This window comes from [Lactobacillus] rogosae (genome assembly GCA_900112995.1).
In the GTDB taxonomy this organism is placed as follows: Bacteria; Bacillota; Clostridia; order Lachnospirales; family Lachnospiraceae; genus Lachnospira; species Lachnospira rogosae.
The window spans coordinates 1-45253 of sequence record FONU01000024.1 but is presented as its reverse complement, the minus strand read 5'-3'; the positions used below and the strand labels follow the sequence as shown (position 1 = coordinate 45253).

The 45253-nt window shown below is 35.3% G+C and carries 50 protein-coding genes and 5 pseudogenes; 12 read left to right on the top strand and 43 right to left on the bottom strand.

Annotated features, from left to right (window positions below; all coding sequences use genetic code 11):
- On the top strand, window positions 1-303 hold a 303-nt coding region (locus tag BM157_RS10855; RefSeq protein ID WP_318255940.1), incomplete at its 5' end, for an IS3 family transposase.
- A gap of 115 nt (window positions 304-418) precedes the next feature.
- On the opposite strand, the gene BM157_RS10850 is transcribed toward BM157_RS10855, so the two are convergent.
- From BM157_RS10850 to BM157_RS10820, 8 genes are all read right to left on the bottom strand, one after another.
- Window positions 419-1075: a hypothetical protein gene (locus BM157_RS10850; RefSeq protein WP_318255939.1), complete on the bottom strand. Its 657-nt coding sequence runs from the start codon at window positions 1073-1075 to the stop codon at window positions 419-421.
- Window positions 1076-1088: 13 nt separating this feature from the next.
- Window positions 1089-1469 (bottom strand): hypothetical protein, encoded by a 381-nt coding sequence (locus BM157_RS10845; RefSeq protein WP_090141127.1) that lies wholly within the window; start codon window positions 1467-1469, stop codon window positions 1089-1091.
- A gap of 6 nt (window positions 1470-1475) precedes the next feature.
- Window positions 1476-2132, bottom strand: a complete 657-nt coding sequence (locus BM157_RS10840) for a hypothetical protein (protein ID WP_090141123.1) — start codon at window positions 2130-2132, stop codon at window positions 1476-1478.
- Between the two features lie 141 nt (window positions 2133-2273).
- Complete coding sequence (locus tag BM157_RS10835) at window positions 2274-3521, bottom strand: sensor histidine kinase (protein WP_090141121.1); 1248 nt, start codon at window positions 3519-3521, stop codon at window positions 2274-2276.
- A gap of 49 nt (window positions 3522-3570) precedes the next feature.
- Entirely contained in the window at window positions 3571-4284 is a 714-nt protein-coding gene (locus BM157_RS10830) for a LytR/AlgR family response regulator transcription factor (protein ID WP_090141120.1), read from the bottom strand.
- Window positions 4259-4687, bottom strand: coding sequence for an accessory gene regulator B family protein (locus BM157_RS10825; RefSeq protein ID WP_090141118.1), 429 nt, complete (start codon window positions 4685-4687; stop codon window positions 4259-4261). The genes BM157_RS10830 and BM157_RS10825 overlap by 26 nt, the downstream gene beginning before the upstream one ends.
- A gap of 20 nt (window positions 4688-4707) precedes the next feature.
- On the bottom strand, window positions 4708-4839 hold the full coding sequence (locus BM157_RS13075; RefSeq protein WP_318255938.1) for a hypothetical protein: 132 nt from the start codon (window positions 4837-4839) through the stop codon (window positions 4708-4710).
- Between the two features lie 78 nt (window positions 4840-4917).
- Window positions 4918-5619: a hypothetical protein gene (locus BM157_RS10820; protein WP_090141117.1), complete on the bottom strand. Its 702-nt coding sequence runs from the start codon at window positions 5617-5619 to the stop codon at window positions 4918-4920.
- A 236-nt stretch (window positions 5620-5855) separates the two neighbouring features.
- On the opposite strand from BM157_RS10820, the gene BM157_RS10815 reads away from it, so the two are divergent.
- On the top strand, window positions 5856-6605 hold the full coding sequence (locus tag BM157_RS10815; RefSeq protein ID WP_090141115.1) for a YesL family protein: 750 nt from the start codon (window positions 5856-5858) through the stop codon (window positions 6603-6605).
- Here BM157_RS10815 and BM157_RS10810 read toward each other — a convergent pair.
- The gene (locus tag BM157_RS10810; RefSeq protein ID WP_090141113.1) at window positions 6602-7411 is read right to left on the bottom strand and encodes a GNAT family N-acetyltransferase; all 810 of its coding nucleotides are present in this window, start codon (window positions 7409-7411) and stop codon (window positions 6602-6604) included. The genes BM157_RS10815 and BM157_RS10810 overlap by 4 nt on opposite strands.
- 307 nt (window positions 7412-7718) lie before the next feature.
- On the opposite strand from BM157_RS10810, the gene BM157_RS10805 reads away from it, so the two are divergent.
- Entirely contained in the window at window positions 7719-8243 is a 525-nt protein-coding gene (locus BM157_RS10805) for a peptidylprolyl isomerase (RefSeq protein ID WP_055173910.1), read from the top strand.
- A 152-nt stretch (window positions 8244-8395) separates the two neighbouring features.
- Here the strand turns inward: BM157_RS10805 and BM157_RS10800 are convergent, their stop codons facing one another.
- From BM157_RS10800 to BM157_RS10790, 3 genes are all read right to left on the bottom strand, one after another.
- On the bottom strand, window positions 8396-9193 hold the full coding sequence (locus BM157_RS10800; protein WP_090141111.1) for a TPM domain-containing protein: 798 nt from the start codon (window positions 9191-9193) through the stop codon (window positions 8396-8398).
- A complete protein-coding gene (locus tag BM157_RS10795; protein WP_022501221.1) occupies window positions 9190-10275 on the bottom strand; it encodes a zinc ribbon domain-containing protein in 1086 nt (361 codons plus the stop codon). Before BM157_RS10795 ends, BM157_RS10800 begins: the two co-directional genes overlap by 4 nt.
- A 394-nt stretch (window positions 10276-10669) precedes the next feature.
- Entirely contained in the window at window positions 10670-10972 is a 303-nt protein-coding gene (locus BM157_RS10790) for a hypothetical protein (RefSeq protein ID WP_022501220.1), read from the bottom strand.
- Between the two features lie 213 nt (window positions 10973-11185).
- On the opposite strand from BM157_RS10790, the gene fba reads away from it, so the two are divergent.
- From fba to BM157_RS10775, 3 genes are all read left to right on the top strand, one after another.
- Window positions 11186-12049 carry a class II fructose-1,6-bisphosphate aldolase gene (fba, locus tag BM157_RS10785; RefSeq protein WP_090141109.1) on the top strand — a complete coding sequence of 288 codons (864 nt, stop codon included), beginning with the start codon at window positions 11186-11188 and terminating at the stop codon, window positions 12047-12049.
- Window positions 12050-12085: 36 nt separating this feature from the next.
- Entirely contained in the window at window positions 12086-13093 is a 1008-nt protein-coding gene (gene srtB / locus BM157_RS10780) for a class B sortase (protein WP_318255937.1), read from the top strand.
- A gap of 240 nt (window positions 13094-13333) precedes the next feature.
- Entirely contained in the window at window positions 13334-15445 is a 2112-nt protein-coding gene (locus BM157_RS10775) for a glutamine synthetase III family protein (protein WP_022501217.1), read from the top strand.
- A 271-nt stretch (window positions 15446-15716) separates the two neighbouring features.
- On the opposite strand, the gene BM157_RS10770 is transcribed toward BM157_RS10775, so the two are convergent.
- The 9 genes and pseudogenes from BM157_RS10770 to BM157_RS10735 form a co-directional block, all read right to left on the bottom strand.
- Window positions 15717-16310: a hypothetical protein gene (locus BM157_RS10770; protein ID WP_055173906.1), complete on the bottom strand. Its 594-nt coding sequence runs from the start codon at window positions 16308-16310 to the stop codon at window positions 15717-15719.
- A 116-nt stretch (window positions 16311-16426) separates the two neighbouring features.
- Window positions 16427-17293 (bottom strand): SDR family oxidoreductase, encoded by an 867-nt coding sequence (locus tag BM157_RS10765; protein WP_022501215.1) that lies wholly within the window; start codon window positions 17291-17293, stop codon window positions 16427-16429.
- Between the two features lie 111 nt (window positions 17294-17404).
- A complete protein-coding gene (locus tag BM157_RS10760) occupies window positions 17405-17953 on the bottom strand; it encodes a M48 family metallopeptidase (protein WP_070101522.1) in 549 nt (182 codons plus the stop codon).
- 63 nt (window positions 17954-18016) lie between these two features.
- Window positions 18017-18496 carry an S-ribosylhomocysteine lyase gene (locus BM157_RS10755; protein WP_022501213.1) on the bottom strand — a complete coding sequence of 160 codons (480 nt, stop codon included), beginning with the start codon at window positions 18494-18496 and terminating at the stop codon, window positions 18017-18019.
- Window positions 18497-18531: 35 nt separating this feature from the next.
- On the bottom strand, window positions 18532-19473 hold the full coding sequence (locus BM157_RS10750; RefSeq protein ID WP_022501212.1) for an NYN domain-containing protein: 942 nt from the start codon (window positions 19471-19473) through the stop codon (window positions 18532-18534).
- Window positions 19474-19552: 79 nt separating this feature from the next.
- Complete coding sequence (locus BM157_RS10745; RefSeq protein WP_022501211.1) at window positions 19553-19738, bottom strand: DUF6472 family protein; 186 nt, start codon at window positions 19736-19738, stop codon at window positions 19553-19555.
- Window positions 19719-20534: pseudogene (gene larE, locus BM157_RS13280) on the bottom strand (ATP-dependent sacrificial sulfur transferase LarE); the annotation flags it as partial. The gene BM157_RS10745 and the pseudogene larE, both read right to left, overlap by 20 nt.
- A 225-nt stretch (window positions 20535-20759) precedes the next feature.
- Window positions 20760-21932, bottom strand: a pseudogene (locus BM157_RS13275) (ATP-binding protein); the annotation flags it as partial.
- A gap of 286 nt (window positions 21933-22218) precedes the next feature.
- Window positions 22219-22905 carry a helix-turn-helix transcriptional regulator gene (locus BM157_RS10735; RefSeq protein WP_055173904.1) on the bottom strand — a complete coding sequence of 229 codons (687 nt, stop codon included), beginning with the start codon at window positions 22903-22905 and terminating at the stop codon, window positions 22219-22221.
- A 311-nt stretch (window positions 22906-23216) separates the two neighbouring features.
- Between BM157_RS10735 and BM157_RS10730 the strand changes: the two genes are divergently transcribed.
- Entirely contained in the window at window positions 23217-24002 is a 786-nt protein-coding gene (locus tag BM157_RS10730; protein ID WP_055173902.1) for a PocR ligand-binding domain-containing protein, read from the top strand.
- Window positions 24003-24131: 129 nt separating this feature from the next.
- On the opposite strand, the gene bioB is transcribed toward BM157_RS10730, so the two are convergent.
- The 7 genes from bioB to BM157_RS10700 form a co-directional block, all read right to left on the bottom strand.
- The gene (gene bioB / locus BM157_RS10725; RefSeq protein ID WP_090141137.1) at window positions 24132-25139 is read right to left on the bottom strand and encodes a biotin synthase BioB; all 1008 of its coding nucleotides are present in this window, start codon (window positions 25137-25139) and stop codon (window positions 24132-24134) included.
- 321 nt (window positions 25140-25460) lie between these two features.
- Complete coding sequence (locus tag BM157_RS10720; RefSeq protein WP_055173901.1) at window positions 25461-25901, bottom strand: CBS domain-containing protein; 441 nt, start codon at window positions 25899-25901, stop codon at window positions 25461-25463.
- 58 nt (window positions 25902-25959) lie between these two features.
- Window positions 25960-26091 (bottom strand): hypothetical protein, encoded by a 132-nt coding sequence (locus tag BM157_RS13270; protein WP_349153459.1) that lies wholly within the window; start codon window positions 26089-26091, stop codon window positions 25960-25962.
- A gap of 294 nt (window positions 26092-26385) precedes the next feature.
- Window positions 26386-27687, bottom strand: a complete 1302-nt coding sequence (locus BM157_RS10715) for a TRAP transporter large permease (protein WP_090141105.1) — start codon at window positions 27685-27687, stop codon at window positions 26386-26388.
- A 9-nt stretch (window positions 27688-27696) separates the two neighbouring features.
- Window positions 27697-28185 carry a TRAP transporter small permease gene (locus BM157_RS10710; protein ID WP_022501203.1) on the bottom strand — a complete coding sequence of 163 codons (489 nt, stop codon included), beginning with the start codon at window positions 28183-28185 and terminating at the stop codon, window positions 27697-27699.
- A 2-nt stretch (window positions 28186-28187) separates the two neighbouring features.
- Entirely contained in the window at window positions 28188-29219 is a 1032-nt protein-coding gene (locus BM157_RS10705) for a TRAP transporter substrate-binding protein (RefSeq protein ID WP_090141135.1), read from the bottom strand.
- Between the two features lie 136 nt (window positions 29220-29355).
- Window positions 29356-31869, bottom strand: coding sequence for a glycoside hydrolase family 31 protein (locus BM157_RS10700; RefSeq protein WP_090141103.1), 2514 nt, complete (start codon window positions 31867-31869; stop codon window positions 29356-29358).
- Between the two features lie 263 nt (window positions 31870-32132).
- Between BM157_RS10700 and BM157_RS10695 the strand changes: the two genes are divergently transcribed.
- Window positions 32133-32948: a helix-turn-helix transcriptional regulator gene (locus BM157_RS10695; RefSeq protein ID WP_318255935.1), complete on the top strand. Its 816-nt coding sequence runs from the start codon at window positions 32133-32135 to the stop codon at window positions 32946-32948.
- Here the strand turns inward: BM157_RS10695 and BM157_RS10690 are convergent, their stop codons facing one another.
- Together BM157_RS10690 and BM157_RS10685 are read right to left on the bottom strand one after the other, a co-directional pair.
- On the bottom strand, window positions 32949-33335 hold the full coding sequence (locus BM157_RS10690; RefSeq protein ID WP_022501199.1) for a hypothetical protein: 387 nt from the start codon (window positions 33333-33335) through the stop codon (window positions 32949-32951).
- 143 nt (window positions 33336-33478) lie between these two features.
- Complete coding sequence (locus tag BM157_RS10685; protein ID WP_318255934.1) at window positions 33479-33877, bottom strand: hypothetical protein; 399 nt, start codon at window positions 33875-33877, stop codon at window positions 33479-33481.
- Window positions 33878-34243: 366 nt separating this feature from the next.
- Between BM157_RS10685 and BM157_RS13265 the strand changes: the two are divergent.
- Window positions 34244-34399 (top strand): annotated as a pseudogene (locus BM157_RS13265) (tetratricopeptide repeat protein); the annotation flags it as partial.
- A gap of 425 nt (window positions 34400-34824) precedes the next feature.
- Here the strand turns inward: BM157_RS13265 and BM157_RS10675 are convergent.
- From BM157_RS10675 to BM157_RS13065, 7 genes are all read right to left on the bottom strand, one after another.
- Window positions 34825-35439, bottom strand: a complete 615-nt coding sequence (locus tag BM157_RS10675; protein WP_318255932.1) for a winged helix-turn-helix domain-containing protein — start codon at window positions 35437-35439, stop codon at window positions 34825-34827.
- 8 nt (window positions 35440-35447) lie between these two features.
- Window positions 35448-36134, bottom strand: a complete 687-nt coding sequence (locus tag BM157_RS10670) for a M15 family metallopeptidase (protein WP_090141097.1) — start codon at window positions 36132-36134, stop codon at window positions 35448-35450.
- Window positions 36135-36142: 8 nt separating this feature from the next.
- Window positions 36143-37354, bottom strand: coding sequence for an ABC transporter permease subunit (locus tag BM157_RS10665; protein ID WP_090141095.1), 1212 nt, complete (start codon window positions 37352-37354; stop codon window positions 36143-36145).
- A gap of 1 nt (window position 37355) precedes the next feature.
- Window positions 37356-38231, bottom strand: a complete 876-nt coding sequence (locus tag BM157_RS10660; RefSeq protein WP_090141093.1) for an ABC transporter ATP-binding protein — start codon at window positions 38229-38231, stop codon at window positions 37356-37358.
- Complete coding sequence (locus BM157_RS10655; protein WP_090141091.1) at window positions 38215-38976, bottom strand: hypothetical protein; 762 nt, start codon at window positions 38974-38976, stop codon at window positions 38215-38217. Before BM157_RS10655 ends, BM157_RS10660 begins: the two co-directional genes overlap by 17 nt.
- On the bottom strand, window positions 38966-39484 hold the full coding sequence (locus BM157_RS10650; protein ID WP_090141089.1) for an RNA polymerase sigma factor: 519 nt from the start codon (window positions 39482-39484) through the stop codon (window positions 38966-38968). Before BM157_RS10650 ends, BM157_RS10655 begins: the two co-directional genes overlap by 11 nt.
- Window positions 39485-39632: 148 nt before the next feature.
- The gene (locus BM157_RS13065) at window positions 39633-39761 is read right to left on the bottom strand and encodes a hypothetical protein (RefSeq protein ID WP_318255943.1); all 129 of its coding nucleotides are present in this window, start codon (window positions 39759-39761) and stop codon (window positions 39633-39635) included.
- Window positions 39762-40020: 259 nt separating this feature from the next.
- Here BM157_RS13065 and BM157_RS13260 point away from each other — a divergent pair.
- Window positions 40021-40268 (top strand): annotated as a pseudogene (locus tag BM157_RS13260) (plasmid mobilization protein); the annotation flags it as partial.
- Between the two features lie 7 nt (window positions 40269-40275).
- A pseudogene (locus BM157_RS13255) lies at window positions 40276-40395 on the top strand (relaxase/mobilization nuclease domain-containing protein); the annotation flags it as partial.
- A gap of 173 nt (window positions 40396-40568) precedes the next feature.
- On the opposite strand, the gene BM157_RS10635 reads toward BM157_RS13255, so the two are convergent.
- The 3 genes from BM157_RS10635 to BM157_RS10625 form a co-directional block, all read right to left on the bottom strand.
- Window positions 40569-40865, bottom strand: coding sequence for a hypothetical protein (locus BM157_RS10635; protein ID WP_090141086.1), 297 nt, complete (start codon window positions 40863-40865; stop codon window positions 40569-40571).
- A gap of 225 nt (window positions 40866-41090) precedes the next feature.
- Window positions 41091-42059, bottom strand: a complete 969-nt coding sequence (locus tag BM157_RS10630) for an IS3 family transposase (protein ID WP_318255941.1) — start codon at window positions 42057-42059, stop codon at window positions 41091-41093.
- A 5-nt stretch (window positions 42060-42064) separates the two neighbouring features.
- Window positions 42065-42466, bottom strand: coding sequence for an HTH domain-containing protein (locus BM157_RS10625; RefSeq protein ID WP_090141081.1), 402 nt, complete (start codon window positions 42464-42466; stop codon window positions 42065-42067).
- A gap of 474 nt (window positions 42467-42940) precedes the next feature.
- Here BM157_RS10625 and BM157_RS10620 point away from each other — a divergent pair, with 474 nt between their 5' ends.
- The gene (locus BM157_RS10620) at window positions 42941-43180 is read left to right on the top strand and encodes a DUF6061 family protein (RefSeq protein WP_055232114.1); all 240 of its coding nucleotides are present in this window, start codon (window positions 42941-42943) and stop codon (window positions 43178-43180) included.
- A gap of 121 nt (window positions 43181-43301) precedes the next feature.
- Here the strand turns inward: BM157_RS10620 and BM157_RS10615 are convergent, their stop codons facing one another.
- From BM157_RS10615 to BM157_RS10605, 3 genes are all read right to left on the bottom strand, one after another.
- On the bottom strand, window positions 43302-43565 hold the full coding sequence (locus BM157_RS10615) for an HTH domain-containing protein (protein WP_306723538.1): 264 nt from the start codon (window positions 43563-43565) through the stop codon (window positions 43302-43304).
- 31 nt (window positions 43566-43596) lie between these two features.
- Window positions 43597-44277, bottom strand: a complete 681-nt coding sequence (locus tag BM157_RS10610) for a DUF6033 family protein (RefSeq protein WP_090141078.1) — start codon at window positions 44275-44277, stop codon at window positions 43597-43599.
- 40 nt (window positions 44278-44317) lie between these two features.
- Window positions 44318-45253: hypothetical protein (locus BM157_RS10605; protein ID WP_456361694.1), on the bottom strand; the 936-nt coding region annotated here is incomplete at its 5' end.

The following is a 45253-nucleotide window of genomic DNA, read 5'->3' as shown; positions in this document are numbered from 1 at the left end:
CTTATAATACATTCTGATCAAGGCTGGCAGTATCAGAATGCTTATTATCGGAATGAACTGAAAAAACGCGGCATAATACAATCTATGTCACGAAAAGGAAACTGCTATGATAATTGTATAATGGAGACATTCTTTGGAAGATTAAAAAATGAGATGTATTATGGCTGCGAGAAAGAGTATTCTTCTTTTGAGGAATTCTCAATAGCTATTGAAGAATACATAGAATACTACAATAATAAAAGAATTCAAGCAAAAACAAAATGGATGCCGCCCGTTAAATATCGGATAGCATCCATGTGTTGAGCCTGAGCAATAGTCAATGTGTCCAGGATTCTGGGTACATATCATACCTCCAGCTCTTATTTATTATAGAAGTTTGAATTTACAAACTTTTTTCATAATCTCGAAAGTTCACTATTCACTTTCCTTCTTTATCATTCCCTACTATGCCTTCCGTTACTTTATCCATAAAATTGTCCAGCATTGTGTCCATCTTATCTTTAATATAGTCATAATTGATTGTATCTGATAATTTATGACTTTCAATATTTTTAATTTCTTTTGCTATCATATCACTACAGCTTCTTTTCTCGTATTGCCACGAAACCTGTAATCTATCACCGTCCAAGTCAAGATTTGCTGTCATATATGGCAGTTCTTTCCCTCCATGGGTACTTCTTCCATCATAATTCTCTATCATATGTTCTAATGTACCCTTTGCTTTTACATAATATGATGGGTCTTCTTGTATTTTCCTAATTACACTTACATCTATGGATATACTTTTTTCACCCTGATACCCATATTTGTTTCCAACTCTTGAATCAATATTATTAAAGAAAAAATTCTCCTCATCACTTTTATCTTCAAGCACATAATTGGCTTCTGGAAATTCTGAACACAACATTTCATATATTGTCATTATGTCATTGTTTCCTGCTGTTGAATTTATCTCTACACTATCTGTTTTCTGCTGGTAGATTTTATCAAATTTCAGTTCACTATTAGTTTTACTATTACTAATTCCACTGTAACTAGTCAATGTATTAAAACTGCCTATTCCACCTACTGACATAATACCACTCCTTTTACTTATAATTATTATAATTATAATAATCTTGTACATTATTTGTATAATGTGCATATATTGGCTGTATATATTCCTTGTTATATACAGTACTGCAACGACTGCACATAAAATAATATACATCCCCAGTGTACATATATGTGTGTGACTCACCTTCCGGAACTGTCTTTCCACAAAATCTGCAATACTTTCCTGCTGATATAACCTCTGTATAAGAGTATTCATGCGATTTATACCCATAACTTGCATTATATGTATGACAGTTATCACATGCTAATCTCTTTGCCTCATAAGGTGCTGCAAATGTCGAAACACTTGTTGCTACAATTACAACCATACACATAAATGCTGCTATTAAACTCTTTAATACTCTCTTTTTCATAATTATCTACCCCTCTTCTTTATCTTCTCCTACTATACCTTCCGTTACTTTATCCATAAAATCATCCAGCATAGTATCCATCTTATCTTTAATATAGTCATAATTGATTGCATCTGATAATTTAGGACTCTCCAGCTTTTTAACTTCTTTTGCCACAGCTTCCTGACAACACTTACTATCATACCTCCATCCAGCTTGTATTCTACCATTTTCATAATCAAGCTCACCAGTAGTATATGGCAAATCTGAACCACCGTGGGTTCGTGCCTCATCATAATGTTCAATTATTTGTTGCAAATCCAACTTGGCTTCTAAATAATAAGACGGGTCTTCTTGTATTTTCTTAATTACCCCCACATCTATAAATACATTCTTTTTACTTGGATTTCCAAAATCTTTTCCTATTCGTGTATCAACATTATTAAAAAACAGATTTCCTTCATCACTTCTATCTTCCAATATGTAATTAGCTTCTGGAAATTCTGAACATAACATTTCATATATTGTCATTATGTCATTGTTTCCTGCTGTTGAATTTATCTCTACACTATCTGTTTTCTGCTGGTAGATTTTATCAAATTCCAGCTCACTATTAGCTTTACTGCTATTAACTCCACTGTAACTAGTCAATGCACTAAAACTGCCTATTCCGCCTACTGCCATTGAACTTCCTCCTACATTTTTCTAAGTTTTTTAACTGACTTTGTCATTTTATCTTGTTCACAAGCTGGATTATAACACTTTATATGCCTTTATTTAGGGCAACGATGTTTTTGGTAGATAATTCGACATAATTTGCACATATTAGCTACATAAATGTATTAAAATGCTGCTTTTAAACTCATTATTAATGCAGTCTATTTTATAAGTTCCATTATATTTCTTTACAATTTTATCAATATTACTTATGCCATATCCGTGATTACTTCCCTTGGTGCTGATAATTTTATTATTTTTATAGGTTACTGAATTTTCTAAGCACGAATTACTAACATATATGTATAATATTCCCATCTTATATTCAATTCGTATATTTATGCTTGGTGCTTGCGTTAAAATCGTGCTTTGGACTGAATTATCCAGAAGATTTCCCAATATAATATTCAAATCATATGAACTTATATCCAGCTTATCCGGCACAGCAATCTTTGTTTCATATTGGATTTTATTTTCTTTAAATTTACATATATAATAATTAATTATTCCGTCCATTATCTGATTTCCAGAATTGATATATGATGTATTATCGTACACATCATTTTCCAAAGAATTAAGATATTTTTTCACCTCTGCATAATTATTATCCATCACAAGATATGTAAGCTCCCTTATGTGATGCTTCATATCGTGTTTAATCGCTCTTATATTTCGTTCATTCTGTATATTGTTCTGCATTCTCAGCTTATGCACATCCATTTGCTTCTTTAATGCTTCCATTTCCTGCTGTAATGAATACTGTTCTATCATAGAAAGATAAAAGAAATACAAAATGACATTTATCAATAAAATTATAAAACTAATCTCTATTACCGTTATATATGCTATCCCCTTATCAATTGATAAAATATATTCAGAAGCAATACTCATAGCTGAAATTATAAGCAGAAAATACCATTTTCCTGCGAATTCATCCTGTATTCTACCTTTATATATTTTCTTTATAATCAATATGACTACATAAAATATCAACAAAGACATAATCATACCTATAACTTCGTTATTTCTGTTTTCTACCGTAACTCCTAATATAAAAGAACATATTATGTCTATTGCACAGCATATTCCAAAGTTCATACACGATAATAAGAATTTCTTTTTTAGAGAACCGCTATATACATTGGCAATAGCAAATATTGTCACAAATGTTATTATCATATTTAATATTACGTTATTAAACGTAATATAAACCAGCACTGTTGCAACGAACATAAATCCACTAACCAGATATTTGCGCAGACTATTATTCTTATCAAAAAACACTTGAAAATACTGTACAATAAGTATTGTCCTTACTAACTCCACAAAAACTGATATTATATAATTGTATGTCATAATTTATCCCTCTAACTCACTAAAATATATTCACGCTTTATTCTATTAATCAGCTATTATATTCTAATATTTTCTCATTAAAATAATTGCGGTATGCCCTGCTTATCCCCAGCTCTTTTCCATCATCCATAACCACATAACTGACGTGACATTCCCTCATATGCTTTAAATTTATAATATAAGATTTGCCAATTTCCACAAAATTTAATGGCAGCTTTTTTATTTCATTTTTTAATTGTCCCACATATTGTATTGACTGATTATCCACAAGATTGATAATTATATGCCGTCCCCTGCTCTCAAAATACTTAATATCCATCATCATAACCATATTGGTCTTTCCATACACACAATACTTAAAATGCTTGTTATCCTGCTTATAATATCCACACATTTCATCTATTAAGTTCTCAATTTCATTCTTATCAAATGGCTTTACCACAAAATCATATGGATGTATCTTGAATAATTCCATAGCATATTCTGTCATTGACGATATGTATACAATATTCATTGACATATTTTTCATATAATTTCTTATATATTTACCAAGTTCAATGCCATTGCTGTCCAAAAGCTCTATATCAAGAAACAAAATATCAATCTTCACCCCATTAGATATATCTTTTTTCAACGCTTCACCTGAGTTCCACACATATATTTCAGCTTTATCATCTTTACATTCAAAAATTTCATTAATGTAATTCTCCAATTCTGAACACGTCAACTGTTCATCGTCACATATCCCTATCCTGTATATCATATTTTTCCCCTCTTTCCTGTATCCTATTGCTTATATTCCCTAATATAAGCAATCCCGCTACTATAGCAATACATAAAACTACAATTAATCCGTAGTCCATTTTTGATAATACAATAAAAATAGCATATAAAAATAACTCTATTATTAAAATAACTCTTATTTTCTTCTTTAAATAGTTCTTTTCTTCTTGGTTCATTTTATTATTAATATTATCGACAGGTGCCAACATTAAAATAATTACCAAAGCAAAAATTAGCATAACAATTTGCACACTAATGGTAACTTTCAAATTTTTTATTAACATTAACTGTAGAAAATATATTATTATTGATGCCACAATACATTTATTATGATTTTTCATATGATATCCGCCACAATATTGTCTTAATGGCAATAATAACATCAAAAATACCACTCCTTTTTTTACATTCCCATATACACTGCAATAACAACAGCAGCTACCACCCCTATAATTATATTAATCAGCATACCTCTGCCATATTTTATAACTTCCCTGTACTCTTCCTCTGTTAATTCTCCATCTTTATTATTCAAGCTTTATTCCCTCCATATATAAATAATGGAAGGCTCATATATCAAGCCTTCCATATATCATTTCATAATATTACATTTTTATTTTCTTTCCATATCAAATACATATCTGATAAAATCAGCTGCATTTTCCGGATTTCTTGCTGACTGAACAATTCCGTAGCAAGGCCTTTCCATTGTAAGGTCTGTATCCTGTATTCTTGGTGCATCAGATAAATCTACTGCTACTGCACGGGTTTCACCATCTCTTTGTGTATGGTATATTATATAATCTGATAATTGCTCCATTTCTTCATCTGTAAAAAGTTCTGTTAAATCATAGAAGAAGCAGCTCGTATCAAAGCAGAAGTGGTCTATATTTTCATATTCTGACATATACCCATCAAGGTTATTAGTCTGCGACAAAACATATATCTTCTCATTGCTTATCTGTGGATCCTGGTCAAAAAGCTTTTCTTCAAGCGTATAACTGTAATCTATGTGAACGCGCTGCTTCTTTCCATCTATACCAAGATATTTTGTAAAACCAGTTGTCAATACATCATCATCTGTATCGTATCCTGTAATCTTGCCGTCACATACCGCAATATCACATACTCCTTCATAATTATTTCTTCTGTAAGCATTTATAAATGACAATACCACAAGAACAACGGCTATAACCGCCGCAATTGGAATTCTGTAATATTCCCATATATATTGCAGCCTGCCTGTAAACGTAAGTGTTGAGAACTTCTTACGCTGTTCTTTTATTTCATCTTTAATAGAATTACCTTCTGCCATATAGCCTCCTAATACATTACATTTCATTAAACAGCCAGAAACACTGTGGCTTTGCTTTTTATTAATTACTCTTTAATTAATCAATATTTGTTAGTTTATCATAGCTTAACGCTTAAAAAAACAGCTTTTATAAACATTTAAGAAATATGCATTAAAAATTCTTTGCTTTTTGTTACATATATAAGTATAATCTGATTTAGTCACTTTCATTAATAAATGGAGAATGGAGATATATTATGCGTGGTTTTGGATTAGATGGTAAATTTTTCAAGGGACTCACGAAAGCTGGTGATTTCCTTATACTTGGATTAATAACAGTTATATTCTGTATCCCTGTTATCACAATAGGTGCTTCACTTACAGCCGCATTTTATGCTGGAATGAAGCTTGTTAAAGATGAAGAAAATTATGTGTTTAAAGATTTCTGGAAGTCTTTTAAGACTAATTTTGTCCAGGGATTATTGGTTGAACTTATTATGGGAGTTATCGGACTTCTTTTATTCTTTGATATAAGGGCCTGTGCCTACTGGGCATTCTCATCCGGTTCAATGGCTGGTACTATTTTTATGTATGCTATCGCAGGCTGTGCTCTTGTATGGGCTGGTGTTCTTTTATATTCATTTGCAGTACTTTCAAGATATGATGATAAAGCAATTACAATTGTTAAGAATTCACTTATATTATGCGTTCATCACCTGCCACAGACATTTATTATGATGATTGCAACATACGGACTTATCCTCTTTTCTTTAAAGTATTTTACTGCATTTATAGTAACTATACCGCTTATTATTTATGTTGACTCATTCATATTCACAAGAATATTTAAGTCATTAGAGAACACTAATGATGAGCGGGCCAGAGAAGCTGAAAAAGAAAAAGCTGAAAAAACAGAACCTGCTAAACAACATACAGCTATTGAAGACACTGTTGACAACACTGCTGTTACTTCAAATGATAATCAATCAGATGATAGTAACAATTAATTAAGCTCACATATATAAATATTCATACCGTCAATGTCCTGTGCATACGCTTTAAAGCCAAGCTTGTGTATAAGCGATATTGACGGTTTATTATTCTTATCTATGCAGGAATATAATTTATCTATGCCTAATTCTTCCTTGGCATATTCCATAATTGCACTGCATACTTCGTATGCTATCCCCATATTCTGATAAGGCTTTCCTGTAAGATAACCTATTTCCTGAACATTTTCCCCGTCAATGCTTCTATTCTCAATTCCCATACGTCCAACAAGCCTGCCTGTATATTTGGAATATACAAGCCACATTCCGTACTCAAAGAATCTATACATATTATTAATGTAATTTCTTACAAATTCTTTTTCCTTCTCTAATTCATACAAAGGTTCTATAAACTCACAATCTGCAAGTGTGTCATACAATTCGTACAATTCATCAAGGTCATCAAGACTTTCCTCCCTCACAATAAACCTCTCTGTTTCAAGAATAAATGCCGGAAGTCCATTTTTTCTTGCATACACTTTCTGACAGTAATAATAATCTATCTCCTCTGGTTCATATATCACATAAGGTGCAGTTCCCACATAATGACACCCAACTCCAATATCTTCCCTTATAATAACTTCCATACCAGCCACATCTCTATTCCCCACACAACGTGTACTTATAACTATATCCGTATCCCTGTCATACCCCTCAGAATTATCAAAAATAACCTCAGCCTTTCCTTCCATATTCTCTATAATAGTCCGTTTTTCCTCATCACCTATAATCCTGTCACAATCAAATATATACACTCTTTCCATAACTCACGTATAATCCTCCCAATTGACTTTTACAATAATCCCCATTACAATACATAATATTATCACAGATAATTACAAAACGACCACTATTGCTAACCAGCTGTGAAATAAAAATACATTACAAGCTGGGTACTTTTGAAACCGTCGGCACTTAGCGGCTATCCTTTAGCCGCTTAGTACCGCTACGGTTTCAAGTAGCGCAAGCGTGCCCAGCAGTAATATATTTTTATCTCACAACGTCCGTTAGTCATATTTGCTTTCGTCTTGTAATTATCCCACACATTACACATTATTTTGGAGGTTAATTATGTCTAATCAGAACCCTATTGTAACATTTACAATGGAAAATGGCGACGTTATGAAAGCAGAACTTTATCCAGACGTTGCACCTAATACAGTAAACAATTTTATAAGTCTTGTAAAAAAAGGCTTCTATGACGGACTTATTTTCCACAGAGTTATCGCCGGATTTATGATTCAGGGCGGCGACCCAGAAGGCTCAGGCATTGGCGGTCCTGGATACTCAATCAAGGGTGAATTCAACTACAATGGTGTTGAAAATAACCTTAAGCACTCAAGAGGTGTCCTTTCTATGGCACGTGCACAGCACCCGGATTCAGCTGGTTCCCAGTTCTTTATTATGCACGCTGATGCACCTCACCTTGACGGTCAGTATGCCGCTTTTGGTAAACTTGTTGAAGGTGAAGATGTATTAGACAGCATTGCTTCAATTGATACTGACTGGAGTGACAGACCTAGAACTCCTCAGGTTATGAAGACTGTTACTGTTGATACTTTTGGTGTAGATTACGCTGAACCAGAAACACTCTAATAGTATAATAAAAGCCCGGTATGCTTAATCACAATCATAAATATGATTGCTTTAATCATACCGGGCTTATTTTAAAATCCGACCTATATAAAAAATTTACATAACCTTATTTTATCCTATAGGTCTTATACACTTTTTAAATATATATCTTCTTAGAAGTGTCCGCCTGAACTTCCAGAGTTACCACCTCCAGAGCTTCCACCACTTGAACTGCTCTTTTCAATATGTCTTTTAGTAATTGTTGTATTGATAAATACATCTCTTCTGTCATTCATCTTATATCCGTGGTTCTTAGTATATTCTGTACTGTTCACTGTCATCTTTGACCTGGCACTGCTCATCATTGCCAATACTGCAATAACTGCTGCCACAAGTGAGATTAAAATCTTAACTGGCATATAATATGTAAGTCTTGATAACATATTTACATTAAGCTTTCTCTCAATTCCGTTTATGTATTTCTTACAGCCTGCATAATAATCGCCTTCAGCAAGCTTATCCTCCGCACTTTCCCTGATTGAATCCAGACTTGACTGTGAAATGCTGCTCCTTGCTCTTCCTGATGTTACAATTCTGTCTGCTCTTGAAGTCATATCTATTCCATATACAACAGCCTCGCAGTCAGTTCCTGTTTCCTCATAACCATACTGTTCTTCAAGTATTGAACGAAGATAATTATCCATAGGACTATAATCTAAATTCTTGTTCATAGTTATGATAACAATATCAAGCTGACAGTTCTTAGATGCCTTCCTGCACATATCTGTAAGCTTCTGTTCTTCCTCACTTGTCAGAATTCCAGCATCATCTATTACATAGGTCTTATTATCTGTACCCGCATACGCACTCTGTGTTCCTGTTAATACAAACATCATAACCATAACAGCTAATAATACCATTACAGCCACTTTTAACCAGTTAAAATGTCTTTTTAAATCTACACACATCATATAAACAACAGCCCTCCTATCATTGTAATAATAAGTGTAAGCACAAAAATTCCAATACCATATGTAACGGCTTTTCCTGCACTTATAGGTCTGTCTGCCACTATTTTACCAGTCTGTCCATTAAGATAAAAATGGAATTCCTTATTATTGTATCTGAAATTGAGCATCCACACTGGCAAAAGTGCATATTCGCTGCCCCTGCCATTCATACTTATGCTGTTATTCCTTACTATGACACTTGAATAACCAGTAATTGAATCCCTTGCAATCTGTGTAATGTATGAATCTGCTCTCTTCTTGGCACGACTCTGTATTTCATCAGCTGTATAATTATATTTTTCTGAAAGATATCCAGATAAGTATGGCATTGCAAAATCTGTAATCTCGCTGTAATTATAAGGCTCTAACATATCCATCTGTTCATCTGGCATTTTCTCTGAAGCATCGGCCGGAATTCTTTTGAATTCTGCTGATACATCTCTATACACATCAAAATGGTCTGTATATGTATATTCTGTATCGCCACGTCTTGTCGTTCTTACCTTATTAGCATTGGCACTCATCATAGTTCTTGCTGAATAATCATACAGCCAGAATGGGACATACACACCACTAATCTTCTCAATTGTACTTTTTCTTGATAATTCCTTTGGTGTAAGCATTCCTTTTTTCAGCCATTTCTTATATATATCTACTGCCTGATCTTTGTTAATCTTAAATGGAATTATTGACCTTGGCCTGAAGCTTCCTTTAAGTCTGTCCTCAACCAATGTCGGATTACCACAATATGAACAAAATGTAGCTGATGTATATTCATCTGCAACAAGTTCTGCTCCACAGCTCTGACAATGATATATCTTCATATTATTGTTATCTGCATCATTATCCTGTTCACTGTTATTAAATCCATAATCACTATTATCTGATGTACTTCCACTTACTTCTTCCATTAAAGAAGCATATTCATCTTCATATGTCTTAACATCTATACTTGTACCACAACTTTTACATTCAAGCTTCTGCAATTCACTTGAGAATTCCATTGCCGCTCCACAGTTAGGACACTTGTATATAATTGGCATATCTTACCTCCATTAATTTATGTAATATTATATGTGTTCATAATTTGTTCATATTGCATTCAATAAGTTTTAACATTATGAACATTCTTTCTTCACTTTTAATCAATATACTTTTAAATATAGAAAATATATCAGACAAGCTGATATATATTAATAAAGCTTATTGACTTTTATAGTTCTTCATAAATATGAGTTGTTAATCATAATGTACAACTCTCCTCCCTCTTTCGATGCCACCCTTAACGGGGTGGCATTTTACGTATTGTGATTATTGATATCATCACTAACTAATACGAAAGAGTTCATTCTCATAAATATCAAGGAATAAGAACCTTATCTTTATATACTTAATCTTCTAATTAATCTTTTGCATTAATCTCTTATTATTAGTCTTCTATATTACAAAGAATGAAACAATAAGAACAATTATTCCTGCAGCTATCATAATGATTCCAGTTTTCTTGTTCTTCTCATTAGTGGCTTTATCAACCTTAACGCTGTCCCTTAAATCATAGAACAGGTTAAAATTCTTCTTGGCTGTTATGTACTTTGAAAAACCCATAAACGCTACAACAGCACCTACTACAAACATCATAAAACCTATAAATGGAAGATATGAATCTCCCCTGTTACCCTCAATATTATAAAAATCCACATCTGCGGCTATAATATTGGCTAAATAAATAAATTTCCCCATAAATTTCTTTCTCCTTTCGGGTTCTGTATTCCTTTTTTAGATTATACTTCTTTTTAGTATCAATAACAACTTAAATATATTGATTTTATTTTTCAAATTCGCACTATTTGACACTATTTTCTTTGCATTTTATTAGCTTTAATGTATAATGGATAATAAGAGTGGGCATTAAGCAAAGCTATGTCCATATTACATAGTAGGAGGTTAATATTTATGTTAGTTTCAGCAAAAGAAATGTTAGAAAAAGCCAGAGATGGCAAATATGCTGTTGGGCAGTTCAATATCAATAATCTTGAGTGGACTAAAGCGATTCTTCTTACAGCTCAGGAGATGAACTCACCAGTTATCCTCGGTGTATCGTGTGGTGCTGGTAAATATATGACAGGATTTAAGACCGTAGCAAGTATGGTAAGTGCAATGATAGATGATCTTAAGATTACTGTTCCTGTTGCACTTCACCTTGACCATGGAACATATGAAGCTTGTTATGACTGCATTGATGCAGGATTTTCATCAATTATGTTTGATGGTTCCCACTATCCAATTGAAGAGAATATTGAAAAGACTAAAGAACTTGTTAAAATCTGCAAAGAGAAGGGTCTTTCACTTGAAGCAGAAGTTGGTTCAATCGGTGGTGAAGAAGACGGCGTTATCGGTATGGGGGAGTGTGCTGACCCTAATGAATGTAAATCAATTGCTGACCTCGGTGTAACAATGCTTGCTGCTGGTATCGGTAATATCCACGGCAAATATCCTGCTAACTGGCCAGGTCTTAGCTTTGAAACACTTGCCGCTGTTAAAGAAAAGGTTGGCAATATGCCATTAGTATTACATGGTGGTACAGGTATTCCTGAAGATATGATTAAGAAAGCTATCTCTTTAGGTGTTGCTAAGATTAATGTTAATACAGAATGCCAGCTTGCATTTGCTGCTGCAACAAGAAAATATATTGAAGAAGGCAAAGACCTTGAAGGAAAGGGATTTGACCCAAGAAAGCTCCTTGCTCCTGGTAGTGAAGCTATTAAAGAGACTGTTCGCGAAAAGATTAACTTATTCGGTTCAGCTGGAAAGGCATAATTAGCATTACACACAACACACAAGGACTATAATACTATGAATACAACTAACAATAATGATGATTTATTGAATGATGATCCAGAACAAGCATCTCGTAGAAATATAACTAAATCAGATGATATGCCCGATTATGAATTAGAAGATCCTGATGATATTCTGAATGATGATGTTGATGATTTTATAGATGAGGATATGGATTATTCAGACAGTAATTCTCCATATGATGAGAATGATGCTGATGCAGTATTTGACAGACAGGAGAAAGATAAAAAGCGTTCTAATATAATAAGACGTATTATTCTTTTAATATCAGTTGCTGTCTTTATATTTGCCGCATACAATCTTATCAACATATTCCTTGCATATCACAAGGCTGATGTAATATATAATGACATTGAACAGAATGTTCTTGATGAAGATTCCCACACTAATGTAATTATCGGTGATGAGGAAGAGGAAGTTGAAGTTCCATTTAAGTATAACCATCAGGCACTTCTTAATATTAATTCTGATGGACTTGGATATATATACATTCCATCTATTGGATGCAGGCTTCCAATGGTTCAGGGTAATGATAATGATTATTACCTTACACATACATTTGACAAGCAATCCAGTGCTAATGGCTGTCTGTTTGAAGATTCCCGCATTAATAGCGGACTTTCTTCAAACCATGTGATTATATACGGACACAATATGCGAAATGGTGCGATGTTTGGCAAGCTTAAAAGTTATGAGAATTCATCGTTCTATAATGGTTCTGGCAACAATGTATTCTATATATACACTGGTAATGTCATTAAACAATATAAAATCTTTAGCTGCTACATAAGTGAAGCTGTAAGTGATACATATACCTTTAACTTCCCTTCTCTTGCTTCTATGCAAAGTTATGCAGCAGATATGAAAGCCAAATCTTTGTATGATACAGGGGTTGATATTTCATCAGCAAGTCAGGTAGTTACTCTTTCTACTTGTACTGATAACGGTGAGAAACGCTTTATCGTACACGGAATGTATATTGGAGAAGCCTCATTAGAGTAGAATTTACTTGAAATTGACTTAGATAATTAATAATTTTAATTTTTTTTATATTTTTTAAAAAAGAACTTGCATTATTATTAATTTTGAGTTATTTTAATTAAAGACGACAGGTAGTTGTCGCTAATCAAATAAGGTAGAACAAAGGCGTTCATATTATACATCTTAATAATGTATATGTGTACGCCTTTTTTAGTTTTACTAATAGAATAATAATCTATGAAAAGGAAGGATGAAAAAGTTATGAGCGAAAAATTCAATGTAGCTGACATCTTCGGCGAGAACGTGTTCAACGACACAGTTATGAAAGAACGTTTACCAAAAAACGTATACAAAAATCTTAAGTTAGCAATAGCAGGTGTACAGGAATTAAATATTACCGATGCTGATGTTATAGCTAATGCAATGAAGAATTGGGCTATCGAAAAAGGCGCAACTCATTACACACATTGGTTCCAGCCTTTGACAGGAACTACTGCTGAAAAGCATGATTCATTTATTTCAGCACCTAATGAAAACGGAAAGGTTCTTATGGAATTCTCTGGTAAAGAATTAATAAAGGGCGAGCCAGATGCTTCATCATTCCCTTCAGGTGGTCTTCGTGCTACATTCGAGGCAAGAGGATATACAGCATGGGATTGCACATCACCAGCCTTCGTTCGTGAAGGTGCACAGGGTGCAACACTTTGTATCCCTACTGCTTTCTGTTCTTATACAGGAGAAGCTCTTGATCAGAAGACACCTCTTCTTCGTTCAATGGATGCTGTTAACGAGCAGGCTTTAAGAATATTAAAATTATTTGGTAACACAACATCTAAGAAGGTTACTCCTTCTGTTGGTGCTGAACAGGAATACTTTATAGTAGATAGAGAAAAATATCTTCAGAGAAAGGATCTTATCTTCTCTGGACGTACATTATTCGGTGCTATGCCACCAAAGGGACAGGAACTTGATGATCACTACTTCGGTTCTATCCGTGAAAGAATTGCTGCATTTATGAAGGATATCAACGAAGAATTATGGAAGCTCGGCGTATCTGCCAAGACTCAGCATAATGAAGTTGCTCCAGCACAGCATGAATTAGCTCCTATATATGCACAGTGCAATATTGCTACTGATAACAACCAGCTTATGATGGAGGTTATGAAGAAAGTTGCTTACAGACATGGTCTTGTATGCCTTCTCCATGAGAAGCCATTTGCCGGAGTTAATGGTTCTGGTAAGCACAATAACTGGTCAATCACAACTGATGATGGTATCAACCTTCTCGAACCTGGCAAGACACCTCACGAAAATATCCAGTTCTTACTTGTACTCGGTGCTGTTATGAAGGCTGTTGATAAACACGCTGATCTTTTAAGAGAATCTGCTTCTGACGTTGGTAATGACCACAGACTTGGAGCTAATGAGGCACCTCCAGCTATTATCTCTATGTTCCTTGGTGAGCAGCTTGAGGATGTTGTTATGCAGCTTATTGATAAGGGTGATGCAACAAGCTCTATCCAGAAGGGTAAGTTAAAGACAGGTGCTTCTACACTTCCTGACCTTAACAAGGATGCTACTGATAGAAACAGAACTTCACCATTTGCATTTACTGGTAATAAGTTTGAATTCCGTATGGTAGGTTCATCAGATTCAATTGCTCCTGCTAACGTAGTTCTTAACACAATCGTTGCAGAAAGCTTTAAGGAAATCGCTGACCAGCTTGATGGAGTAGAAAACTTCGATATGGCTGTTCATGATCTTATCAAGAAGCTCTTTACTGACCATCATAGAATCGTATTTAATGGTAATGGTTACTCAGATGCATGGGTAGAAGAAGCTGAAAGAAGAGGTCTTCCAAATATTAAATCTATGGTTGATGCTATTCCTGCCCTTACTACTCCTAAGGCCGTTAAGCTTTTTGAAAGCTTTGGTGTATTTACAGAGGCTGAATTAAAGTCAAGAGCTGAGATTAAGTATGAAGCTTATGCAAAGGCTATAAACATTGAAGCTAAGACAATGATTGATATGGCTGGAAAGCAGATTATTCCTTCAGTTATTTCTTACACAACAGAGCTTGCTAACTCAGTTCTTACTGTTAAGGAAGCTGGTGCTGATGCTTCTGTTCAGGCTGATTTACTTGCAGAAGTTTCTGGTTACTTAAAGGATATGAAGGCTGCTTATACTAAGCTTATTGATGTTACAGCTAAGGCTGCTGATGTTACTGACATTACAGAACAGGCTAAGTACTTCAGAGATGAAGTTAAGACAACTATGGACGAATTAAGAGCTCCTGCTGATAAGCTTGAAATGATCGTTGATAAGGAATTCTGGCCATTCCCAAGCTATGGTGATCTTTTATTTGAAGTTTAATTAATCTTAATTTAATTAATATCAACTGCATATTTAATACTTAATAAGCAAGTACTTATTTTAATATATATGTTTAATTTATAACATATTTAATTATTAATAAGTACTTACTTTATAATATGTATTTATATTAATAATAAAGGATTATAGACTTATAAGACAAAAATGGAGTGTCACAGGAAACAATTCATACAATACGCAGATAACTGATATACTGTTAATACCTGCATAAAGTATCGATTATGTTTCATATGACACTCCATTTTATTAATTATTCACTATCTGATACTGCTTCACCTGTATCCGTACTGTCTCCGTCCGATGATGGGATATCTGGCAGCTCTCCCTGTGCTTCTGTATTATCAGCTACACCCTCAGGGTCATACTCTCCACCCTCTTTATCCCAGAGTGAATCGTATTCCTTCTGCTTTTTCTTCATTGATGCCATAATCATCTGTGCCTGCTTGGCTCTTGCATACATTTTATCGTCATATTCCATAACCTTCTTTTCATCTGAATAAGGAACTTTGTCACCTGCACACATTCTTGCAATTGTAGTCATTATCTTACCAAGTGTAGCCCCCAGTCCTGTCTCAGGGTCAGCAAGTGCTTTGTCGTTTTCTGTATTTGCTGCTGCACACCACTGCTCCCTAAGCGAGTTAAGAACATTCTCATACTTGTCAAAATCATCAGTTGCTTCCTTATATGAAAGTTCAAGCTCTGCTGCCTTTTGTATCCATTCTTCATCATTGGTACGCTCAGCCTTTTCCTTTGTTTTTTTATATTGCTTATATATGCTGGTCTTCTTGTCCTGTAATTCATTGCGATATGCCTGATAATTTGGTATAGCCTCTCCTAATTTCATACCATTATCCTCCTCATATAATACTTTTGTACCATTTAACTTTTATTATATTTAGAATATCGGCATTTTATATCAACATATATACCTTTATATCTGATAATTATTAAAATTATTTATTAAACGCCACTGTACGCACTATAGCCGCCGTCTACTGGCAACACAATACCATTTACAAATCCAGCCGCATCATCACTTGCAAGGAATAATGCCGCTCCGATAAGTTCCTCTGGATTACCAAATCTTCCCATTGGAGTTCCTGCAACTATCTTTCTTGCTCTGTCAGTGTATGTACCATCTTCATTAAATAATAATGCGTGATTTTGTTCAGCCGCATAAAATCCCGGTGCAATTGCATTACATCTTATTCCGCTTTCTCCAAAATGGACTGCCAGCCACTGTGTAAGGTTAAGTATTGCACTCTTGGCATTGCCGTAAGCCATTACCTTTGTAAGTGGTAAAATTGATGTAACAGAGGCTATATTAATAATGCTTCCGCTTCTCTTTTCAACCATATCCTTAGTAAATACCTGTATCGGAAGAAGTGTTCCCATATAATTAAGATCCATAACATCTCTTATATTATCCTCATCAAGATTCCAGAAAGAGTAATCATTTTCTCCTTTTTCTTTCTTTAACATCTCTATTGATGTAATAGCACCCGGCTGATTGCCGCCAGCTCCATTGATAAGAATATCACAGCTTCCAAGCTCACTCTTAATTATTTCATAAGTTTTATTAAGTTCTTCCTTATCAATTACATTACAGCTATACCCCTTAACAACAATGTCTTTGCTGTATTCTGTCTTAGCATTGTTAATAAGCTCATCTGTGACATTATTAAGCTTATCCTTATTACGTCCGATTATTGCAACCTTCGCACCGCTTACAGCAAGTCCATACGCCATTGCTGAACATAGTGTTCCACTTCCCCCTGTTACAATTGCAGTCTTGCCTGTCAAATCTACTTTAAATGGAATTTTCATAGTTTTATTACCTCCTACTAATAATCAGATTATTATGCTTTAAGGGATATGCTCAAAAATACGTTTATGCCTGCATAATAAGACATTTTAATTAATGCCCCGCCCCAATTATTATATTGAAAGTGTGTAGTCTTTCAACCTCCTGCGGCATAACTTATATTCTGGGCAGTACTTTTCAACTTCACACCAGAATGATTGCGAATGATTCATATATTTTCTATGCGAAAGCTCATGCACCACTACATAATCCAACAATTCTTCCGGCATATAATACAAATTGTAATTAAAATTAACATTTCCCTTGGAACTACAGCTTCCCCAGCGTGTCTTCTGATTACGTATTGTAACCCTTCCAACAGTCACATTCATAATCTTACTGTAATATTCTACTTTTCTTATAAATGTGCCCCTTATTACGGCACGTTCCTTAGGTGTTAACATATCAAAAGCCTTTGCATTGGTAGGAATTTTTTCTTCTTTTCTTTCCTTCATCAACTGCTGTTTACTCTCAATCCAAGACATATGCTTATCAATAAATATATCAAGCTCTTTCTTCGTCATCCTGTTAGGTGCTCTTAATATAACACTTCCATCTGTATGGACTTCTATTGAAACTGTTCTGCGTCTTGATTTTATAATCTGTATATCCATATTTTCCATCAAAACAGGTTCCCTTCAATCATTTTCTTCTGTTTTTGCTGTAATAAGAAGCTCCCATCTATTTTACTGTGGATAATGAAGTCTTTCTGGTACTGGGTTATCAAGAACTTCTTCCTTATACTTCTTCATATATATCTTTGCAAGTGTAAGGTTATTATCAAGGTAATTACCGCAGTCCCTTGGTGAATATCCTGGTATCTCACCCTCATAATCCAGTACGAAATCAGCGGCTTCCCTTAACACATCAATTATATCCTCTGACTCAAGGTCACCTGCAAATATTACATAAAATCCTGTACGGCAGCCCATTGGTCCAAAATATATAGTCTTGTCTGCCCATACCTTATGGTTCCTTAAAAATGTTGCTACAAGGTGTTCTATTGTATGAATACCTGCTGTATCCATAGGTGCTTCTACATTAGGTCTTGTAAATCTTAAATCAAATGTTGTAAGAACTACATCTCCCTGATAATCTTTTCTTGATACATATGCTCCTGTAAGTAAATCCAAGTGATTAACTGTAAAACTTGCTATCTTATTCATAATATTCCTTTCCTGTCTTTATGACTAACTTTAGTTTATTTTATTGAAACCATTCTACGGTTTTCATCTGTTGCTGTTATTTTTAAACATTTTATGCCTGCAATAAATTTGCTGAGTGTAGAATAACCATACTCCTTAACCTTAAAATTAGGATAATTCATATGGATTTTCTGTCCTAATGCTCCAAGTTCCACTGCATTTTCTGAACTCTTTACATAATTCACTGCATACTCCATAACCTGCTCTTTCATATTCTTGTCTTCCTTAAGTCTGACAAGAACCGTGTTATTGAACTTCTTTAATTCAAGACTTTCCATTTCCTCAAGAAATGTAGACAATGAACTGTAACCGTAATTTCTTACATCGAAATCAGAATATTTCTTCTGTAAACGGCTTCCAAGCTCACCAAGCCCTGTCTGCCTGCCTTTATTGTCGTTCTCCTGAATAATCTCAATAATTGCATTTTCTATCTTAGACTGCTTAATAATATTGCTTCTTTCTGTCTTCTTAACCGGCTTACTATCTGGCTCATCTTCGTGTGCCTGTTCACGAAGAAGCTCAAGGTCTGTAAATACCGAACAAGCGGCCCTGAATGAACGTGGTGTCTTGCTCTCACCCATACCGATAACGTCCATTCCCGACTCTCTAAGCCTGCTTGCAAGCCTTGTAAAATCGCCATCAGAAGATACGATACAGAAGCCGTCAACATTATTCGTATAAAGAATATCCATAGCATCAATTATAAGCGTTGAGTCTGTTGCATTCTTGCCTACTGTATTACAAAACTGCTGTATAGGTGTTATGGAGTTCTCCATAAGCTCTTTCTTCCATTTGCTTGCCTGTGTACTTGTCCAGTCGCCATATATTCTTTTATAAGTTATTACGCCATACTTTGTCATTTCATCAAGAATGTCCGAAATATATTTTGATGAAATATTATCTGAGTCGATAAGTACAGCGTATCTCTTATCATCCATTCACTCACTTCCTTCCAGGCATATCTTTATAATAAATATATCGAAATATCTGCCACTATTAATTATATTTTATATAAAACTACATCTGATGTCTTACAATCTTGTATTCATCATTGCTCTGATAATATGGACATTCTTTATACTCAGATGTAAGAAGCCTTGCATAATCATCCTCGTCCATATCTACATCACACACGAACTGCTCCGTTTCTTCATCATATACCATATTATTGCAATAATCACAATTATAATGAGCTACCGCCATTGTTACCTCTTTCCTGTCTGTTCAATACTTCATTCATACTTCCAAGCCTGTAACCATCCAAATCAAGGGATACATACTTAAATCCAAGTGCGTGAAGCTTCTCTGATACTTTATCCTTTATTCCGTTTTCAATAAACTTCTGTATATCTGCTGGTCTTAATTCAATTCTTGCAATTCCATCCTGTAATCTTACCCTGAACTGCTCAAATCCCAGACTTCTTATATAACATTCTGCACTGTAAATCATATCAAGCTTGTCTTTATTAATAACCTCACCATACGCAAATCTTGAAGCAAGGCACGCACACGATGGTTTATTCCACGTCTTTAAGCCTAACATACAAGATAATTCCCTGATTTCAGCCTTGGTAAGACCTGCCTCTTTTAAAGGACTTCTTACTCCTAGTTCCTTTATGGCTCTAATACCAGGTCTGTAATCACCGTCATCATCAACATTTGTTCCCTCTGCAATTACACTAATGCCTCTCTCACCTACAAGATTCTGCACATTAGTAAATATCGCTTTCTTACAAATGTAACATCTGTCTGGTGGATTATTCTCAAAGCCCGGAATCGATAATACATCTGCATTATATATAAGATGTTCTATATTCTCAGCCTTGCAGAAATCATCAGCTTCTTTAAGTTCATCATCTGTAACAAGAATTGAACTTATCGTAACTGCAACAGCATTTTCTCCTAATACATCTTTTGCAGCTTTGGTTAAAAATGTCGAGTCAACCCCGCCAGAAAATGCGATTGCTATTTTACCACAATCCTTAATAATTGACTTTAACTTTTCATATTTGGCTAAAGTGTTCTCACTTATATCATCTTTATTGATGTCCGATTTGTTCAATGGCATTATTTGAGTACTACCTGTTTTACCTAATTCAATTGTTTCATCAGTGTGATATTCACTTAACTGTCCGCTTGAGTTTATGTCTGATTTATTCAATTCTTTAGATATATTCTCTGAATTATCAACCTCTGCGTTACCAGCATACTTATCATCTGTTATATCATATTCATCTAAAAAGCTGTGTCGCTGCCCCTTCTTCTTGTAAGCAATTACCGTATCAATATTAACATTTTCTACACTTCTGAATATGTTCTTTTCTATATACGGACTTACCTTGGTCAGATCTTTTATAAGCTGCTTAATCTCTGCCCTCTTAGAACCTTTTCCTGTACCACCACAGGAAGCACATCCCTCTGTAAATCGACAGGCACACTGTATGAACTCAAGATTATTATATTCTTTCCAGTGAATAATATCAGCTTCTCTTATAAGATACATAGGTCTTATAAGCTCCATTCCCTCAAAATTCGTACTATGAAGCTTAGGCATCATTGTCTGAACCTGTGCACCATAAAGCATACCCATAAGAATTGTTTCTATCACATCATCATAATGATGTCCAAGAGCAATCTTATTACAACCAAGTTCCTTTGCCTTGCTGTAAAGATATCCTCTCCTCATTCTTGCACACAAATAACAAGGCGACTCTGTAATATCTACTACAGTATCAAATATCTCTGTCTTAAATACTGTAATTGGAATATCTAATATCTTTGCATTGTTAAGTATTACATTGTAGTTAAGGTCGTTATAACCCGGATTCATAACTAAGAATACAAGTTCAAAATTATTCTTTCCGTGACGTTTCAACTCCTGAAAAAGCTTCGCCATAAGCATTGAATCTTTACCGCCTGATATGCAGACAGCTATCTTATCGCCGTCCTGAATAAGATCATATTCATTAAGAGCCTGTGTGAACTTTCTCCATATTGGCTTGCGGAACTTCTTTACTATGCTCCGCTCAATCTCTTTAACATTTTCTTCTGAAGTATTATTGCCGCTTTCTTTATCCTGCTCAAGATATTTATTAAACTTCCATCTTAGATATGCGACAAATCCACCATCAAGGCTGTAAGCTTCATAGCCCATCTCATCAAGTATATCTTCTATTTCTTCACTTTTCTGTCCAGTGTAGCAAAGAATATATATTGGTGTATCCTTTGAATACTTTGCCTCAAATTCTTCCTTATTATCTTCAAGAACTTTTATCATATCTTCCCAGTAATAATGTATGGAAGCTTCTATGGTCTCTTTCTCATACTCCTCTAATGCTCTTACATCAAAAAGGATTTTATCTCTATTGTCATCATAATATTGCTGTACTGTTCTCATATTTTTTCTTTCTACTTACTCTGATTATTATTACACATAAATTTACATTATAACAAATGAAATTGTAACCACCACACATTGATTATCATCTGTTTATTATAAAATAAATGTACAATGCACAATATATTTTATCATACTCTGTAAAGCTGCAACAATATTATTTTGTATGATATTTTATTGTGCCTTTTATATAATAGGAAATTCTATTAGAAGCTCCTTTACATAAAAAATGTACCCGCAAATGCTTAACATTGTTTGTGTCTTGCATTTACAGGTACTCCTTTTTCTATATTATATTCTTTATCGCCTTGACCATTCTTAATATTCTGTCACGCTGGTTATCATCCAACTCCATCCATACGTTCTGCATAACGTAATATCTTCTGTCATACATATTAAGATACATTGATGGTCTGCATTTGTACAAATTATACATCTGAACAAGAGTATCTGCATCAGGATACATAATCTCTTTTTCGTATTTTCTGTACTTCTTTCTTGTCAGTCCCAGCTTTTCAGACATAACCTCCTGTGAATAATGCGTTTCGTGCCTTACATATTCAAGCATTGAAAAATCATCCCACTGCTTCAACATAAAATCAAACATTCTATCATTCTGCGTATCATTGTCTTTATTCTTAGTGTCATTAACACGATAATATTTTATACATTCAGCAACCATACGCATAGTCATATCTTTAAGTTCTTCACTTTCACAGTCACTTATAAGCTCGTCCAAATCTTTAGTATCAATATCGTCTCTCTTTCCCGAAACCAGCTCATCAATGTCCATTCCAATTTCCTGCAATTTTTTTAAATTATCATACGAAATCATTATCAGTCCATTTTCTCTTTTAGAATAGTCATTCTGTGATATTCCCAGCTCTTTTCCGATATCTGCCTGATTATAGCCAAGTCTTTTTCTATATACTCTCATTCTATTGCAAAAATCTTCGTAACGGGTATTGTTCATTTACCTTAACCTCTTAGCTATGCTATTACTAAAGATTTTATGATAGTTACGATTGACCCAAATAGGTCTATTTCGGAATATGAGCTTATATTCTGTAAATATTATGGCTAATTGTTTAAAATATATACCCCAGTAATTAAATTTGTTTAATTTCATAATCAAATAAACTTATAATATTCTATATTTTTGACAATAAATCATATGGCAATTTTTTTATTTTTCTTTGAATTTGCGATTAATATATAATGTAAATATACCGACAATATAGTATAATATAAAAAATATAAAAACCTTAATTGGAGGATTTAATTATGAGGATTCAGGATTTTTGTGATATGGTCAAATTTGAAGAGATTATGTCTAACTGGGCAAAGAGTACCGGGCTGGCAACTGTTGCTGTAGGTGCAGACGGCAAGTACATAAGCGAATGTTATAATTTCACTGAATTCTGCATCGATCTTACCAGAGGAAGTACTGAAGGCCGCAAGAGATGTGAGCAGTGTGACCGTGATGGTAATGGCGTTTATCCTTGTCATGCAGGATTAGTTGATTTCGGTATTCCTATTACTCTTGATGATGGAACTGTTCTTGGAAGTATTATCGGCGGACAGGTTCTTCCTGAGAACCCAGACGAAGAAAGGTTCAGGGCAACAGCACGTGAACTTGGAATTAATGAAGATAAGTACATCAAGGCTCTGCAAAAAGTAAACGTGCGTACTAAAGAGGAGATTGACGCTTCTGCCAATCTGCTGGGCGATGTTATCAATATGTTTGTCCGTGCAAGCTACACTGCCCGCCAGAACTCAACTATTCTAAATGAACTTACAACAGGAATTAGTGCCGCCGCAAGCCAGCTTGCTACAGCCAATGACAAGGTCAAATTAATAGACGGATTCAGCAAACGACAGAATATACTTGCACTTAATGCTTCCATTGAAGCTGCAAGAGCCGGTGATGCTGGAAAAGGCTTTGCTGTAGTTGCTGAAGAAGTACAGAAGCTTGCCAAAGGTATGGGCGAAGCCAGCAGTGCAATTACGAAAGCACTCAACACAGCCACTAAGACAATTACTGCACTTGATAGAACTAACAAACAGTAATAATTAATGGGCAAAAATAATATGTCCTATTTCAATGATGTATTTAATTAAAAAGATTAAACAGCCGTCAACCATTTAATTTCAAAGGCTGGCGGCTGTTCTATCAACATATCTTGTCCTATAAGTCTATTAACAGTCTTTACTCTCTATCTCACCCGTAAATCCTGCATTTTCTATCATCTTAATAGTATCATCTATTCCCTGTCCATCTGCTGTTAAATAACCAGAAGCAAATATTGAATCTACAACTTTAAATAATGTTGGCTCAATTCCCTTAAAGTATACTTCACGTCCAGCCGCACATCTTATGTCTGACTTAGGAACTAATAATCTTGCAAGGCATAACACCTTAAGACAATACTGTGATGTAAGTCCTGATATATCTCTGTCTGCAAGCCTTGTTCCCTTTATTGGAAGAAGAAAATTAATTGGCACTGACTCTGGATTGATTTCCTTTACGTCCATAAGCATATCTGCAACATCTTCCCTGCTCTCGCCCATCCCGATAATACCGCCACAGCACATCTCAAAACCTATTCTTTTTAACATTCTTATATTATTAATTCTCTGGTCATATGTATGTGTTGTGCATATATTGGGATAAAATCTACGGCTGCTGTTAAGGTTATGGTTAATTCTGTTAAGTCCTGCTTCCTTAAGCATTAAAGCCTGCTTTTCTGTAAGAAATCCAATAGAACAGCATATCTGGGTATCATTCTTCTTCATCTTTCTTATACGTCCGGCTAAATCTTCTATCTCAGCATCTGTAAAGCTTATACCGCTAAGTCCAATACAATGTCTCGCAAGATGTTTATTATCTACAAGGTCATTATCTCCATACAACTTCTCGTCTGATACTCTTTTATATTTCTCTATCTGAGCCTGGGACTCACACGACTGGGCACAGTAAGCACAATTCTGTGAACAGTTACCACTTCTGACATTAGTAAGAAGCTGTATGCTTACTTTCTTTCCTTTATATTTAAGTCTTAACGCATACGCTGTTTCAATAAGCTTGTCAAGACATACATCATCACAATTAAGAATTGCAAGTGCCTCATCTTTGGTTAATTCGTGTGTTTCGTCCCAATTATCTAATAATTTCCCAACATTAATATTTTCTGTAACATTCTGCATAACGCCCATACTTTACTCCGTTCCTGCACACTAATTGAATTAATACTAACTCTGGTAAAATGAATAATTCTATCAATAAGCAGCCTTATCCTTTAACCCCCGTGCATACGCATAAGTATAGTTACTCAGCTTGTTAATGTCAACCCAATTATAGTTAATGTTGACATTTCCTTGTTGCAATTACACACTATAAGATTATAATTACACACTATTAAAATTAATATTTTAATAATACTACTATTAAAAATCATCACATTCTAATATAGAATATTATATACCACCATAAATATCATTACTTAATTAATCTACTCAGCCTAACATCTAAGAAATCTTCTGAAACACTTGCTCTTTCTTCTTGGTAGACAAATATGTAATTACATCTTTTCTTGTTATAATTCCTATAAATACACCTCTGTCGTCTACAACTGGAACAAAATTCTGATTAGATATTCTTTCAATCAATGCTTCCATCGATGTATCCACATTAACACTTGGATAATTACGTCTGAAATAAAGCTCGTTAACTCTCTGCTTTTCTAATTCCTTTATATCAACTTCCATCGCGTTATTCTGTTTAATTCTGCATATATGCCAAAGGAAATCACCTTCCGTGATTGTCCCAACATAATGCTCATTCTCATCAAGAACAGGAATTGCAGAATAGCCATAATAATTCATCTTCTGTAATCCCTGTCTTATTGTGTCATCATTGTAAATATATGCTACCTTGCACTTTGGTTGTAAAAAAAACGATATATTCATACTTCTCTCCATTCTTACCCACTAAAAGTTGTTGTATAGTTATTAACACATCTTGTTATTATATTGTAGCATATAAGAATAGTTTCACATATGTATTTTGTACATTTTTCATATATTTTTCATTATTTGGTATATCTATTCTTCCCTGCAGCTTATGCTGTACATTCCAGTCTGTTTTCCCATATCTCATTATATATAACATTCTGTTAATTCCTTTTCTTACATTCGTTATTTATTTCTATTGTGTTGTCAGCCGTCTGTATGCCCATTTAAAATTGTCTTTTCCTGCACCCTGTAACAGACAAAGCTTCAACAAAAATCTAAAAATCCAAAAATATAAAAATATAAAACTTATTATAACACAAAATAAATAATAAAACAGAATTCTAAGATAGCTAACAAAACATCCGACCAGGTCCTATCAAGCGACCTGGCCGGATGTCTGTTTTATATAATATTAGGAAAAAAGTCTTGTTATTTTATACTAAATCAATCCCATAAGCTTTGGTACTCCAAGTGACAGCTCTGGAATAAATGTAATAAGCATAAGTAATATAATTAAACCAATAAAATAAGGTATAAGCTTAGGTGTTACTTTCTCGATTGATACATTTTCAATACCACAGCCTACGAATAATACAGAACCAACAGGTGGTGTAATATTACCAAGACACATATTGAATATAAGCATTACACCAAACTGGATATCTGTCATTCCAAAGCTCTGTGCGATAGGAAGGAAGATAGGTGTAAATATAAGTATAGCTGGTGTAATATCCATAAACATACCAACAACCAGAAGTATAATATTCATTAATAAGAATATTACAACCTTATTAGTTGAAATACTTAATAATCCGTTACTTATGGCTGCTGGTATTCCAGAATAAGCCATAACGAATGACATAGCTGATGATGCTGATATAAGGAAAAGAATTACTCCTGACACCTTAGCTGATTTCTTAAGTATTTCTACAAATGTCTTAAAATTCATGCTCTTGTATATGATAGAAAGTATGAGGCAATACAGAACTGCAATACCAGCACCTTCTGTTGCTGTAAATATACCTGATACAATACCACCAATAACAATTATTATAAGAAGTAATGATGGGATAGCATCAACAAATATCTTTAAAATACTTACTGACTTATCTCTTCCAACAGCCTTTATGCCTAACTTCTTTGCACCAATGAAGGCGACTATCATACATACAACACCCATCAATATTCCAGGTACATAGCCTGCCATAAACAATGTCGATATAGATACACCACCTGCAACTGTTGAATATACAATGAATGCCGATGTAGGTGGAATAAGAAGTCCTGTTGGTGCTGAGGCTATGTTAGCTGCTGCCGCATAAGCAGGATCATACTTCTGCTCTTTTTCAATAGGACTCATACATCCTCCTATTGCAGAAGCTGCTGCTACTGATGAACCAGATAATGCACCAAAGAGCATATTTGCAAGAATATTAGCCTGTGCAAGGTTTCCTGGAATCTTTCCTACGAATATCTGTGCAAAGTTAATAAGTCTCTTGGCTATACCACCATTATTCATAATATTACCTGCAAGGATGAATAATGGAACTGCTAAAAGCGAAAAGCTTTCAACACCCGAATTCATTTTCTGCATGGTTATGAATGTTATCTGATCCCATGACAGCGTTGACATGGCAGTTACAATTGACGAAGCAATAATACTTACTGAAATAGGAACCCCTAAAAACAGAAGTACACCGAATACAACAAATAATATTACTGTAGTTACTGCAATACTCATATTTACCTCCTATTCTACCTTAACACCGGTTAAGTCTTCATATATATTAATAATCTGTGCAACTACTATAAAGATACCTGAAACAGGGGATACCGCATATACAAGTGTTCTTGGAATACCAAGAAGTGCTGAATACTCTGCCCTTGCTGACATTGCCAGCTTAAATCCACCAATTACAAACACGAACACTGCAAGTAAAAGAATAAGTACATCTATAACCAGTAATAATATTTTTCGTTTATTACCTGTGAGCTTATCTTTAATAATAGTGAGTGACATATGGTCTCTTGTAAAGAAAGCATATGCAGCACCTATAAAGGCTGTCCACATAAGTGAGTATTTAACAAGTTCTTCTGTAAATGCTGCTGGTTTGCCAAGCACATATCTTGTAAACACCTGCCATAATACTAACGAAGTCATAAACACAAGCAGAACAACACTCGCTGCTGATAATATCTTATTCATAACATTTTTAACTTTAACAAGTATATTAATCATAGTTACTCTCCTTTCCTTATCTCATCTATTCTGTCAAGTAAAGCTGCAACACCTGTATACTTATTTCTATACTCGGTAACAAGACCTGCTGTTGCACTTCTGAATGCTTCCTTATCTACATCATAAATAAATTCAACACCCATATCCTTTGCCTGTGCTACTGCCTCATCTATTGCCTTATCCCACATAACCTTATGAGACTGTGTAGCATCCTTTGCACACTGCAGTATAATCTTCTGATCATCCGGCTCTATATTATTCCATACCTTTGAGCTCATAACCATAACATCAGGTATCATGGCATGCTCATCAACCGAATACACCTTACATATCTCACCATGCTTACCTGTTGTAAGCGCTGTTTCATTGTTCTCTGTTCCATCTATAATACCTGTTGAAAGGGATGTATATATGTCACCATAGGACATTGCTACCGGTGTTCCACCAAGTGCTGTAAGCATATCCGTCTGTGACTTCATATCCTGAACACGTATCTTGATTCCTTTAAGATCCTCTGGCTTACGTATAGGCTTATCTTTTGTGTAGAATGAACGGGAGCCTGATGTAAAGTATGTTAAGGTTACGAATCCATCATCTTCTGATGACAGGAAGAAATCCTGCATTTTATCAGAATCCATTATTTTATAAAACTCATCAATATTACTAAATATATAAGGAAGACCAAATGTATTATAAGCATCATTATATGTTGCAAGACCTGGTGCTGATACTTTTGTCATAGCAATAACACCTGCCTGAAGCTGCTCAAGATTCTCTGTCTCTGAACCAAGCTGTCCATTAGGGAATATCTTGATTATTATTCTTCCGTTAGTCTTCTGCTTAACCTCTTCTGCGAACTGCAGCATAGCTATATGTACTGTATGACTTTCTGACAAACCATGTGCCAGCGTTAATACCATAGGATTTTCTGCGGTAGCTTCCTTACTGTTTGATGCGCTATTTGTTCCACAGCCTGTCAGCCCAAATGAACATATAAGTGTAACTGTAAGCAAAACAGCAATATATTTTTTCATTTTTTTCAACATATTATACCTCATTTCTGTGCACTCATTTTTTATATGTCAGCTACTGGTCTTATGCACAATAACCTGAAGCTGTGAATTACACTATTTCTCCTGTTTCGTAACAGCCTGCTTTTGCCTGATGCTATTACATTCCAATCATATCAAAGACTTCAAATGATATAAGCACCTGATGGTTTTTCTTTGGATTAGGATACTTTACCTGCACTGATTTCTTAGTCTGGCTGTAATACCATCCAATGTCACTTTCCTCGTATTTTCTTCTATGAAGGAAATGTGGCACTTCCTTTCCATCAAGCTGTACATAGAATGGTGCTTTCTCCCTATGTATCACATCAAGTTCCATTGTTTCTGCTGTGTTCTCATAACTGCCTTCATATTCAAAATCGATATATGTCTTTGCACCAGCTTTAACACTAATATCAGTTTTTAAGTAGCTGCCATTCTTATAATCATTAGTTTTTCCATCATCATCATATATAGTGAATGAAGAATCTATATCAGGTGCCATTATTATATGAAGTGAATCAACCTTATCATTCATAAGATTGTTAAGCTCATTACCAGCCATCGGAATAATAGCTCCACTCTTTATAAACATTGGAATTGAACTTATATCCACAGGTACTTTTATAGTCTGGCCGCCTTCATATTCGTTTCTGGTATAATAATCATAAAAACGTATATTTTTATCTCCTGTATCAGGTAAATATACCTCTCTTATCTCTGCACCCTTTTCTACAACATTTGCTACAAGTAATGAATCGCCCCACATAAAATCCACGCCTTCATTATATGTATTACTATCGTTCTGGAATACCATAAACATTGGCTGCATAATAGGAAGCCCTGTCTTATGTGCCCTGTATTCAAGCGAATAAAGATAAGGAGACATAGAATATCTAAGTTTAATTGCAGTTCTAATATAATCCTTCATGCCACTATACATCCATGGCTCTGTAACTGTATTATCAGTATTTACTGAATGTATTGAAAATCTTGGCATGAACACACCATTCTGCACCCATCTTACAAAAAGCTCAGGCTCTGGTGACTCTCCATAGAATCCACCTACATCACAACCGTGATTTGCAACGCCAGAAAGTCCCATACCAAGTATAGTTGCTATGTTATACTTTAATGCATCCCAGCATGTAAGATTGTCACCTGCCCACACCTGTGCATATCTTTGTATACCTGCGTGTCCCGAACGGCATACTGAAAATGGTCTTATATTCTCATTATATTCCGTTACTGCCTCATTAGAGAGCTGGCACATGATATTACTCATTACCGGCTTTAGCTCACCAATAGTACTTCCTTTACCTTCAAAATACACTCTTGCATCCTTATCAACCATAGAATCATATTCACAGTTATCATTCCATACTGATTCACAGCCATACTTTATAAGTCCCTCTTTCAGGTATTCTTTCCAGTATTCTCTTGTCTGCTCTTTGGTGAAATCTACAAATATTCCAGTTCCACCCCACCATGTACCTTTACCGGGTTCATCCTTTATGCTGTCATATACAAACATATCCTTTTTCTTCATATCCTCCAGATACGGATGAACCAGGAGCATTCCAGGTTTAACATTAGGCGAAACAACTATGCCCTTTTCCTTCATTTTTGCAAACCATTCTTCTGGATTCTTGAATCTTTTATAATTCCAGGTAAAGCTGCATCTTTTAATTCCCTGCTCTGTCTCTACTGCACAATATCCTGATGAAAGCTGGAAGCCGTCTACAGGAATTCCTTCTTCTCTGGTAGTATCTATAAATTCAAGTATCGCATCATCACAATCCTTAGGAAGCTCTGGATAATACATTGAAGAACCAAGATATCCAAGTGCTGCCTTTGGAAGAAGTATTGACTTGCCTGTAAGATCTGTATATCTGCTTATTACCTCTCCTATTGAAGGTCCTGCTATAAGAAAGAGATCTATATCTCCGGCATCTGATCTGAAGCTTGAGTAACGATGCCAGTAATTTCTCTTTTCACGTCCCATATTAAAGTCACATTCTGCTGTTGTATGATAGAAATATCCAACTGCCTTGTGGGTTAAGCCTGAAAGCTTTATATAAAATGGGATATGCTTATACAATGAATCTGTTTCCTTAGGATTGTAGCCCATTGCATCACCAGGAGCCATATTCATATACTTTTCAGCCTTATTAATATCTCCCCCTTTCTCGCCAAAGCCATAAAAGTAATCATCTGACTCTATCTGGCTTGTATGTATCCGCCTTTTATTTGAATCCTCTCTATATGCAAGATCTGTAATATCTGCGTGTAATAATGTTCCATCTTTATCATATACACATATACGGAATGGATTCTTTTCAATTTCTATACGAAGCTTACTTCCGCAAATAACTGCCTTGTCAGTTCCATCCACAAGCTCTGAGTATGCCACTTCAACTCTTTTTCTATAGCCCTTTAAAAACTCATCTGTTCTTGAGTCCCATGCTGTCATAGCAAGACTATATGAAGCTTCATCCCAGTCTCCATCAAAGCCGGCTCTTATTCTGATTATTTCATCTGTGAGAAACCATATTCTTATTTCTACTGAATCTGTAATAACAGAATAATAGTTAGTGTTATAGGTTACATTTCCTGCCTTATAACATATTCTCATATTATTTTTTATCTCCTTTCAGTAATCTGATAATCTCTTGTTTATGTTTTGTTTATAATTAATTTATACAACTATTCAATAATTAAAACTATACAGATATTGACAGGATAAATTGGTTTTTTTACATTTCTTGCACTTTCAAATTTTTCGTTGTATACTACTTATAATATATTAAATATAACTATACAGTTGTGAAATATATAAATATTGCTTCGCACAAACTTGAGATGCGCAAAGAAGCAGCACAAGAATGGAGGATTATTATGATAGATGTAGCACAGAACCTTATGTCACTTGGTGAATCCATAGCTGCAGCACATACTGCCAGCGTCAACGATAATATGACACGTTCGCACTATCACGATTATTATGAATTGTATTTTTTAGATAATGGTGAAAGATATCACTATATAGACGATAAATTGTATAAAACCGAGGCTGGTGATTGTATTATATTCCCACCTCAGACTATGCATCGTTCCTACAGTGAACAAGGATGCACATTTTCAAGGATTGTACTTTATTTCAGACCGGACATAATTTCATCAGATGCCCTGAGGCAGAAGCTTGCAGACTCATACTGTGTATACAAGTCTGATACTGAATCATTAAAAAAGTTAAGAAGGCTTATGTACTATTTTCTTGAAGCCCAGAACTCTGCCTCAGCATACAAGCAGGAACAGATGGAAGCACTTGTGAATCTTATAATTATTACAGTTCTTGGAATGAAAGAGAGCACCATTGGTATTGAAAGACATAACAGAACAACGCATATTATTAACTATATCAACAACAACTATGAACACGACATATCACTTGATGTTCTTGCAGATATGTTTCATATAAGTACTTACTATCTTTGTCGTGAATTTAAGAAAAATACTAACCGTACTGTTGTTGACTATATAAAACGCACACGCATAATGAACGCAGAACGTTTATTCAAGGAAACTGATAAAAATGTCACCGAGGTTGCAACGCTGACCGGATTTTCCAACCTCACACACTTCAACCGCGTTTTTAAAGAAATAGCCGGAGTAAATCCTTCGCAGTATAAGAAATTACATGCAAAGAATTAATTACTCCTGATTAAAAAGCCTGTCATATGACTGTTCGAAATCATCTAGTAATTTATTTATTTTTTCCCGGTCATATAAACCTTGTACCTTCCAAAACATAAGTATGCTGTTGAATTCCTCTTCCCTTTTATCTATAAATCCAATACACAAATGTCCATTATACATTGCACTATCCGTTTCCTGGCAGGCAAAGCAGCCGGTATCTTCATTCAGTCTTGAACAATCTCCACAGGTAAGCTCCTTTTTTTCAGGAATATAATGGCAGCTATCTTCAACATTTACAACAAACCATTCGCCTTGCGGATATGAACATATTGCAGTTCCTGTTTCCTCTGTATTGGATACATTAGTTTTATATTTACAATTATTGCACTTCAATTCATCCACCCTTTGCTTCCTCCTCGTAAATAAATATTCCATCAAAAATCCTGTAAAACATTATAACACAAAATTTTTGTCTTATACAAAAAGCTGGAACTCAGATTCTATAAATGAACCAGAATTCCAGCAATTTATTATTTTACTCCATTTTAAATTTTATCTGTAAACTTATTTTTCTTACCAAATACTATTACTCCTGCTCCTCCTATTACAAACATAAGAAGCCATGCTAATGTACGTTTGTCATCTCCCGTACCAGGAGTCTGTTCTTTTACTGCTTCTGCCTTAGCTTCTTTATCCGTATCGGTCGCAGGTGTTATATCGGCTGGTGATGTTGTATCAGCCGGTGGTGTTATATCTTCCTGTGGTGTTACATCTGCCGGTGGCGTTACATCTGCCGGTGGTGTTACATCTGCCGGTGGTGTTGTATCTTTAAGCTTTGCAATAACAGTCTGTGATTTTTCAATTTCAACAAGCCCATCCTGCCTGATGTAATATCTGTCACAAGCATTACAATACCAATATTCAATATTTCCTTCATCTGTCATAGTAGCTTCCTTTGCCGCTACTAAATGCAAGTCTTCATGTATTTTAAAATCGGAAAAGTTAAAAACCTTTAACTAATGAAAAATAATTTCCATAGGGAAGTATCCCTAACCCTCTTTAGATTTTTCTTCGGTTTTCCGTTGGAATACCTTAACCTTTGCTATCGTCTTTGTATAATTTGCTATGGGTAGTTACACCCAAAATTGAATAAAACACGAAACAGACTGTTGTAAAAATCGAACATTTTACAGCAGTTTTTTTGTACCCAAATTTAGAAAGAACGTGGCACAATGGCAAACCGAAACCGTACCAATCCGGTGCAATTTTATCTCAGTGATGATGAGCAGTACATTCTCACTACCAAATTCAAAGCATCTGGCATCATCAAGGAATACCATTCCGATGACTATCTGGATTATGCCAAAATTCTGGAAACCCTTGGAACCATTTATCTGATGACCGCCAATCTTTCACAAGCCAAAACACATTTTAAAAGAGCTTTCAAAATATATGAAAAAATCTATCCGTTCTTTTAACAAAATAAGCATAATTTACTTGTATTTCATCCAATCCACCTCCAATATCCTTTTTAATTTGTTCTTATCTAATATGCCAGACAACGCATATGTATTATGGAATTTCGGGCATTAAAAAAGCTGGCATTTACCCCAGCTTTCTTTTATCTGATATATTCAAATGATAAATATTTAATGACAATTATTTGCCTGTGCGGGTTTTTCTGGTTCTGTGGCAGCAGGTTGTTCTGGTTGCTGTGCTGCTACAAACAACACCGAAAATAATTTTTTTCATAAATCTGGTTGTCCTTTTGTCTGGGTGATTTATATGAAATTTAAGATTAAAAAACAAGAATACGAAAACAGAACATTTAGATTGCCTGTTGAGCTTTTAGAACAGCTAAACAAATTGGCTTCTGATAAAAATATTTCACTTAATCAATTAGTCGTTCAATGCTGTGAATATGCAATAGATAATCTGGATGATTCTGAACAGTAACAAAGCTGGCGGTTATGCCAGCTTTTGTTGTATAAAAAAAACCTGCTTGTGGCACTTTTGCCTTGCTTTCTGCACTTGTTATGTCTAATTCCGACATATCCAATCTTACCTTAATTTCGGCATCTGGAGCCTTTCGGGACAATAAAACGCACGTCTCCACATGTATGTAGATTGGCTTACTTGGATTATCCTCTATCTTCTCCCGAATATTCCGGTTATGGCTTATGATGATGTTGTAATCGCCGGAATAGGATTCCTTCCAGACAATATCATAAATCTGCTCCTTGCTGAACACTCTGCCTGGATTCCTTGCTAATAAATGCAATATTTCAAATTCTGTAAACGTAATATTTACTTCTTTCTCACCACGATATACTAACCGTTTTGATGCATCTATTTCCATTCCTGCAAAGGCTAATTTTTCACACGCTATTTCTTCTTTTAACTGTGTTTTATTTTCAAAACTTCTCAATGCAGACATAACTGCATTTAATACTACTTCTTCATCTTCCTCAAGTGAAAGCAACAGTAACTTAGCTATAATCCTCACTCCCCAATCTATTGCTCAAAATATTCTTCAAGACATATTCCTCTTTCATAAATTTCTCGTGCCACATCTACTCCTACATATCGATAATGCCATGGCTCATAGCTTGTCCCTGTAATCTCCTGTTTCCCTTGTGGGTACCGTAATATGAAACCATAATTATGTGCATTTGCGGCAAGCCACGTATATACCTCATCATTTGAGCTCTTTGATTTATCAGCATTAATATCGACTGCAATGCCTAATTGGTGTTCACTTGTTCCGGGCAAAGCTACCCATTCCTTAGCAGTTCTTTCTGCTCTTGACTGTGAATATCCTTCATTTATATAAGCCTTTATCTTATCATCTAATATTTTCTGCTGTTCTTCATAAGTTCGATAGCCTTCCCGAACAACCGGATATATTCCATCTTTCCTTGCTGCATCAAACATTTCTTGTAAATACGGATATATCATACTATCCACCTTTTGACCATTCAATAATTCTGTTAATTCCACTCTATAATCTTCCGGTATTTCATTCCAACGGTTTACTACAATTAAATACCACTCCTCCGAAACCGGAATACTATGTAAATTCCCTAATCTTGAAGGAAATTCGTGAAATAGATTACATAGTATCAAAAACAAGTAAACTATGATAATTCCTCTCAACCATTTCCCTCGCAACTTATTTTTTTTATCTCTTTTCTTTGCCATATTGTTATTTATGCCTTCATCCTTCTTGACCAGCTCTTTATAGCGAATGGCATACATAGAATACCAATCAAGACAGGAATTGTAATAAGTAGATATGGTGACCAGATAAGCTTCCCAAAAATACTAAAAGTATTAGTTCTGAAAATATCTGTTGAACTTCCTACCAATGGTATTAAATCCAATGCTTTTTGCATTTCATAAGGAAGATATTCTGCAATCATCATTGGTCCATATACAACAGTCAGACTAAGCAATAAGGTAAGTACATTATTTTTTACAGCCGCTGATATAAACATAACAATTCCGGCAAAACCTATTGCTCCAAGCAGTACAAAGGCATATTCATAAATTTCTGCCTGCAGCATATTCATAGGTGCAACAGCAATCAGCTTGATATTCTGAATCGGCATATCCCATCCGGCAGTTCCCATAAAAAACAACTGTGATATAACATTTGAAACAGCAAGTAATGCAAATAACTCCACTGTAAAAGCTAAACCAGTAAGAATTTTGGCAAGAGCGATTTTCCCCCAGCCATTTCGAGTCGTCAATACTAGTGTGCTTGTATTATCATGCCATTCGCCCGCAAATAAAGAGGATAAAACAATACCGAGAAACAAAGCCATCACAACTCCCAGATCCGCAACCATACTACCAAGAAGCGTTGACCAGCCTTCTACCCACTCATAACGAAATGGTTTTTCTACCTTTCTCTCTATCTGATGTAAAAACTCTTTTTCAGCTCCTACCTGACCACTGACCTCCAAAAACTCATCAAGCACCTGCTGTCTTCTTTCATAGAAGCCTGTTAACTTATCCGGATCAACATAGCTTATCATCGTTTTATAATTACTGGTATCTCGAAGCTCCGGATACAATGTTCCGAGCCAACTATTAACTATCTGCCAGTCTGTCTTTTCCAGTTCTTCCTCCATACCGTCAGCTTCCATTTGCTGATAATCACTTACTATTTGCTGCAAGGTTTCATCAGTCAATTCTCCACCAAATGAAAGTGCATATCCCTGACTATCCTTTATTACTGTATATCCATCAAAATTATTGCCAAAAGCACTTGTATAGTCATCTGAACTGCCAAAACCGAACCATTGAAACGAAAGTATGCTTCCAAAAATTACATAATAAACAAAACACAACAACACACATATTTTAACAATTTTCTTTCGCCATAACTTTTTATGCTCTAACCAAAATAGTTCCATTCTATTTCACTCCTTCCTCTGTGGGAAAATAAAATAAATAAAGATCTTCCAATGTAGCTTCACAAGGAACCGCTCGCTCACTAGGCATATTGTCTGAAATAATACGCAATATAATTTCTTTTCCTTCGTGCCGTAAATTAGCAACCGTTGTTTTTGTCTGCCATTGTCTAGCTTCTTGTGGAGAAACAGAAAGCTCCCAAACCTTACCATTTGCCTTGTGAATCAACTCAGGAACCGTACCCTGCAATACAAATTTTCCTTTTTTCATCAATAGCACTTCATCTGCTATTGCTTCTATATCCGATACAATATGTGTGGAAAGAATTACAATTTTATCGCCTGCATACTCTGAGAGCAGATTACGAAAACGGACACGCTCTTTCGGATCAAGTCCTGCAGTCGGCTCATCCAAAATCAAAATTTTCGGGTTATTAAGTAACGCCTGTGCAATTCCTACTCTTTGTTTCATACCACCAGAAAAAGTTTTTACTTTTTTGTTTGCCACATAGCTTAAATCAACCACTTCCAACAATTCAGTCACACGTTTTTTTGCAACATTCTTCGGTATTCCTTTCAGTGCTGCAATATACATTAAGAACTCCACCGCAGTATAATTTGGATAATATCCAAAATCCTGTGGTAAATAACCCAACACATTCCGGTAATCTGCCCCCATCGAAGTTACTTCTTTTCCATCCAGCAATACCTCCCCTGAGGTTGACTCCAAAACAGCACATAGCATACGCATCAATGTTGTTTTACCTGCACCGTTAGCCCCCAAAAGACCATATACTCCCGGCTTTAAGGTTGCACTAATACAATCTACCGCTATTTTCCTGCCATACTGTTTTGTTAAACGATCAAGCGACAATTCCATACATTTTTCCTTCCTTTCTCATCTCTGCAATATAATGGATTTCATTTATAAAGAACATAGCAAAAATCAAAAATGTAACAATCCACACCCCCACTGCTGATGTTTCATATAACCATGGCAATATTCTTGCTGACATCCCCCAACAAATGCAGGAACCCAGCATTACAATCGCACATATCTGTAAACTCTGTTTCTTTTGCAAACGGATCAAACGTAGCAACGCAACCATACACACTAAGTACGGAACCAGGCAGTATAGAACCATCTGTCCAATCTCTTTATAAGAATTTTGCAAATAAACTTCCATACACAAAAGAATTGTTATACACACCAAATTAGCTGCCCCAGCCAAAACCAGCTTTGCTAACGTGATTTGGGCACCAGAAGCTCTTGTTACCGCTTCAATCTCGCTCATTCCATAATACTGGCTTTTAAAAATTGCTGGTATGATAGCCAATACAAACAGCGGCATAAAAATTGGTATATTCTTTGGCACGTCTGCAATGCTGGCAATTGTTAAACAAACTATAAATAACGTTACTGCCTGCAAACCAAATATTGGAATACCTTCAAAGCGAAATACATCTGAAAGATAGTGAAAGAAACCTGTCCTCGGTTCTGCCCTAGTCACTTCCTGTTCTCGTACAATTTCAGTGCAAAGCTTAATCGTTTCCTCTAATCTTTTAGGCTGTACTTCCTCTCCTAAAGATTGCTGTAAATAGACCTTTAAATTTTTATCTTTCATTTTCCTGCTCCTTTCTCATAATTTTTAAAGCATTACGAACCCTGCTTTGTGCTGTTCGCATATTGCATCCCATCACTTTTGCAATCTCTCCAAAACTAAGTTGTTCTCCAAAGCGTAGAATGACTGCTTCCCTTTGTTCTGATGATAAAAAATTCAAAAAATAGCTTATCTCTGCCCTATCCTCTAGCCGAACTATGTCGTTATACTCATGCACTATATTTTCTTCATCTTCTAATGGATAAAACTCAACATTCCTACTTTCATCAATACATAAATGATTTGCAATCGTGTATAGATAAGCCTTAAATTTCTTTTTCCCTTTATATCCGGATAAATTCTTAAACAACTTCAAAAATGTTTCCTGAGTCAGGTCTTCTGCTTTTTCCAGATTAGAGCAATGCCACCTACAGTAACGTAAAATAGATGTATAATAGCGTTTTATCAATTCTTCTGCTGCATTTTCATTTCCAAGTAGAATCTGTTCCACTAATTCGTCATCACTCAACACGCATCAGACTCCTTTCCATTGAATATCTATATATATAATAACGAGTTATGCACTTAAAATGATTAAAAGATTCCTCATTTTTTCTTAAAACGAATTAAACTATTAAACCAATATTTTATCTCAACCCCTTTCAGAAATATCAAATAAATCAAACACTACCTTTTTCTCCGCTTAGAGTAATACTTCCCACACCACACAATCCTGCACCGGAAACTCTGCTTACATTCATACACACACTTCTTGCACTGGTCATTATACTGTATCCTGTTCTTATCATTCAAAAAAACATCCACCACACTTTCCTATCGCCTATGTAGTTGAATTTCCATAGTGAAGTATCCCTAACCCTCTCTCGATTTTTCTTCGGTTATTCTTCATTTTACCGTCGAAATGCATTGACCTTTCCTGCCGTTTTTGCTACAACTTGCTATGGGTAATTACACCCCAAATTAAATAAAACATGAAACAGACTGTTGTAAAAATCGAATATTTTACAGCAGTTTTTTTGTACCCAAATTTAGAAAGGACGTGACTCAATGGCAAACAGAAACCGCACCAATCCGGTGCAATTTTATTTTATCTCAGTAATGATGAGCAATACATTCTCAATACCAAGTTCAAAGCATCCGGCATGAAAAGCATGTCAGCTTTCTTACGCAAACTGGTTTTATATGGATATGTGTATGATGTCGATTACAGTTATCTGCGAAATTATAATACAGAGCTTGGACGAATCAGCTCAAGTCTGAATCAGATTGCAAAGCGGGTAAACAGTACCGGAAACAGCAGCGATTGACTTTAAGTACACCCTTGACCATTGCAGGGAGAACAGTCCTAACAAAGCCTATCATCTGATACAGGCTTTTGCTCCGGGAGAAGTCAGTTATGAGGAAGCTCACCGCTGTGATAAGGTATTTCATCCATTCCTCACGATTTTTGACAACCTCGGCTGCTGTCTCTTTTTCCAGAGCCGATATAAAATCATATTTTCTCACGCACGCAGTTCTCCTTCCTGTCATAGATACGACAAAAAGGCAGCCACATACACTACATGACTACCTTTCCTTTACTTCACGTTACATTCCTATTCCGTTATGCCAAAGCTGAAAGTGTTACTCTCAGCCGCTTTCTTAGGCATAAACCTTACCTTAACTTCCACACCCCTCACCTCTAATGCCTGAAACATAGCGTCTACCTGTTCCTGTGTGTATTCATAGAAACTGCGATTCGCAAGATTTTCCAGTCTGCCAATGGCATCCACCGCCTTATTCATGCGGTACTCGCCAATACGGATAAACTTCTCCGCCTTTGTCTCATTTTCTTTTGCAGCTGGCTCTCCCTGCGTTTTCTCTGTTGTCATTGTTACATTTGTTTCTTCCATGTGATTTTCCTCAATTTTTGATAAAAAAAGAGAGCGTACAGGTTTTCCCATACGCTCTGACGCTGTGTTGATATTAAGTTTTGTGTGGTATTAGTGTTTCTCCGACAAACTTGAATTGAGATTTCACCTGTTTTAAGAGATTTAATAAAGTGTACCCTTTGTCAAGGACACTATGACTTTTCCTTTTCAGATTTCTATTTTATATTTGTTTGTTGTGTAGAGGCATCAAAGTGATGCCTCTGATTGATTGTTTTTACCTTTTGCTTTAGGGATTATCAGTGGATAAATTCCTGTTGTCAGATATTGATAATATTCAACAGGTGACAACCTTGCTAAGTCCCATTGATAACGTTCTGTATTATAATATTCTGTCCAATCCCTAACTGCGTTTAATATCTCCTCATAGCCGTAGCACTCTGATAGATCTAATTCATCTTTCATATGACCAAAGAATGATTCCTGAGGAGCATTGTCCCAACAGTTTGCTCTACGTGACATAGACTGTCTCAGTTCGTTATCCTTTAACAATTGGATAAATTTAATGCTGGTATAGTGAGAACCCTGATCGCTATGTATTAATGTTTCTGTGCTTAAATCAGTTCCATGTTTTTCTATTAACTGCTTTACTGTTTCTAATACAAAATCAATTTCTAGTGATTCGCTGAGAACCCATGACAGAAGTTCCTTGGTACAGGCATCTATAATTGTTGACATATAGCACCGGGGTGCTTTTCCATTTATAATATACGTGATATCCGTTAACAGAATTTTTCTTGGTCCGTGTTCCTCGAATTCACGGTTTACTATATTGGGTGCGGTATATGCAGTTGCCATTGCTTTTGCCATTCTCCGATAGGGATTTGCCTTGCGGATAGGGCACTGTAAGTTGTACTTCTTCATCAGCCGCCGGATTTTTTTGATATTCATCACTATCGGCGGTTCCATGTGTAACAGCCTCATATATATGCTACGGGCACCTTTATGATATCCTCGGTACTGGTATGCTTTCAGAATCAAAAGAAAATCCTGTCTGTCCCGTTCCTCCCTTTCCATTCGCTGGTCTTCTGTTGAGAGATAATGGTAATATCCCGAACGGGATACTCCTGCAATTTCGCACATGGCAGCTACATTCAATAGATTATTGTTTTTTTGCACGGTATCATAAATAATTTGATACTTTGCATGTGCTGGTATTTTTATTATTCCGGAGCCTCCGGATTTAAAGATACAATTTTTTTTAGAAACTCAATCTCCTGATCTTTATATGCCAGTTGCATTTCTAAATATTTTATCCGATTTTCAGCCGAAAGATATCCGTTGCAGCCCTGTGCATAGGTGTTAAGATCACGAAAACCATTTCCCTTTTTTACTTCATTTCCAATCATGGTTTTCAGACCATTTATTCTGGAATCCCCCAGGATATTTGGATCTATCCCAAGAGTCGAAACAATCTCACGTGGAAGCCTGCCCTTTGACAGTTCCTCCCAAAATAGTTTTTTAAATTCTGCCGAGAAATGTACAATGCTCGGTGATACATCCAATACATATTTACTATTTCTCAGTGTGAGCATTTCCTGTTCTGTAAACTTTTTGTTTGCCATAATTTCCTCCAATTCATTTTTATTGTAATATCAATCTGAATCGGAGTCAAAAAGCGATTTTGTCCAAAATAAAGGGGTTCATCAAAACCATGTCCGAATTTAAGGGTTCCCTGTAAACTCATTGTCTAGATTTAAGGGTTTTCATTAAAACTTACTGTCCAATGGTAAGGTTTTTTAAAACTCAAACTGTCTAATCTATAGGGTACATTTTATAATAACTGTTATATTTTGTTATTAAATTCTCCACAAGCCCTTGAAAACACTGGATTTATCGCAGGTGAGCTTTTCCTTATTGTTTCCCTTGTGTTATATCGTCCCATCAGTGTTTACGAACTCTGATAAGGGCAAATACAAGGGCAAGAAAAATCTATAAAACAGTATAACACAAAATAAAAGTGACATGGTGAACTGATTGAAATGCTTCTGATTTTTGTAACTGATAATTGATTGAATGATAAGGAGAGATAAGATACGATGAGAACAATATTTGCAGAATACAATCCACAGCGCAATAGTATTGATGTTTACACCTCTGCTGGCTATATGCTCCGCATTGATTGCTGGGAAGCTGAAAAGAATTTAAAAACTACACCCGGATCAGACTGTGCATTAAACGCACTTGCTATTGATGAACCACTTGAATATGTACGATTATATTTGGACGGGAATATGCAGATGTGGGTAGATGCAGAAGATTCATTAGAACTATGGTGATTTTTCGACGGTGTGAAATTTTTTCTGTAAATTCAGATCTTCTATGATAATTGATGCGGCTTAACAGCAGTTTTCTGTTGTTAAGCCGTTGTTTATTTAATAGCAAAAATAAGCCGGTATGTCAAGAGCACCCAGAAAATCTGAACGTACATTTACTCTTGATCATCCGGCTTATTTTCAACAGCACTAAGATTACCTTTTTTAATATTGTTTGGGATACTCCCTCCATAACCGTCACATCAATTTTATACTTTACTTCGATTTCAACTTTTTCTGGTGGATTGACTAAAAGCCTGTCAATATCATTTTCCTCAACACCAGCCATTTTTGCTATCGTTAGCTTGGATATGCCATAATAGGAAACAAGCAGTTCCAACCAATGCACCAATTTGATATTTCCCTTTTACCGAATCCTTTTATGCCTTAACATCACAACTTCCTCCGATAGATGGAGCTATACCTACTGCCTGTGCTACAACATTCTCTGTAATGCTTTTCATATCCGTACCAATTGCAAATATTGTGCGTCTATCTTCCTGAATTTTCTTCATCTGCTCTTTTCTTTCAGCTCTCCGTTCCACAAGTTTTTGTTCATTTTCTTTCTTTTTCTCGATTTTTCTATCTTCATAAGCCCTTTTTTGTTCTTCGCTTGGTCCTGTAATAACCATGGAGCCCATATTACCATCCTTATCTATCCATATCTGACGATACTTAACTTCACTACCAGTCATTGATTTAATCATTGAGTCAGCCCATCTATCTAATGCTGGAATTTTTGACAACATATTTTCATATTTTGTGGCAACCTTTGGATTACTCATCATCCTATTTAAAATCTCAGGAGCAATCCTCACATCCGTTTTTCCTGTACGATTAGCTGTTTTTACATTTTTATCCGAACTTCCTGCCACAATATCTATTTGAGGATTTTTTTCCTGCAATTTTTTTACATAATCTTCCTGACTCTCTTCTGTTTTGCCCACCAGTGAATTTTCCTTTGTTTTTTGAATATCACAAGCTGCCTTTTTAACCGTGTTCTTGTACCCTGATGCATAATACGATGTGCAACTGCTGTTATTGATACCTGTAATTGCCATAATCCTACCTCCCTGTTATTGAAACTTAAAATAATTTTTATTATATTGAACGACTTGGATATTTAATTTCCGTTGATGTAAATTCATCTTCTGCCGAAACATTGATATGCCCACTGCTGTCAATAGCATACTCTTTACCATAAACGAAAAACGTATCTCCTTCTTTATATCCGATTTCTATCCAGTTTATATCATTTAACTGTTTTATCTTTGCGTCAACATTTATGGTCTTTCCTGATTCCTGCAATAAATAAGTGTGTTTTCCTGCTCCCGCATCTATAGAAAAGAATCCCGGAGAAATCCCGACTTTCTCACAGACGGACAATACCTCCTCATTGCTGTAGAGATACCCCCACACACTCTTTCCCTGTGCCAGATCAGACAGGATATTGCCTGCCTTACACATTTCCCACTTATAATTTGTTCCTTTTTGATTTGTATTCTCTGCAAGCAACGATTCCGAGGCTGCCCAGCCTATTCTTCCATTATTGACCGTCCATGTATATTTACCGCCACTTGATGTTGTCCATGCATAATAACTTTTATTACTTAGTACCAGAGAATTATTCGCAGCACAAATGCCTGACATGGTGCTTGTATTCATTTTCGGTACTGCATAATTAGGTACTACCTGTCTGCTCCCATTAAGGTCAAAGGAAATAACCCCGTACTCCTTAAAATCAGAATTATATCCACAGGAAACATTCTCCCCAAAATTGATTGCATCCAAAATAGCACTTGAATTATTATAGTTTGCAAAATAATAAGCTAATTCACTGTTAGAAATATTCGCATTTTTATCTATCAGTGCAGCTATGGATTGCTTTGAAAAGCCTCGTGCAGCATCAGAAATACTTAAACTGTCCTGTTTTTTATTATTTCCTGCTCCAAGCAACATCTGTATTGCTTTTTGGTGTATTCCTGCCTCTGCCTGCTTTGAATATGTCAATAGCTGGTTTACTGTGTTTACATCTGT

Excerpts from the sequence above, each read along its gene's own strand:
- BM157_RS10850 (WP_318255939.1), bottom strand. The coding sequence starts at position 1,075 with ATGTCAGTAGGTGGAATAGGCAGTTTTAATACATTGACTAGTTACAGT.
- BM157_RS10845 (WP_090141127.1), bottom strand. The coding sequence starts at position 1,469 with ATGAAAAAGAGAGTATTAAAGAGTTTAATAGCAGCATTTATGTGTATG.
- BM157_RS10840 (WP_090141123.1), bottom strand. The coding sequence starts at position 2,132 with ATGGCAGTAGGCGGAATAGGCAGTTTTAGTGCATTGACTAGTTACAGT.
- BM157_RS10835 (WP_090141121.1), bottom strand. The coding sequence starts at position 3,521 with ATGACATACAATTATATAATATCAGTTTTTGTGGAGTTAGTAAGGACA.
- BM157_RS10830 (WP_090141120.1), bottom strand. The coding sequence starts at position 4,284 with ATGATATACAGGATAGGGATATGTGACGATGAACAGTTGACGTGTTCA.
- BM157_RS10825 (WP_090141118.1), bottom strand. The coding sequence starts at position 4,687 with ATGTTATTATTGCCATTAAGACAATATTGTGGCGGATATCATATGAAA.
- BM157_RS10820 (WP_090141117.1), bottom strand. The coding sequence starts at position 5,619 with ATGGCAGAAGGTAATTCTATTAAAGATGAAATAAAAGAACAGCGTAAG.
- BM157_RS10815 (WP_090141115.1), top strand. The coding sequence starts at position 5,856 with ATGCGTGGTTTTGGATTAGATGGTAAATTTTTCAAGGGACTCACGAAA.
- BM157_RS10810 (WP_090141113.1), bottom strand. The coding sequence starts at position 7,411 with ATGGAAAGAGTGTATATATTTGATTGTGACAGGATTATAGGTGATGAG.
- BM157_RS10805 (WP_055173910.1), top strand. The coding sequence starts at position 7,719 with ATGTCTAATCAGAACCCTATTGTAACATTTACAATGGAAAATGGCGAC.
- BM157_RS10800 (WP_090141111.1), bottom strand. The coding sequence starts at position 9,193 with ATGATGTGTGTAGATTTAAAAAGACATTTTAACTGGTTAAAAGTGGCT.
- BM157_RS10795 (WP_022501221.1), bottom strand. The coding sequence starts at position 10,275 with ATGCCAATTATATACAAGTGTCCTAACTGTGGAGCGGCAATGGAATTC.
- BM157_RS10790 (WP_022501220.1), bottom strand. The coding sequence starts at position 10,972 with ATGGGGAAATTTATTTATTTAGCCAATATTATAGCCGCAGATGTGGAT.
- fba (WP_090141109.1), top strand. The coding sequence starts at position 11,186 with ATGTTAGTTTCAGCAAAAGAAATGTTAGAAAAAGCCAGAGATGGCAAA.
- srtB (WP_318255937.1), top strand. The coding sequence starts at position 12,086 with ATGAATACAACTAACAATAATGATGATTTATTGAATGATGATCCAGAA.
- BM157_RS10775 (WP_022501217.1), top strand. The coding sequence starts at position 13,334 with ATGAGCGAAAAATTCAATGTAGCTGACATCTTCGGCGAGAACGTGTTC.
- BM157_RS10770 (WP_055173906.1), bottom strand. The coding sequence starts at position 16,310 with ATGAAATTAGGAGAGGCTATACCAAATTATCAGGCATATCGCAATGAA.
- BM157_RS10765 (WP_022501215.1), bottom strand. The coding sequence starts at position 17,293 with ATGAAAATTCCATTTAAAGTAGATTTGACAGGCAAGACTGCAATTGTA.
- BM157_RS10760 (WP_070101522.1), bottom strand. The coding sequence starts at position 17,953 with ATGGAAAATATGGATATACAGATTATAAAATCAAGACGCAGAACAGTT.
- BM157_RS10755 (WP_022501213.1), bottom strand. The coding sequence starts at position 18,496 with ATGAATAAGATAGCAAGTTTTACAGTTAATCACTTGGATTTACTTACA.
- BM157_RS10750 (WP_022501212.1), bottom strand. The coding sequence starts at position 19,473 with ATGGATGATAAGAGATACGCTGTACTTATCGACTCAGATAATATTTCA.
- BM157_RS10745 (WP_022501211.1), bottom strand. The coding sequence starts at position 19,738 with ATGGCGGTAGCTCATTATAATTGTGATTATTGCAATAATATGGTATAT.
- BM157_RS10735 (WP_055173904.1), bottom strand. The coding sequence starts at position 22,905 with ATGAACAATACCCGTTACGAAGATTTTTGCAATAGAATGAGAGTATAT.
- BM157_RS10730 (WP_055173902.1), top strand. The coding sequence starts at position 23,217 with ATGAGGATTCAGGATTTTTGTGATATGGTCAAATTTGAAGAGATTATG.
- bioB (WP_090141137.1), bottom strand. The coding sequence starts at position 25,139 with ATGCAGAATGTTACAGAAAATATTAATGTTGGGAAATTATTAGATAAT.
- BM157_RS10720 (WP_055173901.1), bottom strand. The coding sequence starts at position 25,901 with ATGAATATATCGTTTTTTTTACAACCAAAGTGCAAGGTAGCATATATT.
- BM157_RS13270 (WP_349153459.1), bottom strand. The coding sequence starts at position 26,091 with ATGAGATATGGGAAAACAGACTGGAATGTACAGCATAAGCTGCAGGGA.
- BM157_RS10715 (WP_090141105.1), bottom strand. The coding sequence starts at position 27,687 with ATGAGTATTGCAGTAACTACAGTAATATTATTTGTTGTATTCGGTGTA.
- BM157_RS10710 (WP_022501203.1), bottom strand. The coding sequence starts at position 28,185 with ATGATTAATATACTTGTTAAAGTTAAAAATGTTATGAATAAGATATTA.
- BM157_RS10705 (WP_090141135.1), bottom strand. The coding sequence starts at position 29,219 with ATGAAAAAATATATTGCTGTTTTGCTTACAGTTACACTTATATGTTCA.
- BM157_RS10700 (WP_090141103.1), bottom strand. The coding sequence starts at position 31,869 with ATGAGAATATGTTATAAGGCAGGAAATGTAACCTATAACACTAACTAT.
- BM157_RS10695 (WP_318255935.1), top strand. The coding sequence starts at position 32,133 with ATGATAGATGTAGCACAGAACCTTATGTCACTTGGTGAATCCATAGCT.
- BM157_RS10685 (WP_318255934.1), bottom strand. The coding sequence starts at position 33,877 with ATGACAGATGAAGGAAATATTGAATATTGGTATTGTAATGCTTGTGAC.
- BM157_RS10670 (WP_090141097.1), bottom strand. The coding sequence starts at position 36,134 with ATGGCAAAGAAAAGAGATAAAAAAAATAAGTTGCGAGGGAAATGGTTG.
- BM157_RS10665 (WP_090141095.1), bottom strand. The coding sequence starts at position 37,354 with ATGGAACTATTTTGGTTAGAGCATAAAAAGTTATGGCGAAAGAAAATT.
- BM157_RS10660 (WP_090141093.1), bottom strand. The coding sequence starts at position 38,231 with ATGGAATTGTCGCTTGATCGTTTAACAAAACAGTATGGCAGGAAAATA.
- BM157_RS10655 (WP_090141091.1), bottom strand. The coding sequence starts at position 38,976 with ATGAAAGATAAAAATTTAAAGGTCTATTTACAGCAATCTTTAGGAGAG.
- BM157_RS13065 (WP_318255943.1), bottom strand. The coding sequence starts at position 39,761 with ATGATAAGAACAGGATACAGTATAATGACCAGTGCAAGAAGTGTGTGT.
- BM157_RS10635 (WP_090141086.1), bottom strand. The coding sequence starts at position 40,865 with ATGGAAGAAACAAATGTAACAATGACAACAGAGAAAACGCAGGGAGAG.
- BM157_RS10625 (WP_090141081.1), bottom strand. The coding sequence starts at position 42,466 with ATGGCAAACAAAAAGTTTACAGAACAGGAAATGCTCACACTGAGAAAT.
- BM157_RS10620 (WP_055232114.1), top strand. The coding sequence starts at position 42,941 with ATGAGAACAATATTTGCAGAATACAATCCACAGCGCAATAGTATTGAT.
- BM157_RS10610 (WP_090141078.1), bottom strand. The coding sequence starts at position 44,277 with ATGGCAATTACAGGTATCAATAACAGCAGTTGCACATCGTATTATGCA.